The 41,202-nt window shown below is 74.6% G+C and carries 41 protein-coding genes; 16 read left to right on the top strand and 25 right to left on the bottom strand.

Annotated elements, in window-relative coordinates; all coding sequences use genetic code 11:
• Positions 1-181: 181 nt before the first annotated feature.
• The 11 genes from AB0L25_RS37980 to AB0L25_RS37930 form a co-directional block, all read right to left on the bottom strand.
• Positions 182-1,792 (bottom strand): monocarboxylic acid transporter, encoded by a 1,611-nt coding sequence (locus AB0L25_RS37980; protein WP_500178103.1) that lies wholly within the window; start codon positions 1,790-1,792, stop codon positions 182-184.
• Complete coding sequence (locus AB0L25_RS37975) at positions 1,789-2,163, bottom strand: DUF485 domain-containing protein (RefSeq protein WP_500178101.1); 375 nt, start codon at positions 2,161-2,163, stop codon at positions 1,789-1,791. Before AB0L25_RS37975 ends, AB0L25_RS37980 begins: the two co-directional genes overlap by 4 nt.
• Before the next feature lie 381 nt (positions 2,164-2,544).
• Positions 2,545-4,269, bottom strand: a complete 1,725-nt coding sequence (locus tag AB0L25_RS37970; protein WP_500178100.1) for a sodium/solute symporter — start codon at positions 4,267-4,269, stop codon at positions 2,545-2,547.
• Complete coding sequence (locus tag AB0L25_RS37965; RefSeq protein ID WP_500178098.1) at positions 4,266-4,856, bottom strand: DUF485 domain-containing protein; 591 nt, start codon at positions 4,854-4,856, stop codon at positions 4,266-4,268. Before AB0L25_RS37965 ends, AB0L25_RS37970 begins: the two co-directional genes overlap by 4 nt.
• Entirely contained in the window at positions 4,853-5,614 is a 762-nt protein-coding gene (locus AB0L25_RS37960) for a LytR/AlgR family response regulator transcription factor (RefSeq protein ID WP_500178097.1), read from the bottom strand. Before AB0L25_RS37960 ends, AB0L25_RS37965 begins: the two co-directional genes overlap by 4 nt.
• Before the next feature lie 110 nt (positions 5,615-5,724).
• Positions 5,725-6,918, bottom strand: a complete 1,194-nt coding sequence (locus AB0L25_RS37955; RefSeq protein WP_500178096.1) for a sensor histidine kinase — start codon at positions 6,916-6,918, stop codon at positions 5,725-5,727.
• Positions 6,919-6,992: 74 nt separating this feature from the next.
• A complete protein-coding gene (locus tag AB0L25_RS37950; protein WP_500178104.1) occupies positions 6,993-8,222 on the bottom strand; it encodes a glycosyltransferase family 4 protein in 1,230 nt (409 codons plus the stop codon).
• A 139-nt stretch (positions 8,223-8,361) separates the two neighbouring features.
• Complete coding sequence (locus AB0L25_RS37945; protein WP_500178095.1) at positions 8,362-8,736, bottom strand: hypothetical protein; 375 nt, start codon at positions 8,734-8,736, stop codon at positions 8,362-8,364.
• A 20-nt stretch (positions 8,737-8,756) separates the two neighbouring features.
• Positions 8,757-10,448 (bottom strand): aa3-type cytochrome oxidase subunit I, encoded by a 1,692-nt coding sequence (gene ctaD / locus AB0L25_RS37940; RefSeq protein WP_500178094.1) that lies wholly within the window; start codon positions 10,446-10,448, stop codon positions 8,757-8,759.
• 128 nt (positions 10,449-10,576) lie between these two features.
• A complete protein-coding gene (locus tag AB0L25_RS37935; RefSeq protein ID WP_500178093.1) occupies positions 10,577-11,659 on the bottom strand; it encodes a beta propeller repeat protein in 1,083 nt (360 codons plus the stop codon).
• Between the two features lie 18 nt (positions 11,660-11,677).
• A complete protein-coding gene (locus tag AB0L25_RS37930) occupies positions 11,678-12,775 on the bottom strand; it encodes a hypothetical protein (RefSeq protein WP_500178092.1) in 1,098 nt (365 codons plus the stop codon).
• A gap of 287 nt (positions 12,776-13,062) precedes the next feature.
• Between AB0L25_RS37930 and AB0L25_RS37925 the strand changes: the two genes are divergently transcribed.
• Complete coding sequence (locus AB0L25_RS37925; RefSeq protein ID WP_500178091.1) at positions 13,063-14,646, top strand: carboxylesterase/lipase family protein; 1,584 nt, start codon at positions 13,063-13,065, stop codon at positions 14,644-14,646.
• A gap of 85 nt (positions 14,647-14,731) precedes the next feature.
• The gene (locus AB0L25_RS37920; RefSeq protein WP_500178089.1) at positions 14,732-16,003 is read left to right on the top strand and encodes an acyltransferase family protein; all 1,272 of its coding nucleotides are present in this window, start codon (positions 14,732-14,734) and stop codon (positions 16,001-16,003) included.
• On the opposite strand, the gene AB0L25_RS37915 is transcribed toward AB0L25_RS37920, so the two are convergent.
• Entirely contained in the window at positions 15,933-16,286 is a 354-nt protein-coding gene (locus AB0L25_RS37915; protein ID WP_500178088.1) for a DUF488 domain-containing protein, read from the bottom strand. The two genes, AB0L25_RS37920 and AB0L25_RS37915, sit on opposite strands and share 71 nt — an antisense overlap.
• Before the next feature lie 50 nt (positions 16,287-16,336).
• Positions 16,337-16,522, bottom strand: a complete 186-nt coding sequence (locus tag AB0L25_RS37910) for a hypothetical protein (protein ID WP_500178087.1) — start codon at positions 16,520-16,522, stop codon at positions 16,337-16,339.
• A gap of 100 nt (positions 16,523-16,622) precedes the next feature.
• Here AB0L25_RS37910 and AB0L25_RS37905 point away from each other — a divergent pair, with 100 nt between their 5' ends.
• Positions 16,623-16,820: a hypothetical protein gene (locus tag AB0L25_RS37905; RefSeq protein ID WP_500178085.1), complete on the top strand. Its 198-nt coding sequence runs from the start codon at positions 16,623-16,625 to the stop codon at positions 16,818-16,820.
• A gap of 60 nt (positions 16,821-16,880) precedes the next feature.
• Here the strand turns inward: AB0L25_RS37905 and AB0L25_RS37900 are convergent, their stop codons facing one another.
• From AB0L25_RS37900 to AB0L25_RS37870, 7 genes are all read right to left on the bottom strand, one after another.
• Entirely contained in the window at positions 16,881-17,705 is an 825-nt protein-coding gene (locus AB0L25_RS37900) for a hypothetical protein (protein ID WP_500178083.1), read from the bottom strand.
• An 11-nt stretch (positions 17,706-17,716) separates the two neighbouring features.
• Positions 17,717-17,971 carry a hypothetical protein gene (locus AB0L25_RS37895; RefSeq protein ID WP_500178081.1) on the bottom strand — a complete coding sequence of 85 codons (255 nt, stop codon included), beginning with the start codon at positions 17,969-17,971 and terminating at the stop codon, positions 17,717-17,719.
• Positions 17,972-18,410: 439 nt separating this feature from the next.
• Positions 18,411-19,331 carry an alpha/beta hydrolase family protein gene (locus AB0L25_RS37890; RefSeq protein ID WP_500178079.1) on the bottom strand — a complete coding sequence of 307 codons (921 nt, stop codon included), beginning with the start codon at positions 19,329-19,331 and terminating at the stop codon, positions 18,411-18,413.
• Positions 19,332-19,512: 181 nt separating this feature from the next.
• The gene (locus AB0L25_RS37885) at positions 19,513-20,448 is read right to left on the bottom strand and encodes an alpha/beta hydrolase family protein (RefSeq protein ID WP_500178077.1); all 936 of its coding nucleotides are present in this window, start codon (positions 20,446-20,448) and stop codon (positions 19,513-19,515) included.
• A 396-nt stretch (positions 20,449-20,844) separates the two neighbouring features.
• Complete coding sequence (locus AB0L25_RS37880; RefSeq protein ID WP_500178076.1) at positions 20,845-22,485, bottom strand: CocE/NonD family hydrolase; 1,641 nt, start codon at positions 22,483-22,485, stop codon at positions 20,845-20,847.
• 52 nt (positions 22,486-22,537) lie between these two features.
• Positions 22,538-23,140 (bottom strand): DJ-1/PfpI family protein, encoded by a 603-nt coding sequence (locus AB0L25_RS37875; protein WP_500178075.1) that lies wholly within the window; start codon positions 23,138-23,140, stop codon positions 22,538-22,540.
• The gene (locus tag AB0L25_RS37870) at positions 23,137-24,087 is read right to left on the bottom strand and encodes a GlxA family transcriptional regulator (protein ID WP_500178073.1); all 951 of its coding nucleotides are present in this window, start codon (positions 24,085-24,087) and stop codon (positions 23,137-23,139) included. The genes AB0L25_RS37875 and AB0L25_RS37870 overlap by 4 nt, the downstream gene beginning before the upstream one ends.
• A 362-nt stretch (positions 24,088-24,449) precedes the next feature.
• On the opposite strand from AB0L25_RS37870, the gene AB0L25_RS37865 reads away from it, so the two are divergent.
• Together AB0L25_RS37865 and AB0L25_RS37860 are read left to right on the top strand one after the other, a co-directional pair.
• Positions 24,450-24,602: a hypothetical protein gene (locus AB0L25_RS37865; RefSeq protein WP_500178072.1), complete on the top strand. Its 153-nt coding sequence runs from the start codon at positions 24,450-24,452 to the stop codon at positions 24,600-24,602.
• A 110-nt stretch (positions 24,603-24,712) separates the two neighbouring features.
• Positions 24,713-26,119 (top strand): sensor histidine kinase, encoded by a 1,407-nt coding sequence (locus AB0L25_RS37860; RefSeq protein ID WP_500178070.1) that lies wholly within the window; start codon positions 24,713-24,715, stop codon positions 26,117-26,119.
• Between the two features lie 127 nt (positions 26,120-26,246).
• Here AB0L25_RS37860 and AB0L25_RS37855 read toward each other — a convergent pair whose 3' ends face one another.
• Entirely contained in the window at positions 26,247-27,122 is an 876-nt protein-coding gene (locus tag AB0L25_RS37855; RefSeq protein WP_500178068.1) for an NAD(P)-dependent oxidoreductase, read from the bottom strand.
• Positions 27,123-27,213: 91 nt separating this feature from the next.
• Between AB0L25_RS37855 and AB0L25_RS37850 the strand changes: the two genes are divergently transcribed.
• The 5 genes from AB0L25_RS37850 (at position 27,214) to AB0L25_RS37830 (ending at position 32,723) form a co-directional block, all read left to right on the top strand.
• Positions 27,214-30,336: an AfsR/SARP family transcriptional regulator gene (locus tag AB0L25_RS37850; RefSeq protein WP_500178066.1), complete on the top strand. Its 3,123-nt coding sequence runs from the start codon at positions 27,214-27,216 to the stop codon at positions 30,334-30,336.
• Positions 30,333-31,247 carry an arylamine N-acetyltransferase family protein gene (locus AB0L25_RS37845; RefSeq protein WP_500178064.1) on the top strand — a complete coding sequence of 305 codons (915 nt, stop codon included), beginning with the start codon at positions 30,333-30,335 and terminating at the stop codon, positions 31,245-31,247. Before AB0L25_RS37850 ends, AB0L25_RS37845 begins: the two co-directional genes overlap by 4 nt.
• A gap of 42 nt (positions 31,248-31,289) precedes the next feature.
• Positions 31,290-31,772 (top strand): RrF2 family transcriptional regulator, encoded by a 483-nt coding sequence (locus AB0L25_RS37840; protein ID WP_500178062.1) that lies wholly within the window; start codon positions 31,290-31,292, stop codon positions 31,770-31,772.
• A 74-nt stretch (positions 31,773-31,846) separates the two neighbouring features.
• A complete protein-coding gene (locus AB0L25_RS37835) occupies positions 31,847-32,305 on the top strand; it encodes a carboxymuconolactone decarboxylase family protein (RefSeq protein ID WP_500178061.1) in 459 nt (152 codons plus the stop codon).
• A gap of 79 nt (positions 32,306-32,384) precedes the next feature.
• Positions 32,385-32,723 carry a hypothetical protein gene (locus tag AB0L25_RS37830; RefSeq protein WP_500178059.1) on the top strand — a complete coding sequence of 113 codons (339 nt, stop codon included), beginning with the start codon at positions 32,385-32,387 and terminating at the stop codon, positions 32,721-32,723.
• Here the strand turns inward: AB0L25_RS37830 and AB0L25_RS37825 are convergent.
• Positions 32,720-35,389 carry a helix-turn-helix transcriptional regulator gene (locus AB0L25_RS37825; protein WP_500178057.1) on the bottom strand — a complete coding sequence of 890 codons (2,670 nt, stop codon included), beginning with the start codon at positions 35,387-35,389 and terminating at the stop codon, positions 32,720-32,722. The genes AB0L25_RS37830 and AB0L25_RS37825 overlap by 4 nt on opposite strands.
• Before the next feature lie 67 nt (positions 35,390-35,456).
• On the opposite strand from AB0L25_RS37825, the gene AB0L25_RS37820 reads away from it, so the two are divergent.
• The 3 genes from AB0L25_RS37820 to AB0L25_RS37810 all read left to right on the top strand — a co-directional run bounded on the left by AB0L25_RS37820 (position 35,457) and on the right by AB0L25_RS37810 (position 38,370).
• Positions 35,457-35,936 carry a hypothetical protein gene (locus AB0L25_RS37820; protein ID WP_500178055.1) on the top strand — a complete coding sequence of 160 codons (480 nt, stop codon included), beginning with the start codon at positions 35,457-35,459 and terminating at the stop codon, positions 35,934-35,936.
• Between the two features lie 165 nt (positions 35,937-36,101).
• Positions 36,102-37,427, top strand: a complete 1,326-nt coding sequence (locus tag AB0L25_RS37815) for an FAD-binding oxidoreductase (RefSeq protein ID WP_500178054.1) — start codon at positions 36,102-36,104, stop codon at positions 37,425-37,427.
• Positions 37,428-37,533: 106 nt separating this feature from the next.
• A complete protein-coding gene (locus AB0L25_RS37810) occupies positions 37,534-38,370 on the top strand; it encodes an alpha/beta fold hydrolase (protein WP_500178053.1) in 837 nt (278 codons plus the stop codon).
• A gap of 36 nt (positions 38,371-38,406) precedes the next feature.
• Here the strand turns inward: AB0L25_RS37810 and AB0L25_RS37805 are convergent, their stop codons facing one another.
• Both AB0L25_RS37805 and AB0L25_RS37800 read right to left on the bottom strand, forming a co-directional pair.
• Positions 38,407-38,598 carry a hypothetical protein gene (locus tag AB0L25_RS37805; protein ID WP_026403162.1) on the bottom strand — a complete coding sequence of 64 codons (192 nt, stop codon included), beginning with the start codon at positions 38,596-38,598 and terminating at the stop codon, positions 38,407-38,409.
• 9 nt (positions 38,599-38,607) lie between these two features.
• Positions 38,608-38,967: a DUF3140 domain-containing protein gene (locus AB0L25_RS37800; RefSeq protein ID WP_500178050.1), complete on the bottom strand. Its 360-nt coding sequence runs from the start codon at positions 38,965-38,967 to the stop codon at positions 38,608-38,610.
• 100 nt (positions 38,968-39,067) lie between these two features.
• Between AB0L25_RS37800 and AB0L25_RS37795 the strand changes: the two genes are divergently transcribed.
• The gene (locus tag AB0L25_RS37795) at positions 39,068-39,466 is read left to right on the top strand and encodes a VOC family protein (RefSeq protein ID WP_500178049.1); all 399 of its coding nucleotides are present in this window, start codon (positions 39,068-39,070) and stop codon (positions 39,464-39,466) included.
• A gap of 140 nt (positions 39,467-39,606) precedes the next feature.
• On the opposite strand, the gene AB0L25_RS37790 is transcribed toward AB0L25_RS37795, so the two are convergent.
• Positions 39,607-40,002 (bottom strand): ATP-binding protein, encoded by a 396-nt coding sequence (locus AB0L25_RS37790; RefSeq protein ID WP_500178048.1) that lies wholly within the window; start codon positions 40,000-40,002, stop codon positions 39,607-39,609.
• A 160-nt stretch (positions 40,003-40,162) separates the two neighbouring features.
• Here AB0L25_RS37790 and AB0L25_RS37785 point away from each other — a divergent pair, with 160 nt between their 5' ends.
• A complete protein-coding gene (locus AB0L25_RS37785; protein WP_500178047.1) occupies positions 40,163-40,978 on the top strand; it encodes a helix-turn-helix domain-containing protein in 816 nt (271 codons plus the stop codon).
• Positions 40,969-41,121 carry a DUF397 domain-containing protein gene (locus AB0L25_RS37780; RefSeq protein WP_500178045.1) on the top strand — a complete coding sequence of 51 codons (153 nt, stop codon included), beginning with the start codon at positions 40,969-40,971 and terminating at the stop codon, positions 41,119-41,121. Before AB0L25_RS37785 ends, AB0L25_RS37780 begins: the two co-directional genes overlap by 10 nt.
• Positions 41,122-41,202 lie beyond the last annotated feature (81 nt).

Genomic DNA, 41,202 nt, shown 5'->3' with positions numbered 1-41,202 from the left:
CCTTCTTCGTCAAGCTGCCCGGCAAGCGCAAGCTCGCCACCATGACCTGGCTCATCGTCGGCCCGCCGCGGCGAGTCCGGCACGCGGCCCGGGCGGCGGGCGCGCGACGGCCCCGTCCCTGCGGGGTGGGACGGGGCCGCGTGCCGCGCGAACCGGGCGACGGTCGCCGCGCGGGGTCCTCTTAGTGCTGCGACGCCTGCTCGGCGCCCGCGCCGGTCATGGAGCGGACCTCGATCTCGGCGTACTTCTCGGCGTTGTGCTCCTTGCTGAGGATCGTGCCGAGCCAGCCGCAGAAGAAGCCGATCGGGATGGAGACCAGGCCCGGGTTCTCCAGCGGGAACCAGTCGAAGTCGGCGCCGGTGAACAGGGCCTTCTCCGAACCCGACACGACCGGTGAGAAGAACACCAGGAACAGCGCCGCGCCGAGCCCGCCGTAGATCGCGGAGACGGCGCCGGCCGTGTTGAACCGCCTCCAGAACAGGCTGTACAGGATCGCGGGGAGGTTGCCGGACGCGGCGACCGCGAAGGCGAGGGCGACGAGGAACGCGACGTTGAGGCGCTGGGCGAAGATCCCGAGGACGATCGCGACGGCGCCGATGACGAACGCGGAGATGCGGGCGACGCGGACCTCGTCCCGCTCGGTGGCCTTGCCCCGCTTGAACACGTGGGCGTACAGGTCGTGGGCGTAGGACGAGGACGACGCCAGCGTGAGGCCCGCGACGACGGCGAGGATCGTCGCGAACGCGACGGCCGCGATCACCGCGAGCAGGACGGTGCCGCCGACGTCCCCGAAGACGAGTTCGCCGACGCGCTGGGCGAGCTGTGGTGCGGCGGTGTTGCCGGCCGCGTTGGCGGAGCGGATCTCCTCCGTTCCGACGAGTGCGGCGGCGCCGAAGCCGAGGACGAGGGTGATCAGGTAGAAGGCGCCGATGATGCCGATGCCCCACAGGACGGACTTGCGGGCGTCGCGGGACGTCGGCACGGTGTAGAAGCGGATCAGGATGTGCGGCAGCCCGGCGGTGCCGAGGACGAGCGCGAGGCCGAGGCTGACGAGGTCGAGCTTGCCGGAGAGGCCCTGCTCCTCGGTGCCGTAGCGGAGGCCGGGCTCCAGGAACGCCTCGCCCTTGCCGCTCTGGTCGGCGGCGTCCTGCATGAGGCTGAACACGTTGAACCCGAACTCGCCGAGGACGAGCAGCGTCACGAGGGTGGCGCCGGTCATCAGCAGGACGGCCTTGACGATCTGCACCCAGGTGGTGCCCTTCATCCCGCCGAACACGACGTAGACGATCATCAGGATGCCGACCAGCGCGATCGTCGCGCCCTTGGCGAAGTCGCTGGTGAAGCCGAACAGCAGCGCGACGAGCGCGCCCGCGCCGACCATCTGCGCGAGCAGGTAGAAGATCGACACGACGATGGTGGAGACGCCGGCGGCGGTGCGGACGGGCCGGGGGCTCATCCGGAACGCGAGGACGTCGGCCATCGTGAAGCGGCCCGAGTTGCGCAGCAGCTCGGCGACGAGCAGCAGCGCGACGAGCCAGGCGACGAGGAAACCGATCGAGTAGAGGAAGCCGTCGTAGCCGTAGAGGGCGATGAGGCCGGCGATGCCGAGGAAGGACGCGGCGGACATGTAGTCGCCGCCGATGGCGAGGCCGTTCTGAACGCCGGAGAAGGAGCGGCCGCCCGCGTAGTAGTCGGTGGCGTCCTTGGTGTTCCGGCTGGCCCAGACGGTGATCGCGAGGGTGGCGGCGACGAACGCCAGGAACAGCAGGATCGACAGGGTCTCGTGGCTCATCGGGCGTCCTCCGCCTTCCCGAGGTCGTCGCGGTGCGCGGCGGCGGCCTCGGCCTCGACGCCGCCGCGCACCTTGTCGGCGAGGGGGTCGAGCTTGCGTTCGGCGTGCCGCGCGTAGAGCCACGCGATCGCGAACGTCGAGACGAACTGCAGCAACCCGAAGATCAGGGCGATGTTGGCGGAGCTGAACAGCTTGACGCCCATGAAGTCGCGCGCCCAGCCGGACAGCACGACGTACAGCAGGTACCAGACGAGGAACGCGGCGGTCATGGGGAACGCGAAGCGGCGGAATCTGCGCTTCAGTTCCTGGAAATCGTCGCTGGCCTGGAACCGTTCATAGACGGTGCCGGTGGCGCGTTTTTCGTCGGACACGACCACCCCTCCTGTGTTGTGACGCCGGTCACGCGCAGCGTAGGGAGCGTCCCGGGCGGGTGCGAGGGGGTGCGGGGCGGGGTGCGGCGGGCTGCCGCCCGTCCGCGACGATCTACACGTGCCGTCGGTGAGCGGACGGTTTCGCGCGATGAACGGTCGTCCCGGACGGCGATCGGATGGCCGTAGACGGCCAGCGCCGACCTGCGCGGCGACATCGACTCGGACGGCACGGGTTCGCTCGAGTCCGCCGACGTCACCGGCTGCACCAGCAGCTTCGGCGGCGTGGCGACCGACCCGCGCGCCCTCCGGCTCGGCTGAGACCGGACGGGCGCGGCGCGCCTCGCCTCGCGTGTGACCGCGGCCGGGCTCGTCCGGCCGCGGTCACACGCGTTTCGGCCGCCACGTGCCGCGGTCGACGTTCAGCGACTCGGGCGTGTGCAGCCGCACCATCATCCGCGCGGTCCCGGGCGGCACCCGCCGCGGCGTGCACCACGACACGACGATCATGACGGCGAAGGCGATCGGGACGGTCCACGCGGCGGGCTCGGCGAGCAGCGCGCCCGCGAGGCCCGCCGGCGGGGCGGTGATGGTCCAGGCGACGGCGGCGCCGGCGAGCGTCCCGCCGGTGACGAGGCCCGCGAGGGCGCCGGGGACGGTGAGCCGCCGCCACCAGACGCCGAGGACGAGCAGCGGGCAGAACGTCGACGCGGCGACGGCGAACGCGAGCCCGACGACGTCGGCGACCGACAGCGACCGCGCCGCGAAGGCGAGCGCGAGCGGGACGACCAGCGCGAGCAGCGTCCCGGCGCGGAACGAGCGGACGCCGCCCCGCAGGATGTCCTGCGCGAGGACCCCGGCGACCGACACGGTGATGCCCGACGACGTCGACAGGAACGCGGCGACGGCGCCGCCGGTGACCAGGGCGCCGAGGAGGTCGCCGCCGAGCCCGCCGACGAGCCGTCCGGGGAGGGTGAGGACGACCGCGTCGGTGCGGCCGGTCATGAGCAGTTCGGGCGTGTAGAGGCGGCCGAGCGCCCCGTACAGGGCGGGGAACAGGTAGAACGCGCCGAGGAGCGACAGGACCATCACGGTCGTGCGGCGCGCGGCGCGCCCGTCCGGGTTCGTGTAGAAGCGGACGAGGACGTGCGGGAGCCCCATCGTCCCCAGGAACGTCGCCAAGATGAGCGAGTACGTGGCGTAAAGGGAATGGTCGCCGCCCAGGGGGATCGACCATTCGCGGTCGGTCTTCACCGGGTCGCCCTGGACGTGCGGGACGCTCGCGCCGCCGGGGAACGTCACGCTCGTCCCCTGGTCGATGTGGTGCGGGCCCGGCGCGAGGTCGAGGGGCGCGCCGTCGACCGTCCGGCCGTCGACGCGCCCGTCCGCGGTCACCCGGACGGGCTCGGTGACGTTCACGGTGACCGCCAGGCCGACGGACACGGTGGTGCGCTCGGGGAACCGCGGCGGGAGGTTCGAGGACAGGCCGGGCGCGCCGTCGTACCGCCACGCCAGCAGCAGGAAGACGATCGGCACGGCGAGCGCGGTCAGCTTCAGCCAGTACTGGAACGCCTGGACGAGCGTGATGCTGCGCATGCCGCCGACCAGCACGTTCACCGCGACGACGACGGCGATGAGGACGCCGCCCGTCCACACCGGCGCGCCCGCGACCGTGCGCAGCACGAGCCCGGCGCTCTGGAACTGCGGCAGCAGGTACAGCCAGCTGATCAGCACGACGAGGACGGACGCGGCGCGGCGCACCGCCATCGACTCCAGGCGCGCCTCGGCGAAGTCGGGCAGCGTGTAGGCGCCGGAGCGGCGCAGCGGCGCCGACACCAGGACGAGCAGGACGAGGTAGCCGCCCGTCCAGCCGACGGGGAGCCACAGCATGTCGGCGCCGTGCGCGAGGATCAGCCCGGCGATGCCGAGGAACGACGCGGCCGACAGGTACTCGCCGCCGATCGCGGACGCGTTCCGCAGCGGCGTCACCGTCCGGGAGGCGACGTAGAAGTCGGACGTGGTGCGGGAGATCCGCACCCCGAGCGTGCCGATCAGGACGGTGGCGAGCACGACCACGACGACCCCGGCGAGCCCGTACGCGGTGCTCATGCCGGGGGATCGGCCGGACCGGACGGGCGCGGCCGGGGCGCACCGGACGCATCGGGCGCGCGGGGCGCGCCGGGCGGGCCGGGCACGTGGGTCGCGAGCGCGCCGGTCGGGTCGGTGGCGAGCGGGTCGCGGGCGGCGGGGTCGCGGTCGACGAGTTCGGCGAAGTCGTCCTCGTTGCGTTCGGCGAGCCGGACGTACAGCCGGCCGAGGACGACGAAGCACGGGTAGATCGCCCCGGCGAGCACGACCCACGGCAGCGGGAGCCCGAGGACCTGCTGCTCGCGCGCCTGCGGGACCAGCGCGAACAGCCCGGGCAGGCCGAACACGACGATCCCGAGGACGGCGCACAGCCGGGCCGCGAGCCGGAACTGGGCGCGCACGAGCGAGCGCATGTACGCCTCGCCGAGCCCGGTCTGCTCGTCGATCTCGCGCGTCACGGGGTACCGGGGACGGCGCGCGGCGCGGGCCCGCGACCCGGTCACGAGCACCCGCCCGGGCGCCGTGGCCGCCCCGCCCGGCAGGCGGGCCGACGCGCCGTCCGGCGCGCCGCCCGCGGCGCCGTCCGGCGGGGGGCCGCCGGGGGTCACGGCGCCCGCCTCGCCCGCCGGACGAGCAGGTCGCGCAGCTCGCGGACGTGCCGGCGGCTCACCGGCAGTTCGGCGTCGCCGACCATGACCGTGCAGCGCCCGGAGTCGAGCCGCAGCTCCTTGATCGCCGACAGCGACACGAGGTGGCTGCGGTGCACGCGGACGAACCCGGCGCCGCGCCAGCGCTCCTTCAGCGCGGCGAGCGGGATCCGGACGAGGTGGCTGCCGCCCTGCGTGTGCAGGCGCGCGTAGTCGCCCTGGGCCTCGACGTACAGGACCTCGCCCGGGGTGACGAACCGGGTCACGCCGCCCAGTTCGACCGGCATCGGCTCGGGCTCGCCGGGGCCCGACTCGACGTCCTCGCCGCCGTCGGCGCCCTCGCTGCCCTCGATGACCCGCCGGATCGCCTCGCGCAGCCGCTCCGGCCGGACCGGCTTCAGGATGTAGTCGGTCGCCTTGATCTCGAACGCGTCCACGGCGTGGTCGTCGTAGGCGGTGACGTAGACGATGTGCGGCGCCCGCGCGAACTGCGCGAGGACGCGGCCGAGCACGGTGCCGTCCAGTCCGGGCATGCGGATGTCGAGGAACACGGCCGCGATGGGCCGGTTCTCGGCGAGCGACCGGTCGAGCCGCCGCAGCGCGGCGGCGCCGTCCCGCGCGGTGTGGATCTCACCGATCCGCGGGTCGGAGCTGAGCAGGTGCACGAGGTCGTCCAGTGCCGGACCCTCGTCGTCCACCGCCAGGACACGCAGGCCCACAACACCGTCCCTTCCTGTGCCGTGCGCCACATTCCAGTCAAAGGACGTCCGCAAGTCAAGCGCGCGGCGACGCCCGGCGTCCGGCGCGCCGTCCCCCACGACACGACATGTCAGGACGTGGACGCCGTCACGCCCGGCTTGTACTTGGGCACCCGGACGGTCACCTTCGTCCCGGCGCCCGGGCCGGTCTCGACGGCGAGGCCGTACTCGTCCCCGTACACCTGGCGGAGCCGGTCGTCGACGTTGGCGAGCCCGATCCCGGCGGCCTCGTCGGCGACGGGGCGGTCGCCGCCGGACAGCAGCCGCCGCACGTCCTCGGGGTCCATGCCGATGCCGTCGTCCTCGACGCTGATGACGCAGTCGGCGCCCGCGTCCTCGGCGACGATCGTGATGAGGCCGGGCTCCGAGCGGTCCTGGAGGCCGTGCCGGACGGCGTTCTCGACGAGCGGTTGCAGGCACAGGAACGGGACGGCGACGGGCAGCACCTCCGGCGCGATCCGCAGCCGCACGCGCAGGTGCTCCCCGAACCGGGCGCGCTGCAGCAGGAGGTACTGGTCGATGGAGTGGAGTTCCTCGGCGAGGGTCGTGAAGTCGCCGTGCCGCCGGAACGAGTACCGGGTGAAGTCGGCGAACTCCAGGAGCAGTTCCCGCGCGCGCTCCGGGTCGCTGCGGACGAACGACGCGATCGTCGTCAGCGAGTTGTAGATGAAGTGCGGGGAGATCTGGGCCCGCAGCGCCCGCATCTCCGCCTCCATCAGCCGGGTGCGCGAGCGGTCGAGTTCGGCGAGTTCGAGTTGGGCGTCCACCCACTGCGCGACCTCCTCGGCGGCCCGGATGAGCCCCGCCGGGACGTCCTCCCCGTACGCGGCGAGCGTCCCGATCACCCGGTCGTCGGTGGCGAGCGGCACGACGACGACGCGGCGGATCAGGCAGTCGAGCCGCTCGCAGGCGACGTCGTGCACCTGCGTGCGCCCGTTCCCGAGCGTCACCTCGGCGTGCCCGACGACCTCGCCCGCGTGGTGCTCGGGCTCGCCGTCCCACGCGAGCAGCCGCTCCCCGTCGGTGATCGCGAGCCCGGGGCAGCCGAGCAGCGCCCGCAGGTGCCGCGCGGCCTTCTGCGCGCCCTGCTCGGTGAGGCCCGCGCGGAACGCGGGCGCGGCCCGCGACGCGGTGTGCAGCGTCTCGAACGTCGCGCGCCGGGCGGGCCCGCCGAGGTCGCCGCCCGTCCCGCGGCGGCGCCGCCACAGCAGCGCCGGAACCCACGTCAGCAGCAAGGTCGCGACCACCGCGATGACCACGCTCATGGCGCCAACCTACGCCGCGGGCCCGCCGCGCGGGGCGCCGTCGCCGCGGAGACCGGCCGTCCGCTCCCGGGCGGTTAGCCGACGTCCGCCGCCGTGTCGGGCACCGCGGGCTCCGGTTCGGGCTCGCGCGCCGGTTCGCGCGCGGGCAGGACGCCTTCGTAGACGTCCATGACGCGGTGGACGAGCCGGTCCCAGGTGAGGTCGTCGACGCGGCGCCGCGCCGCCACGGTGACGGCCCGCGCCAGCGCCCGCGACTCGAGCAGCTCGCGCAGCGCGGCGGCCAGCTCGTGCGGGTTCTCCGGGGAGACCAGCAGGCCGCCGCGGCGGTGCTCGATGAGCTCGGGCACGCCGCCCGTCCGGGTCGCGACGACCGGGACGCGCGCGTGCATCGCCTCCGGCAGCACCGACCCGGCCTCCTCGTGGCGGGACGGCAGCGCCAGCACGTTCAGCTCGCGCAGCACGCGCGGGACGTAGTCGTGCGGGACGAACCCGAGGAAGTGGGTGCGGCCGTCGATGCGCAGCCGGGACGCGAGGCGCTGCAGCCGGGACCGCTCCGGGCCGTCGCCGACGATGACGAGGTGCGCGTCCGTCGCGTCCCGCAGCAGCGCGAACGCCCGCAGCAGGACGTCCACGCCCTTGCGGCGGGTCAGCCGCCCGACGTACCCGATGCGCGGCGCGGGGATCCGCTCCGGCATGACCGGTTCGCCCAGTTCGGGGGTGATCGGTTCGGTGAGGAACTCGGCGCCGATGCCGGACGGCACGACGTGCAGCCGCTCGTCCGGGACGCCGTCGCCCGCGAGCGCGTCCCGCGTGCTCTCGGTCAGCGCGATCACCGCGTCCGCGCGGCCGAGCCCGTGCCGTTCCAGCCGGGTCCCGAGCGCGCGGAGCGGCCCGCCGCGCGGCCGGCCGTGGACGGTCACGACCAGCGGCGCCCGCGCGTGCGCGGCGACGTGCCGGGCGACCGTCAGGACCGCCGGGTCCTCGCCGAGGTGCGCGTGCACGAGGTCGGCGCCGTCCGCAAGGCCCGGCGCGCGCAGCCACGCCGCCGCGGCGTACCCCTGCCGCAGCGCCGCGACGGGGAGCCCGAGCCGGACGACGCGTCCGTGCCGGCCCAGCCGGGCGAGCGCGGGCGCGTCCGGCGGCCGGGTGGCCACGACCGTCTGCCGCACGCCGAGGCCGTCCAGGGCCCGGCTCAATTGCGCCGCGTGGTTCTGCATGCCTCCGATGGGGTCGAACCGGACGCCGCGCCCCAGCAGGGCCGAGGGCGGGGGTTCGAACACCGAGCACAGCCGCAGGACGTGCATGGCCACCTTCCCCTTCCGGTCTTCGCAGGTCAGCCGCCCGTGACCTTCCACCGGCTCCGCCCCTGAAACCCCCGCCCGCGCATCCGGTGCCGTTCGCCCCGTCCGGCACGTGACCGGACGCGGGCGCGGGCGGGCGCGGTCAGCAGGTGGCGGGCGGCGCGGCGGCCGTCCCCGGCGGCGCCGCCTGCGCGGGCGCGGACGGCGCGGACGGCGGCACGGTGGCGGGGCGCGCGCACGGCGGGCGGACCGACAGCATCACCAGGGCCAGCAGCAGCACCGCGACGGCGAGCGCGACGGACAGGACGGCGACCGCCGCACGGGCGGGCCGCCACGCCGCCGCGGGCACCGCGCCGTCCCCGCCGTCCCGGGCCTGCCCGGCGCCCTCGACGCCCCCGGTGCCCACGGCGTCCTCGCAGGTGAACGTCGCGAGCCGGCGGGCCAGGGCCGGGTCGTCGCGGGCCAAGTCCGCGTCGATGCGCCGCAGCAGCAGTTCCTCCCGCCGGGACAGTTCCATGACCGCACACCCCCTCCCGTTCAGCGCTCGGACGGCGGCGGGGGCGGCGTCGCGAGCTCCACCTTCTGCGGCGATTCCTTCGGCGGATAGTGCAGATCGAAGGCGGGACGCATGGAGCGGATGCGGGGCATCGACGTGAAGTTGTGGCGGGGCGGCGGGCAGGACGTCGCCCACTCCAGCGAGTTGCCGTACCCCCACGGGTCGTCCACGCCGACCTCGGGCGCGCGCCGCCACGTCCGCCACACGTTCCACAGGAACGCGAACGTGGACGCGCCGAGGACGAACGAGCCGATGGACGACACCGTGTTCAGCGTCGTGAACTCGTCGGCGTACGTCGCGTACCGGCGCGGGAGGCCCTCGGCGCCGAGCCAGTGCTGGACGAGGAACGTCGTGTGGAAGCCGGCGAACAGCGTCCAGAAGTGGATCTTCCCCCAGGTCTCGTTCAGCTTCCGCCCGGTCATCTTCGGCCACCAGAAGTAGAAGCCGCCGAACATCGCGAAGACGACCGTGCCGAACAGCACGTAGTGCAGGTGGCCGACGACGAAGTAGCCGTCGGTGAGGTGGAAGTCCATCGGCGGGGACGCGAGGATCACCCCGGTGAGGCCGCCGAACAGGAACGTCACCAGGAACCCGACCGCCCACAGCATCGGCGCCTCGAACGTCAGCTGCCCCTTCCAGATCGTCCCGATCCAGTTGAAGAACTTGATCCCGGTCGGCACGGCGATCATGAAGGAGGTGATGGAGAAGAACGGCAGCAGGACGCCGCCGGTGGCGAACATGTGGTGCGCCCACACCGTCATGGACAGCCCGGTGATCGCGATCGTCGCCGCCACCATGCCCAGGTACGCGAAGATCGGCTTGCGCGCGAACACCGGGAGGATCTCGGTGATGATGCCGAAGAACGGCAGCGCCACGATGTAAACCTCGGGGTGCCCGAAGAACCAGAACAGGTGCTGCCACAGCAGCGCGCCGCCGTGCGACGGGTCGTAGACGTGCGTGCCGAGCTTGCGGTCGGCGAGCATCGCGAACAGCGCGGCCGCCAGCACCGGGAACGCGACCAGCACCATGACGCTGGTGAGCAGGACGTTCCAGGTGAAGATCGGCATCCGGAACATCACCATGCCGGGCGCCCGCATCGCGACGATCGTCGTGATCAGGTTGACCGACGTCAGGACCGTCCCGACGCCGGACAGGATGAGCCCGGCGACCCACAGGTCGCCGCCCATGCCGGGCGAGTAGGAGTTGTCGGCGAGCGGCTGGTAGGAGAACCACCCGAAGGGCGCGGGGCCGTTCGGCACGATGAAGCCGCCGAGGACGATCAGCGCGCCGAACAGGAACATGTAGTACGTGAGCGCGTTCAGCCTCGGGAACGCGACGTCCGGCGCGCCGATCTGCAGCGGCACGAGCACGTTCGCGAACCCGGCGAACAGCGGCGTCGCGAACAGCAGCATCATGATCGTGCCGTGCATGGTGAACAGCTGGTTGTAGCCCTGGCTGGTCACGACCTGCATGCCCGGCTGGAGGAGTTCGGCGCGCATCAGCATCGCGAGGAGGCCGGCGACGAGGAACATCGCGAACGACGTCCCGAGGTAGAGGTAGCCGACCATCTTGTGGTCGGTCGTCGCGAGGATGTGGCCGATCTTCGTGCCCATCCGGTGGGACGCCAGCGCCTCCTCGGTGCTCGCGTCCGCCCGGCCCTCCACGGCCGTCATCCGCTCTCCCCCCTCGCGGCGCCGACCCGACGCTCCCCGAGTGGGCACTAACCCGGGGATCATCCTTCAAACGCGAGGCGGCCGAAGGATGGAACGCCCATGATCGAAGCCGGGAGGAGGGGCGCTGATCAGCCGTTCGCGAAGACGAGCGGCACGTTCTCCGTCCTGCCGACCGCCCACAGGGACGCGGCGCCCGGGACCGCCGTCGCGCCGGTGACGTCGCCGCCGCCGGTGGTCGGGACGTCCACCCTCGTCCACGCGCCGCCGTCGAGCCGGTACATCGCTCCCCCGGACGGCTGCACGGCCCAGGTCGTCCCGTCCCCGGTGCGGATCAGTTCCACGTTGTACGTCGGCGCGGGGCCCTCGCTCCAGGTCTCGCCGTCCCAGCGGTAGAGGACGGGCGCGCGGCGGCCGTCCGCGCCGCGCGCGGTGCCGGTCGCCCACACCTCGTCGGCGGAGACGGCGAGGACGTCGCTCCAAAAGCCGTCTTCGGGCAGCCCGGCGGCCTCGCTCCAGGCCCGCCCGTCCCAGCGCACCACGCCCCAGGTGGTGGCGGCCCACGCCGGGCCGCCGGGCGGCGCGGAGATGTCGTGGACGGCGATGCAGCAGTTGTCGTGGGCGCCCGCGTCGTACTCGGTCCACGCGCCGTTCTCCCAGCGCAGGATGGTGGTACCGCAGGTGAGCCAGGCGCCGGTCGCGTCGGCCTCGGGGTTGCGGGGCGCGCACCCGTCCGGCGGCGGGACGTCGTGCCAGCGGGTCCCGTCCCAGCGGGCGACGAACGGGACCCGCTCGGGGTAGTCGCGGAGCGGGTGCAGGGTGCCGGTGACCCACACGTTCGACGGCGAGCCGGCGTCGATCTCCTCGGCGCTCGCGTCGCCCCCCGTGCCGGGAAGGTCGTGCGTCTGCCAGGACGTCCCGTCCCACCGGGTGACGACGGCCTTGGGCGGCAGCACGTCGATCCACCGGCCGCCGACCCCTTCCCACGCCCACCAGTACCGCTGCCGTCCCTGGTAGCCGGCCGCCCACACGTCGTCCGGGCCGGTCGCCGACACCGCCTCCAGCCCGCTCTGCGGCCACAGCAGCGGGGCCGGGGACGCGCGCAGCGGCGGCGGTCCGGCCGCCGCCGCGGGCGCGGGCGCGGGCGCGGCGAGCGGCCCGGCGGCGAGGACGGCGGCCACGGACGGGGCGAGAAGGGCGCGGATCGGTCGCATCGCCGGTTCCCTCCGGGGTCAGCGGTTGTTGAGGACGACGGGGACGTTCTTCGTCTTGCCGACCGCCCACAGGGTCGGGGCGCCGGGGACGGCCGTCGCGTCGGTGATCTGGCCGTCGTCCGGCGCGGGGACCTCGACCTCGGTCCAGGTGCCGCCGTCGAACCGGTAGAGGTCGCCCCAGTAGCCGTGGGCCCAGGTCGTCCCGTCGCCGGTGCGCACCAGCTCCTCGTTGCCGGGCGTCGCGGGCCCCTCGCTCCAGGTCTCGCCGTCCCAGCGGTAGAGGACGCGCTGACGGAAGCCGGACCCGCCGGGTGCGGTGCCGGTCGCCCACACCTCGTCCGCCGAGACGGCGAGGACCCGGTTCCAGAAGACGTCCTGGGGCAGTTCGGCGATCTCGCTCCAGCCCTGCCCGTCCCAGCGGACCAGGCCCCAGGTCGTCGCGGCCCACGCGGGGCCGCCCGGCACGGCGGAGATCTCGTTGACGGCGATGCAGCAGTTGTCGGGGGCGCCCGCGTCGTACTCCGTCCACCGGCCGCCCTCCCAGCGGAGGATGGTGGTGCCGCAGGCGAACCAGGCCCCGGAGGCGTCGGCCTCGGGGTGCTGCGGCGCGCACCCGTCCGGCGGCGCGACGTCGTGCCAGCGGGCGCCGTCCCAGCGGGCGACGAACGGCTTGTGCTTCGCCACGTCCTGGAAGGCGTGCAGCCGTCCCGCCGCCCACACGTTCGAGGGCGATCCGGCGTCGATCTTCTCCACGGCGGCGTCCCCGCCGGTCCCGGGCATGTCGTGCGTCTGCCAGTACGTCCCGTTCCAGCGGGTCACGACCGCCTTCGGCGGCAGGACGTCGATCGTGCCCGCGCCGAACCCGGGGATCGACCAGTCGATGCCCTGATAGCCCTGGTACCCGCCCGCCCACACGTCGTTCGGGCCGGTCGCCGACACCGTCTCCAGCCCGCTGCGCGGCCACAGCAGCGGGGTCGGGGACGCGCGCAGCGGCGGCGGTCCGGCCGCCGCGGCGGGCGCGGCGGCCAGCCCGGCGGAGGCCAGGACGGCGGCGAGCGCGGCCGTGAGGGTGCGTGCGGGACGGCTCCGAGAGAAACGAGTACGGGACGATCGCATCGGCCGGTTCCCTTCGCGTTCGGCGGGGACGTCGCCGCGATTCAATCAAGCCAGTGAACGCTGGCACAATAGCGCGTCCACTTCGGGCCTCAGGGACGGGCGCCGTCGACGGCCGCGCAGAGCAGGGCGCGGACGCCCGAAAAGTGCGCGCCGCGGGCGGCCGGGGGGCGGCGCACCGGCCCGCCCGGGCGGGGCGAGCCGGTTTCGGGTCTTGCGCCGTTTCTAGAACTGTTTTCTAATCCTTGCGGAGTCGTCGGGGGGCCGCAGCATCCTTCGGAAGGAGCCCGATGAGGGTCACAGGCACCGCACCGCCCGCATCCGCCCTGCTCGCGTCCGCGTTGGTCGGGGCCGGGCTGCTCGTCGCCGCGCCGGCCGCGAGCGCCGCCCCGGCCCGCCCGTCCGGCGCGGCGGACGTCGTCCGGACCGACAAGGGGCCGGTGCGCGGCGAGGTCCGCGACGGCCACCGGACGTTCGAGGGCATCCCGTTCGCGCAGCCGCCGACCGGCGACCTGCGCTGGCGGGAGCCGCGCCCCGCGAAACCGTGGACGGGCGTGTACGACGCGACGTTCCCGCGCAGCCAGTGCGCGCAGACCGCGCCCGCCTACGGCGGCGAGACCACCTACAACGAGGACTGCCTGTACCTGAACGTCACTGCCCCGACCGGGAAGCCGCACAAGAAGCTGCCCGTCATGGTGTGGGTGCACGGCGGCGGCAACACGACCGGGAACTCCGCGACGTACGACGCGTCGAAGCTGGCCGTGCAGGGCGACGTGGTCGTGGTGACCGTCAACTACCGGCTCGGCCCGCTGGGCTGGCTCGCGCACCCCGCCCTGGACGGACGGCGCCTCCAGTCGGGCAACTACGGGCTGCTCGACCAGCAGGCGGCGCTCCGCTGGGTGCAGCGCAACGTCCGCGCGTTCGGCGGCGACCCGGGCAACGTGACGCTGTTCGGCGAGTCGGCCGGCTCGGCCGACACCTGCGCGAACCTCGCGTCGCCGACGGCCGCCGGGCTGTTCGACAAGGTCATCGCGCAGAGCTTCAGCTGCGTGTCGACCGTCCACTCGGAGGAGAGCGCCGAGAACGAGGGACGGACGTTCGCGGCGGCGCTCGGCTGCGCCGACGAGGACGCGGCGGCCCGGTGCCTGCGGGACGTCCCGGCGCGGACGCTGCTGGAGGCGTTCGCCGAGCGGGAGTTCGACGTCGGTCCGGTCGCGGGCGGGGACCGGGTGCTGCCGCTGCCGCCGGCCGAGGCCGTCGAGCGGGGCCGCGTCCACCGGGTGCCGGTCATGCACGGCAACACGCTCGACGAGATCCGGCTGTACGTGGGCCTCTCCTACCCGACGCCGATCACGCGGGAGCGGTACGAGGCGATCGTCCGGTCGTCCTACGGGGCCGCGGCGGAGGCCGTCCTCGAGCGGTACCCGGCAGACGACGACCCGCGGCTGACGCTCGCGCGGATCCAGACCGACTTCGGGAGCCCGCTGTCGACGTGCCTGCACCAGGACGCGTTCGCGGGCCTGCGGGACGCGCGCGTCCCCGTGTACGCGTACCAGTTCGCCGACCGGACGGCCCCGCCGCTGATCGACCTCCCGGGGTTCGAGGAGGGCGCCGAGCACGCGACCGAGCTGCCGTACCTGTTCCCGGGCCTGTTCGGCGGCGAGCTGAACGCGGATCAGCGGGGGCTGTCGGACGCGATGGTCGGCTACTGGACGTCGTTCGCGCACCACGGGCGCCCGCGGGCACACGGGGCGCCGCACTGGCCGCGGTTCCGCGACGCCGGGGACGTCCTGTCGCTGGCGCCCGGCCCGGACGGGATCCGGCCGGTCGACACCGCGGAGGCGAGCAACTGCGCGTTCTGGAGGTCGCTCTGAACGCCCGCATTCCGAACTCCCAAATCCGGACGATCGGGGAGATCTCGCTGCGATCTTGACCTAGTCTGTCGAAATGCTCCCCTCTGTGGGTGAACCCCCCGTAACGAACAGACTGGGGTGGCTGGACGCGCTGCGCGGGATGGCGGCGCTCGCGGTCGCGCTGCACCACGCGGGCTACGTCTACTTCCCGGGCGTGCACGCGCGGATGGCCGGCTGGTTCGATCCCGGCACCTTCGGCGTCCTGGTGTTCTTCCTCGTCAGCGGGTACATCGTGCCCGCGTCGCTGGAACGCCGGGGCAGCGTGCGCGGGTTCTGGATCGGCCGGTTCTTCCGCATCTACCCGCTGCTGGCCGTCGCGGGGCTGCTGGCCGTCACCCCGTTCCTGCTCGGGGTGCGTGGCCTGCGCGCGGGGCTGGAGCAGTACGACCCCGTGACGGCCGTCGTGGCGCACGTGACGATGCTGCAGGACGTCCTGGGCGTCCCCAACGCGATCAACGTGCTGTGGACGCTGTCCTACGAGATGGTGTTCTACCTGCTGATCGTCGCGCTGTTCGTGACGGGCGGGCACCGCCGGTCGGCGCCCGTCGCGGCGGGGCTCGCCGCCGCCGCGCTGCTCGCGGGCGGGCTGCTGCCGACGGCGCTGCTGTCGCGGTCGGCCGGGACGGGCCCGGTCGCCGCGGCGGCCGCGCTCGCGCTGCTCGCGGCGCTCGCGGCGGCGATGTCGGGACGGCGCGCGCTGCGGATCGCGGGCGGCGTCCTCGGCGGGGCCGTCGCCGCGCTGCTGGTCGTGCTGAACGGGCGGGTCGGGCCGTGGGAGGGGCTCGCGATGCTCGCGGTCATGTTCACCGGGACGGTCGTGTACCGGGCGGAGCACGGGCAGATCCGGCGCGGGACGGCCGCGGTCGCCGCCGCCGCCGTGTGCCTCGGCACGATCGCCGCCGGGGTGCTGCACACCGGGCCGGACTCGGGCCGCGACCAGCTCCTGTGGTCGGGGTCGGTGGTGCTGGCGGCGCTGACGTTCGCGGCGGCGTGGCTGCTGCGGGACCGGACGTTCCCGCGCTGGGCGACCGGCCTCGGCACCGTCAGCTACTCGCTGTACCTGCTGCACCCGATCCTGCTGGCGGTGGCCGTCCAGTTCCTCGGGTTCGGCGGCCGCGGCGACGACCTGCCCGGCCTGCTGCTGTTCCTGGCCGTGCTGGTGGCCGTGAGCTGGGCGTCGCAGCGGTGGATCGAGGCGCCCGCGCAGCGGCTCGGCCGGCGGCTGACCCGCCGGGTCGCCCCCGGCCCTACCGGAGCAGCGCGGCCAGAACCGCGGCCTGACTGCGCTCCGCGTCCTTCGTCGCCGTCAGCAGCGTGACCGTGCCGCGCCCGGCGAGGTCGCGGAGCCGGTCGAGCGCCGCGGCGCGCTCCGGTTCGTCCAGTTCGGCCCGATAGCGCCGCTCGAACTCGGGGAACCGGTCCGCCTCGTGGCCGTACCACTTGCGCAGTTCCGTGGACGGCGCGACGTCCTTCGCCCACGCGTCGAGCCGCGCCTCGTCCTTCGACAGGCCCCGCGGCCACACCCGGTCCACCAGGACCCGCTTGCCGTCCTCCTCGGCGGCCGGTTCGTAGATCCGGCGCACCCGCACCTCGCGTCCCATGCCCCCTGCTTAACACGGACGGCCGCGGCGCCGCCCCGGCGGGCCCGGCGTCAGACGTTCGGGCGGTGCGGGCCGGGCCGGACGCGGTCCGCCGTCCGGTGGTATTCGGCGGCGGTCCGGCGGGCGAACTCGCCGGCGAGGGCACGGCCCAGGACGTCGTCGTCCGGACGATTCCTTTCCAGATATTCGAGCGCCTCCGCCAGTTCCCTCGTGGTGAGCTGGCGCAGCGGTTTCACGGCCCATCCCGGCCGGCTGGTCATGTCGGGAGCCCTTCATTTACGTTTCGCCCGCGCGGCGAGATGTACTCGGGTAAGCGCCGGTCAATATGGTGAGTGCGTGCATTGGTGGAGCCAGCAGGCGTGTGACGCGGCCGCGGAGGCGCAGGCGGCGGACCCCTCCCCGTCGAACCTCATGGCGGCCGCCCAGGTGCAGGCGCTCGTGTCGATGGCCGAGGCGCTGCACCGCATCGCGTCCGCCCTCGAAGACCGCGACGGCGCCGAGAGCGCCCCGCCGCCGGCCGTCCGCCCGAAATAGCCCCGGGGAGAGCGATGCCGGTGCACCCGACCGCGGGCGCACCGGCATTTCCATGACGGTTCAGACGTCGCTGAACGACTTGCGCTCCGTCCGTCCGCCCGCGCTCGACGCGAGCCGGGAGGTCTTGGCCGGGGCGGGCTTCGACGGCGGGCGGATCTGCCCGGCGCCCGCCGGCTCCATCGCGTAGTCGTGCTCGGGCGCGGGGGCGGCGGGGCGCTCCGGCTCGGCGGGGACCGGGCGCGGTTCCTCGCGGGGCCGGTCCCGCAGCCGCCGGGCGGCCTGGCGGAGGGCGCGCTCGCCGACCAGCCGGGTCAGTTCCAGGCCCCAGCAGTCGAGCTTGTCGGCGTCGGTGAGGTCGTCGCGGTGGCTCAGCTCGGCGGCGAGCCCGCCGAGCCGCTGCGCCTCGGCCAGGTCGAACTCGCGCATCAGGTGGCAGCACAGCTCGGCGAGGGCGGCGTGGTCGCGCTCGAACGACAGCCCCGACAGGTCGTTGTGCGACAGCCGGCTGAGCGCGCGCTTGCGCTCCAGCTCGCCGTCGGCGAGCCGCAGGATGCCGTTCAGGACGGCGATGGGGCCGGTGCCGCCGGCCCTGCTCTGGGCCGGGGAGATCGACATGCGCAGGATCGCCGCGGAGCCGATCCCCGCCACCATCACCCGCACGACGATGAGCGCGGACTCGGGCATCGTGGCGGGCAGCCCGAACGTCCACCCCGCCGCGGTGACCATGATGAGCGCGACGACCGACGCGCTGACGTTGACGAAGACGAACAGCAGTCCGCCGGGGGACAGGAGGGCCGCGACGGGCTTGTCGCGGTACCGCGCGACCAGTTCGGCGATTCCGATGGCGCCGCCGATCAGCGCGGCGAGGAGCATCTCGATGATCATTTCTTTCCGCTCTATGCGCTGCGTGCGGTGAGCCGGCCGAAGGCGGGCTCCTCGGCCTTGCCCCGGCGGGAGATCAGGGTCGCGGGCCGCTGCTGCTGCCGGCCGGCCAGTTCGGCGCTCTCCACCTCCAGGAAGACCATCAGCCATTCCGCCGGGCCCGCCGCCATGCCGGTGTGGGCGCGCAGTCCCCGCTCGCGCGCGTTGAGAAAGGTGAGCAGCCATCCGGTGGGGCCGGACGCCCTGCTGCCGCGAATTCGTGAATCCATGGGGGAGACCATTTCGCAGGCCGCCGGTGAAGTCGACTTCCGCCGGGTCAAGTTTTCCGGAGGCGGCGGCGTCCGGGCCGAACAGAAGGGTCATCACCGCTACTTGGGGCACACGGCGGAAAACACCCCAAGCGCGTTACAGATCTCCACGAGGTTGGTCGATTACCCGCACCGTTTGGGCGGGTGCGGCGATTCCTTTACGAAGAATTCCGGTTGCCGCGCGAAGTGGAGATCGATTTTCACCGGCGGACGGCCCGCGCCGCGTCGAGCGCCCGCGGCGACCGGACGTCCGGTCGGCGCGGCAGCCGGGCACGCGGGGACACACGCCGTGTCGCCGTATGTCGCGGGCGAAATCGCCCATCTCGCGCCGAGACCCGGCGCCGCCTGGAGGGGCGGCGCCGGGTCGCGGAGGCGAGGGGCGGAAGTCAGCTGCGGGGGGTCAGCTGCCGGGGCAGGTGTCGCGGTACTCGGAGATGTTCCGGTCGCCGGCCGGCGCCGGGCAGAGGAACCGCTCGTAGCGGGTGTCGTTGTCGACGTACCGCTTCATCCACGCGATCGTGTACTTGGCGATGGTGTCGTTCGGGGAGTTGGCGACCAGGTGTCCGGCGCCCTCGACCTCCAGGTACGCCTTCTCCCGCGCGGACCGCAGGCTGTTGTAGAACGGCTCCGAGTGCAGGCCCACGGCCGCGATGAGGTCGTTCTGCGCGCCGATGATCATCGTGGGGGTCTGGACGTCGCCCCAGTCGGTGAACAGGTTCCACGGCATGAGCGGGACGGCGGCCTTCAGCGACTTCCGCTCCTTGACCGCGTGCAGGGTGCCGCCGCCGCCCATCGAGTGGCCCATGACCGCGAGGCGGTTCGGGTCGACGCGGTCGCGGACCGGGCTGTCGCGGCCCGTCAGGTAGTCGAGCGCGGCGAGGAGCTGGTCGCCGCGCTGCGCGGGCTGGTCGAGCAGCGTCGTCGTCTCGATCGTCATGACGACGAAGCCGCGCGACGCCAGCCGCTCCCCGTACCAGGAGATGAGGAACTCGGGCGAGACGAACCCGGGCGACACGGCGATCGCGCCGAACGTCCCCTGGCTGCGGTCCCGCGGCGCGTAGATCGTGCCCTTGTTGAAGCCGGGGCCGCTCCACGAGCCGACGCTGATCCGCTCGACGTCGAACGAGCCGCGGTCGGCGACGATGCTCTGGTCGGTCGGATCCGGGCCGCGCTGGTAGGGGTTCTCGGCCGCCTGCGGGGCGTGCGGCGCGGCCGGCGCGGCCGCGGCGGTCGCGGCGGTCGCGGCCGGCGCCACGGCGGCGCCGGCCGCGAGCACCGCGGCGGGGAGCATGCTGAGCGCACGCGTCAGACGCTTGTTCATCGGGCGTACCCTTCACTGGACGAACCCGCGACGGGGGTCTCGCGGGGTGCCAGAATTGTGGGACGCCCGATCATCCGAGACTTCTTACTTCCCGACATCTTTCGCGCACGACGCTTTGCGCGGACGGACGAAATGGCCGGGACGCAACAGGGCGCGGGGCCCGGTTCGGGACGGGCGCGCGTCAGCTCCCGGGGCAGGTGTCCCGGTACTCGACGAGCGCGGGGTCGTCCGCCGGTGCCGGGCAGAGGAACCGCTCGTAGCGGGTGTCGTCGTCCACGTACCGCTTCAGCCACGCGATCGCGTACTTCGCGATGACGTCGTTCGGGGTGTTGAACGACATGTGCCCGGTGTTCTCGATCTCCGCGTACGCCTTCTCCGGCGCGGACGTCAGCCCCTCGTAGAACGGCTCGGAGTGCAGGCCGTTCGCGGCGATGAAGTCGTTCTGCGCGCTGATGATCATCGTGGGCGTCCGGACGCCGCTCCAGTCGGACGTCAGGTTCCACGGGGCGAGCGGCACGGCGGCCCGCAGGTCGGTGCGCTCGCGCGCGGCCTCGAGCGTCCCGCCGCCGCCCATCGAGTGGCCCATGACGGCGAGGCGGCTCGCGTCGACGCGGTCGCGGACCGGGCTGTCGCCGCTCGTCAGGTAGTCGAGCGCGGCGAGGAGCTGGTCGCCGCGGGCGGCCGGGAAGTCGAGCATCGTGGTCGTCTCGATCGTCATGACGACGAAGCCCTGCGAGGCGAGGCGCGGCCCGTACCAGGAGATCCAGCCCTCGGGGGAGACGAACCCGGGCGACACGGCGATCGCGCCGAACGTCCCCTGGCCCGTGTCGGTCGGGGCGTAGATCGTGCCCCGGTTGAAGCCCGGGCCGCTCCCGGCGGGGACGTCGATGGTCTCGTACTCGAACGGGCCCTCGTCGGCGGTGATGCTCTCGTCGGTGGGCGCGGGCCCGCGCTCGTAGGGGTTCGCGGCGGCCTGCGGCGCGGCCGGGACGAGCGGGACGACCGGGGCGGCGGGGGCGCTCGCGGCCGTGGCGCTCGCGGCGGGGGCCAGGGCGGCGCCCGCGGCGAGGATCGCGGCGGGCAGCGCGCCGAGCGCGCGCGTCAGACGCTGGTTCATCGGGGGCGACCCTTCAGTGGACGAACCCGCGACGGGGGTGCTCGCGGGTTCCAGAATTGTGGGTCGCTCCGGCGCCGCCGTTCTTCGTTCTCGGTGACGCGTTCCGGCGGGCGGCATCGGCGGCCGCTGACAAAAGCCGCCGGAAACGGGACGGAGGGGCCACTCCCCCCGAAGTGACCCCTCTCCCCCCGTTCCGCCGCGCCGGCCAGGTGCTCTCTGGGGCTCGCCGCTCCCCCCGAAGCGGCTCGCACCGGCGCGCGGCGGATGAGATGAAAGTAGCCATCCGGTCCAGGGAAGTTCGAGGGTTCGCGCCTCCATGTCGACGAGCGGACCACTCTGTGCGACGAACGGACTACATGCTGCGTTCGCCGCCCGCCGCAACCACGGGGCGAACCGCTACGAAGCGGGACGGTCCGGTCGGAGGTCCGGTCGGAGATCCGACGGGCCGGGGCCGCCTCGCCAGACGGGCAGCGTCAGCGCCGACGGGCGGGACGCGTCGCGGAACACCGCGAAGGACGTGCGGCGCATCGCCACCGCCCGTCCGATCGGCTCGCCGGTGCCCGGATTGCGGGCGAACCGGGGGAACGCCCCGCCCGCGAGGACGAGGCGGAGCCGGTGCCCGCGCCGGAACCGGTAGCCGGTCGGGTGCATCTCCACGTCGGCGCGGACGGTCCCCGGTTCGGCGATCCGCGCGATCCCGTCGGTGACGTTCCGGGACACGCCGTCCGGGTCGACGTCGCAGAGCCGCACGAACAGGTCGCCGTGGCCGGTGCTCGTCCGGACGTGGACGGTCGCCGACACCGGGCCGATCAGGTCGAGGTCCCGGTCGAGCGGCGCACCGGTCAGGACGGCGACGTCCCCGCGCCGCTCCATCGCCGCGTTGTCGCGCTGCCGTCCTTTACCCGGTGCCAGGAGCGGCCCGCCGATGTTCGGCGTGGGATCGAACGGGTCGTAAACGAACGTGGCCGGATCGGACGTGCCCGTCGGCTCGTCCCACGAGAGCCCCTGCGACAGGTAGAGCGGCGTGGGTTCCGTCTCCGGGGGCGGCCACCCGTCGAAGTCGAGCCAGCGCCCGGCCCCCTGCAGGTACAGCCGGACGGGCGCGCGCCGCAGCTCGGCGGCGTCCCCCTGGAGGTGCGCGCGCAGCCACGACACCTGGTCGGCGAGGACGGCCCGCAGCGCCCGCGCGTCGTGCCCCCACGGGCCGATCGTGATGCGCGGGCCGCGCCCGGCGGCGTCCAGCGCGGCGAAGTCGCGGAGCTGCCCGCGCAGGAACAGGTCCCACCAGCCCGTCACCATGCTCGCGGGCGCGGTCGTCGCGGCGACGGCCGCGCCGTGGTCGGTCGCGTCCCAGAAGGCGTCCCCGGGCTCGGTGTGCGCGGCGACGTCCCGCAGGAACGGCTCCGGGCGGCCGATCGCCGCGAGGTCGGCCTCCCCGACCGGCAGGTGCCGCATCGCCCGCCGGACGCGCCGCGCGTGCAGCGGCGCGCGCCGCTCGTCCCGCGTCCCCATCGACGCCGACCACACGAGCGTGTTGAACAGCGCCAGCGCGCCGCCCGGGTAGAACGAGCTGACGAACTCCGACGCCGTCACGCCGAGGCCGAGCGCCGCGAGCGGCGGGTCCGCGTACGGCGCGACCGCCCACTGCGTGAAGCCGAGGTAGCTGGCCCCGGCCATCGCGACCCGCCCGTCGCACCACGGCTGCGCCCGCACCCACTTCAGCGTCGCGAGCCCGTCGTCCCGCTCGTGGTGGAACGCGCGGAACTCGCCGTCCGAGCGGCCGACGCCCCGCACGTCCTGCACGACGACCTGGAACCCGCGCCGCGCCAGCACCCCCGCGAACAGCCGCACGAGCCGCTGCGCCTTCCCGTACGGGGTGCGGATCAGGACGGCCGGCAGCGGGCCCGCGCCGCGCGGCCGGTGCAGGTCGGCGCGCAGCACCGCCCCGTCCGGCATCGGGACGCGCAGGTCGCGGGCCGTCTCCACCGCCGGCGTCGTCTCCTCGGGAAGCCCGAGGAGACGATCCACGATTCTCATGACGTCGCCTCCGGCGCCGACCGTACATCACCCGGCGGGCGCGGACCGAACGCTACTCGGGGGCGTCCGCCATGTACGGCGGGGCGGGCTCGTACTGGATGTACGTGCGGACCGCGCGCGCGTGGTCGCGGCCGTGGAGGCGTCCCACGAGCCAGAGCGCCATGTCGATCCCGGCGGACACCCCCTGGCTCGTCACCAGGTTCCCGTCGACGACGTACCGCGCGTCCCGCACCACGGTGACGTCGCCGCGCCGCTCCAGCGTGTCCTCCCACGACCGGTGCGTGGCGACGCGGCGGCCCCGCGCCGGGCCCGCCGCGTGCAGCAGGAACGCCCCGGTGCAGACGCTCGCCACCCAGTCGGCCCGCTCGGCGGTCTTCGCGACCCAGCCGGTGACGGCCGGGTTCTCCGGTTGCGTCACCCGCGCCCCGCGGCCGCCCGGGACGAGCAGGACGTCCAGGTCCGGGTGGTCGCCGATCGTCCGGTCGGGCACGACCCGCATCCCCTTCGCGCACCGGACGGGTTCGGCGCGCTCGCCGATCAGCACCGTCGCGTCGCCCGCGTCCCGCAGCATCGCCGAGGCGGCGAACACCTCCCACGGTCCCGCGAAGTCCAGCTCCTCGGCCTCCTCGAACACCAGCAGCCCGTACGTCGTCATGCGTCCTCCCTCGTTCCTCTGAATCGGTTCCGGTAGTCGGCCGGGGCGACGCCCAGCCGCCGGTGGAACACCCGGCGGAGGGTCTCGCCCGTGCCGAAGCCGAGCCGGCGCGCGAGCGCCTCGACCGGTTCGTCGCCCTCGGCGAGCGCCCGCCGCGCCGCCTCCACCCGCACCCGCTCGACGTACGCGGCGGGCGGGACGCCCAGCTCGGCGGCGAACCGGCGCTGCAGGTGCCGGGGGCTGAGCCCGGCGCGGTCCGCCAGGTCGCCGATCGCGTGCCGCGCCCCCGGGTCGGCCTGGATCGCCGCGACCGCCGCCCGGATCGGGTCGCTCGCCGGCTGCCGCGACCACAGCGGGACGCTGAACTGCGACTGGCTCCCCGGGCGGCGCAGGAACATCACCAGCTCCCGCGCCGCCGCGTGCGCCGCGTCCCGGCCGCGGTCGTCCTCCACCAGGGCGAGCGCCAGGTCGATCCCGGCCGTCACCCCGGCGGACGTCCACAGGCGGCCGTCCCGCACGAAGATCGGGTCGCAGTCGACGGCCGCCTCCGGGTGCTCGCGCCGGAGCTGCTCCTCGCGCGCCCAGTGCGTCGTGACGCGGCGGCCGTCCAGGAGCCCGGCCGCGCCCAGCAGGAACACGCCGCTGCACACCGACGCCGCCCGCCGCGCGTGCCGCGCCGCGTCCGCGATCCACCCGACGAGCGCCGCGTCCCCGCGCGCCGCGTCCACGCCCCGGCCGCCCGCGACGACGAGCGTGTCGACGCCGTCCGGCGGCAGGTCCGCGACGCCGTGCGCGGCGTGCACCGGCAGCCCGCCGCTCGACCGGACGGGCCCCGCCGCGGGCGCGACCACCCGCAGGTCGTAGCCGCCCGCGTGACCGAACACCTCGTGGGGGCCGGTCAGGTCGAGCACCTGGAAGTCCTCGTAGATCACGAACGCGACGCGCATGCCTCCAGGCTCGGGGCCGCCGGGCGATGGCGTCAACGACACGTACCCCACGGATCGCGCCATCGGCTTCGCCCGGAAAGGGCCGCGCGCATTTCCCGGAATTCGCGGTTGACATCGCCTGCACCATGTGGCTTACTTCTAACCATGCTGCTTTGATGCTTCTCCGGTTGAGCCGCCCGCGACGCCACGTCGCCGGCCCCGCTCCCGAATCCCCCGGCGTCCCGGACGCACCCCGTACCCACTGCTCGCATGCGCGCGACCAGTGCCGTCGGCGTGCCGTCCCGGCCCGGCGCCGCCAGTTCACCCTTTTTCGCGGCCATTCTTTTCGGCCGAATTCGAGCCTGCCCGGAGGTGGTTCATTCATGCGTGCCATTAGCCAGGAGAACATCCCCTTCCCGAACGCCAAGAAGAAGAACAAGCGCAAGGGGCCCGACGTGAAGTCGGCGGCGTTCGCGAACCACAACCGGCGGAACGCCCGGCAGCTGCCGACCCGGCAGCTCAACCGGGGCCGCTGACCGCTCCCCCGGCCCCGGGCCCGTCCCGGGGCCGGGACTCCGCCCCCGAACCCCGATCGCCTACCCTGAGTAGTCGATGATCACTGTCGGCGACGCTCGGGGGCTCGGCTGTGACGAGACGAGAACGGTTCGACCACTGGTGGCGCCGTACGTTCCTCTCGGTGCGCGGCCGCGCGACCGTGGTCACCGTCGCGGTCGCCGCGCTCGTCCTCGCCCTTGTGTTCGTCCTCGTGCTGCTCCTCGCCCGTGACGCCCTGACGAACCAGACGGTGGACACCGCCCAGCGGACCGCCGAACGCGCCGCCTTCGACCTGCTCACCGGCGCGCATCCCGCCGAGGCCCTCGACACCCGGCCCGACGAGGCGCCGCTGCTCCAGGTCGTCGGCCCGGACGGCCGCGTCCTCGCCGCCAACCGCCGCGCCGCCGGGCGCCCGGCCCTCGGGAAGCGCGGCATCGAGCGCGGCGAACTGCTCGTCAGCGGCCGCAGCTGCCGCCCGGCGGGGGAGCACTGCGTCCGCTACTTCGGCATGCGGCTGCGCGAGACCCGGTGGGGCGACGACATCACGGTGGTCGCCGCCGACCCGATTCCCCTGCTCGGACGGCTCTGGCCGCTCCCCCTCGCCATGGTCGCGGCCCTCGTGGCGCTGCTCGCCCTGATCGGCTGGTGGACGTGGCGGACGATCGGGCAGGCGTTCGTCCCCGTCGACCGCATCCGCGCCGGGATGGCCGAGTTCACGATCCGCGGCCTCTCCCACCGGGTGCCCGTCCCCCGCACCGGCGGCGAGATCCAGGAGCTCGCCGAGACCGTCAACAGCACCCTGGAACGGCTCGACGAGGCGATGAGCCGCGAGCGCCGCTTCATCTCCGACGCGTCCCACGACCTGCGCAACCCCATCACCGGGCTCCGCACCCGCCTGGAGCTCGCCCTCGACGAGGACGACGCGCTGGAGTGCCGCGAGACGATCCGGGCCGCCCTGCGCGACACCGAACGGCTCAACGACATCGTCGTCGACCTGCTCGAACTGTCCCGGCTCGACTCCCGCGCACCCGTCCCCGTCGAACGCGTCGACCTGGCCGAACTCGCCCGCCGCGAGGTGGCGCGCCGCCCGCCCGGCACCCCGATCGCCACGCGCCTCGAACCCGGCGTCGCCGTCGAGGCGAACCCCGTCCGGCTCGCCCGCGTCGTCGGGAACCTCCTCGGCAACGCCGAACGGCACGCCGGCTCCCGCATCGAGGTGACCGTCGCCCGCGACGGCGGCGAGGCCGTCCTGCGGGTCGCCGACGACGGCGCCGGCGTCCCCGCCGACTCCCGCGAGCGCATCTTCGAACGGTTCGCCCGCCTCGCCGACTCCCGCCGCCGCGACCCCCAGGGCACCGGCCTCGGCCTGCCCATCGCCCGCGAGATCGCCGAGATCTACGGCGGCTCCCTCCGCCTCGTCGACGCCCCCGCCGGGGCCCCGTCCGGCGCCAACTTCGAGATGCGCCTCCCCCTCGCCCCACCGCCCGAGGCCCCGTGACCCCGCGCGGGCGGCCGTCAGGCGCCGGAGACGTCCGGGGCCGCCGGGGCCGGCGTGATCGGGCGGGCCGCCGCCGTCGAACTCGTGGGGCTGGTGCAGGCGCTCGTCCGGCAGGCGGGGCGGGGTGTCAGGCGCCCTTGCGGACCACCTCGATGACGCTGCCGAGGCCGTCGGAGCCGTGGCCGGCGTTGACGGTCCGCCAGAACAGGTCGCGGAGGACGCGGATGCTCATGGTGTCGATGCCGGCCTCCTCCGCGGCCTCGACGATGTGGTCGGTGCCGACGGCCATCATGAGCATGTTGTTCTCGCCGCCGGGGCTGTGGCCCGCGTCGGCCTCCTCGGCGATGATCCGCAGGAAGCCCATCGGGCCGTCCGTGCCGAGCGACGTCACGGTCTCGGTCGCGAACGGGCGGAACTGCTCGGCGGACACGCCCGCCGACTGCAGCATCGCGATCGAGTGCATGTAGGCCGCGGTCGTGGAGAAGAACAGGTTGAGCTGCGCCTGGTAGTACAGGTTGGACAGCCCGACGTCGGCACCGACGTAGGTGGTGTCGCCGAGCACGCGCAACGTCTCCCTGTGCCGGTCCAGGAGTTCCTCCGGGCCGCTGTACATGATGTACGCGCCGGGCTGCCCGATGCCCGGGGGCGGCGTCATGACGCCTCCGGTGAGCAGGGCGGCGCCCTTGCCCGCCGCCCATTCGCCCGCGCGGCGAAGCTCGTTCGGGCTGCCGGAGCTGAGGTTCACCAGAACGCGGCCCTTGATCTGGGCTCCTTCCAGTGAGTCGTACATCGCCTTGTAGTCGGTCTGGCTGATGACCACGAGCTCGGACGCGGCGAGCGCCTCGTCCGGGGTCGCGGCGAGGGTCGCGCCCTGCTCGACCAGGGGCGCGGCCTTGGACGCGGTGCGGTTCCACACGGTGGTGGGGTGGCCGTTCTTCAGGAACGTCTCCGCCATGGCCTTGCCCATCGGGCCGAGGCCGACGACCGTCACCGGAGCTTTCATGGTTCCTCCCTTGGGGTTGAGGGCTCCACGGTCGCCGGGGGCGCTTCGGACGTTCTACGGATCCGTCCGTAGCGGGAGATACGGTGACGAAATGCGCTTCGGGGTGTTGGGGCCGCTCGCCGTGTGGACGGGCGACGGGACGGCCCTGCGGGTCCCGGAGACGAAGGTCCGCGCGGTCCTCGCGGCGCTGCTGGTCGAGCCCGGCCGGACGGTGTCCGCCGATCGGCTCGTCGACGCGCTGTGGGGCGACCGGCCGCCGCGCAACCCGGCGGGGACGCTGCAGGCGCGGGTGTCGCAGCTCCGAAAGGTGCTGGACGACGCCGAACCGGGCGCGCGGGAGCTGATCGCGACGCGTCCGTCCGGGTACGTCCTGCTGGCCGAGCCGGACGCGGTCGACGCGGGGCGGTTCGCGGCGCTGCTCGTCCGGGCGCGGGACACGGCGGACGCGCTCGCCCGGGCGCGGCTGCTCGGGGACGCGCTCGCGCTGTGGCGGGGCCCCGCGTTCGCCGACTTCGCGGACGCCGGGTTCGTCCGGGAGGCGGCCGTCGGGCTGGAGGAGCGGCAGCTCGCGGCCCTGGAGGAGCACGCGGAGACCCGGCTCGAGCTGGGCGAGCACGCGGCGCTGGCGGCGGAGCTGGCCGGGGCGGTGGCGCGCGCGCCGCTGCGGGAGCGGCTGCGGGCGGCGCACCTGCGGGCCCTGCACCGGGCCGGGCGGCGCGGCGAGGCCCTCACCGGCTACCACGACCTGCGCGAACGGCTCGCCGAGGAGCTGGGCGTCGACCCGAGCCCCGAACTGTCCGAGCTGTACCAGGAGATCCTGGAGGACCGCCCGGCGGAGCCGGTGCGGCCCCGGCCGGTCGTGCGGCTGCCGGTGCCGCTGGACGAGCTGATCGGGCGGGACGCGGCGGTCGGGCGGGCCCGCGCGCTGCTGCGCGAGCACCGGCTCGTGACGCTGACCGGCCCCGGCGGGGTCGGGAAGACGCGGCTGGCGCTGGAGACGGCCGGGCGGTCGGCCGCCGACCATCCGGACGGTGTCTGGTTCGTCGAGCTGGCGCCGGAGCGGCCGCGCACGGCGGCGGACGTCGCCGAGCTGGTCGCGCGCGGGCTGGCGCTGCGGGACGAGCCGGCCGATCCGGGCGCGGGGATCGTGGCGCGGCTCGCCGACGCGCTGCGCGGGCGCCGCGCGCTGCTCGTCCTCGACAACTGCGAGCACGTCGCCGAACCGGCCGCCGAGCTGGCCGGGCGCCTGCTGGCGGGGGCGCCGGGGCTGCGGATCCTCGCGACGTCGCGGGAGCCGCTCGGCGTCCCGGGCGAGCGGCTCCAGATCGTCCCGCCGCTGGACCTGCCGGGCGGCCGCACCGATCCGGACGACCTGCGGCGCTGCGGGGCGGTCCGGCTGTTCGTCGCGCGGGCGTCGGCGGCGGCGCCCGGGTTCGCGCTGGACGCGGCGACGGCGCCGTGGGTCGCGTCGATCTGCCGGCGGCTCGACGGCGTCCCGCTGGCGCTCGAACTCGCGGCGACGCGCGTCCGGGCGCTGGGGGTGCGGGAGCTGGCGGCGGCGCTGGACGACCGGTTCCGGGTGCTGGGCGGCGCACGGCGGGGCCCGGAGCGGCAGCGGACGCTGCGGGCGACGATCGACTGGAGCTGGGGGCTGCTCGCCGAGGACGAGCGGGCGGCGCTGCGGCGGCTCGCGGTGCACGCGGGCGGCTGCACGGCGGACGCGGCGGCGGAGGTGTCCGGCGCGGACCTCGACGTGCTCGCCCGGCTGGTGGACCGTTCCCTCGTCGCGCGCGGCGCGGACGGCCGGTACCGGCTGCTGGAGTCGATCGCCGCGTACGGGCTGGAGCGGCTGCGGGAGGCGGGCGAGGAGGACGGGCTGCGGCTGCGGCACGCCCGGTACCTGGTGGACCTCGCGGAGCGGGCGGCGGGCGGGCTGCGCGGGCCGGGGCAGGCGCGGTGGCTCGGCGTGCTGGACGCGGAGGCCGCCGGGTTCCGGGCTGCGCTGGAGCACGCGCCGCCGGACCTCGCGCTGCGGCTGGTGAACGCGCTGGCCTGGCACTGGTACCTGCGCGGCCGTTTCGGCGAGGCCCGCAGCGCGTTCGCGGACGTCCTGAAATCGGCTCCCGAGGCTCCCGCGGCTCCCGAGGGCCCGGAGCGGCGGGAGGCGGCGACGTGGCTCGCGGCGATGACGATGGCGTCCGGGGAGAGCTCCGACTCCGACGAGCTCCGCCGCGCCGCCCTGGAGCGGTACGGGGACGCCGACGCGTTCGCCAGAGCGAAGGCGCAGTGGCTCCTGAGCCGCGTGCACTGGGCCTACGGCGACTTGCAGGCGGGCCATGACCGGGTGAACGAGGCCCTAGCCGTCTTCCGCGCGCGCGCCGACCGCTGGCATACGGCCGCCGCTCTCGCCACCCGCGCCATGCTCGCCGTGGGGCGCGGCGACGTGGCGTCCATGCGGGCCGACGCCGCCGAGAGCCTGGAGATCTTCGACGGCCTCGGCGATCCGTGGGGGCGCCTGGAGGCGACGGACGTCCTGTCCCAGCACGCCGAGATCACCGGCGACTACGCGGCGGCGGCGGAGCTGCTGCGCGCCGGGCTGCGGCTCGCCGAGGAGCTCGGGATGTGGCCGGAGGCGTCGTTCCGGCTGTCCGGGCTGGGCCGGATCGCGCTGCTCGGCGGCGCTCTCGACGAGGCCCACGACCTGCACGAACGCGCGCTGTGCACGGCGACGCGGCACGCGGCGAAGTCGGCCGAGGAGTTCGCCGAGCTGGGGCTCGGGCTGGTCGCGCGGGCGCGCGGCGACCTCGACGCCGCCGAGGCGCACCTGCGCGCCCCGCTGAATTGGCTGCGCGCCATCGGCGGGACGGCCGGGATCGCGTTCGCGCACGCGCAGCTCGGCTTCGTCGCCGAGGAGCGCGGCGACGCGGACGCGGCGCTCGCCCTGCACACGGCGAGCCTGGCGGGCGCCCGCGCGACCGGCGACCCGCGCGCGATCGCGCTGGCGCTGGAGGGGCTCGCCGGGGCCCGGTCCCTCGCGGGCCTGCACGGCGAGGCCGTCCGGCTGCTGCGCGAGGCGGCCGAGCTGCGGGAGTCGTCCGGGGCGCCGCTGCCGCCGGGCGAGCGGCGCGAAGTCGATCGGATCAGCGGGAGGATCATCGACGCTCTCGGCGTTTCCCCCTTTGACGGAAATATCCCCGAGAGGACGTCCCGATGACCACGACAGACCCCACGGAAGGCCGCACGGAAGAACACACGGAAGATGTCGGCCTCGGCTGGCGCGGCGACGCGGTCGACCTGCCCGCCTACCTCAAGCGCGTCGGGCTCGACGCCGGGCTCCCGCCGACGGAGGCGACGCTGCGCGCCCTGCACCGCGCGCACGTCACGTCCATCCCGTTCGAGAACCTGGAGATCATGCTGGGCCGGCCGATCGAGGTCGACCTGGAGTCCGTGCAGGCCAAGCTGGTCGACCGGCCGCGCGGCGGCTACTGCTTCGAGCACAGCGGCCTGTTCGCGGCAGTGCTGGAACGGCTCGGCTTCCAGGTGACCGGCCTGCTCGGGCGGGTGATGATGGGCGCGGTGAAGCTGCGCCCGCCCACGCACGGCATCCTGCACGTCCGCCTCCCCGACCAGCCGGCGGACGAACCGGGCTGGCTCTGCGACGTCGGGTTCGGCGGCGGGCCGCTCGAACCGCTGCGGTTCGACGACGGCGCGGAGGTCGAGCAGGACGGCTGGAACTACCGCCTGCGGCGGGACCCGTCGGGACCGGCGCGCCACGGCTCGGCCGACGGCTGGGAGCTGCACGAGCGCGTCCCCGACGGGTGGCTGCGGCGGCACGTCTTCACGATGAACGAGGCGTACCGGATCGACTTCGAGGCGCTCAACTTCTACGTGTACGCGCATCCGCGCTCGCCGTTCACGACGCGCCCGTTCGTCCAGCGGTTCCTGCCCGAGGCGCACCGCGTGCTGGACGGGACGACCGTCACCGTCACGCGCCCGGACGGGTCCGTCGAGACCCGCGAGCACGCGCCCGCCGCGCTCCCGGACGTCCTGGCCTCGGACTTTGCGATCACGCTGGAGGGCGACGACCCGGCCCGGCTCGTCGCGTGGCTCGAAGCGCGCGCGTGACCGGAGTGGCGCGGAGAAACCTGGACATGTAATATCCAGATCATGCGGATGAGCGAGGGAGTCGAGTGGGCGGCGCACTGCTGCCTCCTGCTCGACTGGCTCGGCGAGGACGGCCCGGTGCCGACCGCGCGGATCGCCGCGGGCTACGACCTGCCCCGCCCGTACCTGAACAAGCAGCTCCAGGCCCTCGTCCGGGCCGGCATCGTCACCTCGACGCCGGGCGCGCGCGGCGGCTTCCGCCTCGCGCGCCCGCTGGCGGAGATCACGATGATGGACGTCGTCACCGCGATCGAGGGCTCGGAACCGGCGTTCCAGTGCACCGAGATCCGGCGGCGCGGCGTCGGCGCCGAGGCGCCGGAGTCGCTCTTCCGCGCGCCCTGCGCCGTCAGCACCGCCATGCGCAAGGCCGAACTGGCCTGGCGCAAGGCGCTGGCGGAGCAGACGCTCGCCGACGTGAACACGGCGGCGACGCGCGGCAACCCGGCCCTCCCGGGCCAGGTCCGCGCCTGGTACGCCCGCAACTGACCCGAACCACCCGACCCGACCAGACTCGACTCCTGCTCAGAACCTGGATATTCCCCATCCTCGAAAGAGACATCATGGAACCGCGCATGCGCAACGTGCCCGCCATCGCCGCCGACGGCTTCAAGGCCATGCTGAACCTGGAGGGCTTCCTCGCGAAGAGCCCCGTCCCCGACAGCACCCTCGAACTCGTCCGGATCCGGGTGAGCCAGATCAACGGGTGCGGCTTCTGCGTCGACATGCACGCCCGCGACGCCAAGAAGGCCGGTGAGACGGACGAGCGCCTTTGGGCGGTCGCCGCCTGGCGCGAGGCGCCGTACTTCACCGACGAGGAGCGCGCGGCGCTCGCGCTCGCCGAGGCCGCCACCCGCATCGCCGACAACCCCGCGGGCGTCCCCGACGACGTGTGGGACGAGGCCGCCGACGCCTACGACGAGGAGAGCCTCGCCGCGCTCATCTTCGCCATCGCGGCGATCAACGCGTGGAACCGCCTCAACGTCACCACCCGGCAGGTCGCGGGCACGCCCATCGCGTGACCGGGGCCGGACCGGTCACCTGACGGATGCCCGGCCACGGCCGCCCTCCCTAGCGTCGTCGGTACCGAAAGGAGCCCCGATGGCCAGCGAGAACACCGTGGCCGGCTGGATCGCCGACACCGCGCGTCCCGTCCGCGCCGACACCGCGGACGGGCCGCTCACCGACCTCGAACCGCTCCGCGACGCGGCCCGCGGCGCCGCCGGACCGCCGCACTACCTCCTCGACCTGCGCGACGCCCGGGCCCGGACGGACGCGGTCGGCGCGTGGCTCGGGACGCCCGCGCCCGTCCGGGTGATCGGCCCCGGCTACCGGCCCGCCGACGACGCCGACCACAACGTCCAGGGCGGCGCGCCCGGCACGCTGTTCGACGTCGTCGTCCACAGCCGGGAGGTCACGCCCGCCCTGCCGCTGCCCTAACCCAGCGGCAGCCGGGCCAGCTCGCCGCGCGACGCCACCCCGAGCTTCGGATACGCCTTGTACAGGTGGTAGCCGACGGTGCGGGGGCTGAGGAAGAGCTGCGCGCCGATCTCCCGGTTGCTCATCCCCGTCGCCGCCATCCGGACGACCTGGAGTTCCTGCGGCGTGAGCCGCGCGGCCAGATCGTCCGGTGCGGCGCCGTCGCCGAGGCTCTCCCCGGCGGCCCGCAGCTCCGTGCGGGCCCGCTCGGCCCACGGCGCCGCGCCGAGCCGCTCGAACCGCTCCAGGGCCGCGTGCAGCACCGCCCGCGCGTCGTTCCGCCGCCGGGCCCGGCGCAGCCACTCCCCGTACAGCAGTTCGGTGCGCGCCCGCTCGAACGGCACCTTGCTTTCGCGATGCAGTTCCAGCGCGCGCGTGTACGTCTCCTCTGCCTCGTCGTCCGGCCCCAGGAGGGCGTGGCACCGCAGCGCTACCGCCTCGGCCCACGGCTGCCGCACCTGCGCGGCCCACTCCGCGTACCAGGCCGCCGCGTCCCGCCCGTCGTCCGGGCGCCCGGACCGCACCGCCGCCTCCACCAGGTCGGGCAGGCTCGCGATCGCCCCCTGCCGGTTGGGTCCCGCGACCACGTCCGCCAGCCGGCGCAGCGCCTCCTCGTGCCGCCCGAGCCCCAGGTCCAGCAGGCTGCGCGCCGCCGCCGCGTGGACGTCGCTCGGCGGGACGCCCCGCGCGAGGGCCTCCGCGGTCAGTTCGGCGCACCGCGCCTCGTCCCCCTCGATCGCCGCGATCAGCGCGAGGACCGTCTCCAGGTAGACGCGGATGCGGTGCTGCCCGGTGTCCTCGGCGATCCGCAGGCCCTCCGCCGCGCCCGTCAGCGCCTCCCGGTGCCGCCCCAGGAAGACCAGCGTGCGGGACCGCAGCATCAGCACCGACGGCAGCAGCCCGATCGCGCCCTCGTCCCGGAACCGCCGCTCCAGCTGCGCCGCGTGCTCCTCGGCGCCCGCCACGTCCCCGATCATCAGGTGCCACATCCCGGCGCGCACCCGGTCGCGGGCGCCGAAGCAGTGCGTCATCCCGTCGATCAGCTCGCGCAGCGCCGCCACGCCGTCCGCGCTGCCGGACTCGCCGAGCGGGTTCTGGCCGGGGAACACGCGGGCGAGCGCCGCCAGGTGGTGCGCGTTCGGCAGGCCCGCGCCCCGCTCGGCGATGCCCTCCACCGCCGCGAAGTCCCCCGCGTTCGCCGCGGCCGACGCCGCCTGGAAGAACAGGTACCCGGCCGTCATCGGGTCGGTGTCCGCCACGGACGCCGCGGTGTCGGCGAACAGCCGGTACGCCTCCTTCGTCCGGTCCTGCTCGTCGGCGAGCGTCGCCCGGATCAGCGTCAGCGACGCCCGCGCCACCGGATCCGCCAGGTCGGGCTCGGCCCGCGCCGCGATCTCCACCGCCCGCTCCGCCAGTCCCGCGTCCGCCGCGGCCCGCGCGGCCGCCGCCAGCCGCCGCCCCCGCTCCGCCCGGCCGGGGCTCAGCTCCGCCGCGGACTCGTACATCGCCGCCACCGACGCGAACCCGCCCGCGCTCCGCTCCGTCTCCGCCGCGTCCTCCAGGACCCGCGCGACCTGCTCGTCGGGGCCCGTCACCGAACGCGCCAGGTGGAACGCCCGATGGCACCCGTCGCCCCGCTCCCCGTACGCCGCGGCGAGCGCCCGGTGCGCCTCGAGCCTGCGCCGCAGCGGCTCGTCCCCGTACGCCGCCGACCGGATCAGCGGGTGCCGCACCTCGATCCGCCCCTCCACCGTCGTGCGGAGCAGACCGGCGCGCTCCGCCGGTTCGAGGTCCGCGACGGACGCGCCGAGCCGCGCCGCCGCGTCCGTCACGACCGCGACGTCCCCGAGGTCGTCCGCCGCGACCAGCAGCACGAACAGCCGCGACGGCTCCGGCAGCGCCGCGAGCTGCGCGGCGAACGACCGCCGGATCCGCTCGTACGCGGACGAACCGCCCGCCGTCCCTGGGAACTCCAGCAGCGCGAGCGGATTGCCCATCGCCTCCGTGAGGACCTCGTGGTGGACGTGCCTCGGCAGTTCGGGGGCCCGGGCCGCCAGCAGCCGCGTCGCCGCGTCCGCGTCGAGCCCGGCCAGCCGCAGCTCCGGCAGCCCCGCCGCCCGGAAGTCCCCCGGCTCGCGCACCGCCAGCAGCATCGCGATCCGCTCCGCCTCGAGCCGCCGCCCCGCGAACAGCAGCGCCTCCGCCGACGGGCCGTCCAGCCACTGCGCGTCGTCCACCAGCACCAGCAGCGGGCGCTCCTCCGCCAGGTCGGCCAGCAGCGTCAGCACCGCCAGGCCCACCAGGAACCGGTCGCCGCCCTCGCCGCCCATCCCGAGCGCCGCCCGCAGCGCGCGCGCCTGCGGGTCCGGCAGCGCCCCGACGCCGTCCAGGTGCCGGCCGAGCATCATGTGCAGGCCCGCGTACGGCATTCCGCTCTCGTACTCGACGCCCGTCGCCCGCAGCACCCGCGCGCCGTCGGCCTCGGCGCGCTCCGCCGCGTACTCCAGCAGCGCCGTCTTGCCGATGCCCGCCTCGCCCCGCAGGACGAGCACCCCGCTGCGTCCGTCCCGGGCCTCCCCGAGCAGCCGGTCGATCCCGGCCCGTTCGTCTTCCCGCCCGTAAAGCACGATCGTCAGGCTACGGCCTGCCGGCGGAGCCCCCGCCACCGTCGACTTCGCGCTCGACATCCCCTGCGTGGCGTTCGCGGTCTTCGAGGCCGCCGAGTACGGCGTGCCGACCACCGCCGCCGCGCTGCTGTTCTTCGCCCTGCCCGACCTGGCGCGGCTCGCCGGGGCCCGCCCGCCCGGCGTCCTCTACCAGGCCGTCAACCGCGTGTGGATCCCGCTCGCGGTGCTCGTCGGGTACACGTTCGGGCCCATCGTGTGGCCGCCGCTGTTCACCGCCGGGCTCGGCTGGCTCGCGCGCATCGCCGTCCAGCGCACGTTCGGCCGGGGCCTCGTCGGAGTCGAACGCCGCACACCGGGTAGCGGTCCCACCATGAACCAGGACAAGCGCGACGAGGACAAGCCGCTCGCCGACCGGCGCGACGACCCGGGCGAGCCCGAGCCGGACTTCGCCGACGAGCACACGCCCGGCCCCACCGACCCGCCCAACGCCGAGGCCGATACGCCCGGCGGGGAGGACGACGGCTACACGCCGCAGACCCGCACCTGACCCCTCGGCCCGCCGGGCAGCCCGTGCCGCTCGACGCCGCCAATTTAGTCACGAATCTTGACCATCAAGAACTGTGACTATATTCTGGACGGCACCGGCACAGCGGCGCGGCCCGTCACCGACGATCGGGCGCGACCGGCCGGACTCCCGGAAGGAGCCGCCACCATGACCCGATCGGCACCCACTCCCCTCGCCCGGCGGTCGCACGCGGCCTTCACCGGCGACGTGCACCTGCCCGGCGAGGCGGGCTACGACGCCCTCCGCGCCGCTCCGTTCGCGCCCATCGACCCGCGCCCCGCACTGATCGCCGAGGCGACCGGCGCGGACGACGTCCGGACGGCGGTCCTGGCGGCCCGCGACGCCGGACTGCGGTTCGCGGTGCAGGCCACCGGGCACGGCACCCGCGTGGCCTGCGACGACGGCCTGCTGCTGCGGACCTCGCGGATGGCCGGAGTGCTCGTCGACCCGCACCGGCGGCTCGCCCGCGTCGGACCCGGCGCCCGGTGGGAGCAGGTCCTGGCGGCCGCCGCGCCCTTCGGCCTGGCCGGGCTGTCGGGCTCGCACGGCGACGTCGGCGTCACCGGCTACACCCTGGGCGGCGGCCTCGGCTGGCTGTCGCGCGCCCACGGCTTCGCCGCCGACAGCCTGCTGCGCGCCCGGGTCGTGACGGCCGACGGGCGGCAGGTGGTCGCCTCCCCCGACAGCCACCCCGACCTGTTCTGGGCGCTGCGGGGCGGCGGCGGCAACTTCGGCGTGGTCACCGCGCTGGAGTTCCGGCTGTACCCGGTGGACCGGGTCTTCGCCGGCACGGCCTGCTTCCCGGTCGAACGCGCCGCCGAGATCGTCACCCGCTACCGCGACTGGATCGACGGGGCGCCCGACCGGCTCAGCACGGCGCTGCTGATCACCCCGATGCCCGACGGCCCGGAGGTCCCCCCGTCCGTGCGCGGCCGCCGCGTCCTGCAACTCAAGGTGCTGTACGCCGGGAGCGCCGACCGGGCCCGGCGCCTGCTCCGGCCGCTCACCCGGGCCGCGGGCCCGGCGCTCGCCCAGGACTTCCGCGTCCTGCCCTACGCCCGCGCCGAGATGGGCGGCACCGCCCCCGGCCAGGTCGAACTCCTCAGGGAACTCCCGGACTCGGCGATCGCCGCGATCGTGCGGGCCGCCGCGCCCGACCACGGACCGGCGGTGGAGATCCGGCACTGGGGCGGCGCGATGGCCCGCCCCGCCGCCGGCGCCGGACCGGTCGGCCACCGCACCACCCGCCTGTCGGTGACCGCCGACGCGCCGTCCCCGGCCCTGGCCGGCGCGCTGCGCCCGCACACGAGCGGCGGGGCGTTCCTGAACTTCCTGCACGACCCCGCCCGGACCGCCGAGGCGTACACCGCCGCCGACCTCGCCCGCCTCATCGGCGTCAAGCGCCGCTACGACCCCGACAACGTCTTCGGCCTCACCCACAATCTGCCGCCCGCCCCGCCCGCCGCCGCGTGACCCCGGCGGCGCGGGCGGCCGCACGCCGCGGACCCGCGCCCAGCCGTTACGCTGATCACGAGCGGCCGCCCCCCGTTCCGGCCGCCGGTCTCGGAGGTGGCGGCCCATGGCCAGCGAGCACGCCCGGACGCGCGACGGCCGCGAGCTCCATCTCGAACGGCACGGCGCGGGCACGCCCGTCGTGGTGTTCGAGTCCGGCGCGGGCGCCTCCCGCAACATGTGGGGCACGGTCGTCCCCGCGATCTCCGGCCGGACCACCGCCGTCGTGTACGACCGCAGCGGCCTCGGCCGCAGCCCCGTCGACCCCGAGCCCCGGACCCTCGCGCGCCTCGCCGCCGACCTGCGGGACGTCCTCGACCACCTCGGCGACGGCCCGTTCATCCTCGTCGGCCACGACTGGGGCGGCCCGATCGTCCGGACCGTCGCCGCCGAGGACCCGGGCCGCATCACCGGGCTCCTCCTCGTCGACCAGGACGACGAGGGCAGCGACCACTACTTCATGCCCGGCACCCGGCGGCGGATGCGGCTCAGCGCGCTCACCGACCCGGCCGCCGCCCGCCTCGGGCTGTTCCGGTTCAGCATCGGACGGCTCGCCGCCAAGCTCCCCGAGCCCGCCGCGACCGCCCTCCGCGAGGAGGACGGCACCCTCGAGGCCACCCGCGTGCAGATGGCCGAACTCGCCGGCATGGTCGACGACCTGCGGCGCCTCCGCGACGACCCGCCGAAGCTCCCGGACGTCCCGGTCACGCTGATCTCCGGCCGCCGCTCCGGCGGCCTCGGCGGCGGGGGCCGCGCCTCCCTCAACACCGCGCACCGCGCCCGCGCCGCGGCGCTCCCGCACGGCCGCCACATCGTCGCCGAGAAGTCCGGCTACCTCGTCCCGTTCACCGAGCCGGGCCTGCTCGTCCGCGAGATCCTCCGCATCATGGACGTCACGCGCTGAAACGCCGGGGACCCGCAGGCCCCCGGCGTCCGCGCGTCAGTCGGGATGCGGCGGCCGCTGGTCCGGCGGCGTCCCGCCGCCCTCGCCGCCGCCCTTGCTCCCCTTGTCCGTGCCGTGCGCGTGGCCCTTCCCCCGCGTCGTCTTCGGGTCCGTGGCCTCCGGCGCCGGCTCGTTCGTCACGGAGGTCCGCTCGGTGCGGCGCATCTCCGGTTGCTGCGGATTCGGCATGTCTTCCCCCTATGCGCTGGACGGCTCGGGACGCAGCGGGTCGTGCCCCACGCTCATCAGCTCGTGCCGCCACCGCTCGTCCCCGGCCTCTTCGGGCGGAGGGTTGTCCAGGTGCTCCTCCACGAAGTCGACGACCTCCTGCATCACCTCGGCGTCCCCGGCCGTCAGGTCCACCTTCCGCTTCCGCAGGATGTCCACGACCCGGGCGCCGAGCTCCGACACCCCGGGCCCCTCACCCGGCTCGGGGAAGGCGTCCTCCCCCGACGCGTCCGTGAGCAGCCACGTGCGCAGCTCGTCCGAGGTCATGTTGACGAGCCGGTGAAAGTCCTCCCAGGCGATCTCCGCCTCGGCCGATATCCGATCGCTCATCGGCACCTCCCGTGGACGGTCAATTCTCCGCCTTACCCGTCCCCGCCCGTCCCATTCACCTCGACCGTGCGGACTCCGCGCGGGCTACGCTCGGACGACCATGTCGGACTTGCTCGGAATCAACCACCTGACGCTCGCCACGACCGACCTCGACGGACTCGTCGCGTACTACACCGGCCTGCTCGGCGCGACGCTCGCCTTCGAGCGCGCCGCCACCGCCGACGCCCCGCGGATCGCCGTCCTCGACGTCGGCGGCGCCGACCACCTGATGATCGTCGAGACCGCCGCCGCCCCCGCCACCGGCCTCGACCCCCTGCACCGCGCGGGCTGGGGCCTGCGCGTGCCCACCCACGCCCGCCTGCGCGAACTCCGCGACCGCCTCCTCGCCGCCGGACGTCCGGTCGGCGAGATCGAGACGCTCCCCACGCAGTGGACGATGACGGCCCGCGACCCCGACGGCCGCCCCGTCGACGTCCGCGCCCACCGCCCCCGCCTCTGACGCATGGACGCGACGGGCCCGGTCTTCGCCACCCGCCGGAAACCGACATCGGACATGAGCCCGGGGAGCGCCCCCTCGGCGTTGAACCGCGTGTTCTCCCGGCCGTCCGCCGCCTGCACCACCCGGAACGCCAGCCCGCCTCACGGCGCGCACTTCGCCCAGACGAGCTTGCCGCCCTCCACCAGCGGGCGTATGCCCCACGTGTCGGTGAGCCGGGCGACCATGAGCACGCCCCGCCCGCACGTCGCCGCGTGGTCCTCCGGCTGCACGACCGGACGCCCGTCGCCCCCGTCCCACACCTCGATCACCGGGCGCCCGTCCCGCTCGTCCCGGAACACCCGCACGACGATCGGCCCGTCCCCGTGCTGCCACGCGTTCGTGACCAGCTCGGACACGATCAGCCGCGCCGTGTGGTCGTCCCCGATCCCCCACTCCCGGAACCGCTCGGCGACGAACCGCCGCGCCGCCCCCGGTGCCCGCTCCGACGGCTCCAGCACCACCGTCGGCACCTCGCCCGCCCGCATCGTCGCCGCCATCTCACGCCTCCCTTGACCGCCTTGTCGAATTCCGATGACAGTCAGGCACGCTGGAAGTACTCTGCGTAACAAATCGCAGACCTCGAGTGGCAAGTCGCGACGGCCGTCCCGGAATCACTTGGGTGTTGGTTGGGCGCGCTTTGCAAGGGAGGATGGGGACATGGCGCCACAGCGCAAGCGCGGGACGGTCTCGCCCACGCTGCTCGCCTTCGGACGCAGGTTCCGGCGGCTCCGGGAGGCGAAGGGCTGGACGCAGGAGTCCGTGGGACGCCGCGCGAACGGCGGCCAGGGAGTGAAACCCCAGTACATCGGAGCGGTCGAGAACGGCCGCACCCGCTGCACGCGCGAGTTCGCCGAGACGATGGACCGCGTCCTGGAGGCGGACGGCGAACTCCTCGACCTCTATGACGACCTCGTCAAGGACGCCACGTTCCCCACCTGGTTCGACTGGCACACCGTCGAGCCCGAGGCCGTCATGCTCCAGTCGTACCAACCGCTGCTCATCCACGGCCTGCTGCAAACCGCGGGTTACGCCTCCGCACTCCTCAAGGGCAACAAGGACGCCGTGGAGGCCCGTCTCAACCGCCAGAGCATCCTCACCAGGGAAGACCCGCCTCCGCCGAACTTTTCCGTTCTGCAGGATGAGGTCTCTCTGCACCGGCTCGTCGGCAGTCCGGAGGTCATGAAGGAGCAACTCGAGCAGGTCATCTACCAGGCCGAACAAGGTGTCGTCACAGTCCAAGTGGTCCCGAGCCGGGGAGAACACCTTGGAAACGTCGGCGCGTTCAGTCTCGCTACCCTGGCCGACAGGAGCGAAATCGCCTATGCGGATATGGCCGCACGCGGCCTGACACTCAGCGATCCGGACGACATCGCAACGATCAGCGGCACGCTGATCTCCATTCGAGCGTTGGCACTCCCCTCAGACCAATCGCTCGATGTAATTCGTAAGGTGGTGCAAGAAAGATGGACTTGACCAGGGCCGCTTGGCGTAAGAGCAGCTACACCGGCCCCAACGGCGGCGACTGCGTCGAACTGGCCTCGTTCCCGGAGACGGTCGCCGTCCGGGACAGCAAGGACCCGGACGGGCCGAAGCTCGTCGTGAACCGGGCGGTTTAGGGTACGGGCCGCCGGCACACTCACTAGAGGCTTTTCTCGGCAGCATGGGATCACTCACTTCACCTAACACGGCTCGGCATC

Source organism: Spirillospora sp. NPDC052242 (genome assembly GCF_040679555.1).
GTDB lineage: Bacteria > Actinomycetota > Actinomycetes > Streptosporangiales > Streptosporangiaceae > Spirillospora.
This window is presented reverse-complemented; position numbering and strand designations above follow the sequence as displayed.

What these genes read in the sequence shown, in the direction of transcription:
- AB0L25_RS37980 (WP_500178103.1), bottom strand. Translation starts at nt 1,792, where the DNA reads ATGAGCCACGAGACCCTGTCGATCCTGCTGTTCCTGGCGTTCGTCGCC.
- AB0L25_RS37970 (WP_500178100.1), bottom strand. Translation starts at nt 4,269, where the DNA reads ATGAGCACCGCGTACGGGCTCGCCGGGGTCGTCGTGGTCGTGCTCGCC.
- AB0L25_RS37955 (WP_500178096.1), bottom strand. Translation starts at nt 6,918, where the DNA reads ATGAGCGTGGTCATCGCGGTGGTCGCGACCTTGCTGCTGACGTGGGTT.
- AB0L25_RS37950 (WP_500178104.1), bottom strand. Translation starts at nt 8,222, where the DNA reads ATGCACGTCCTGCGGCTGTGCTCGGTGTTCGAACCCCCGCCCTCGGCC.
- AB0L25_RS37945 (WP_500178095.1), bottom strand. Translation starts at nt 8,736, where the DNA reads ATGGAACTGTCCCGGCGGGAGGAACTGCTGCTGCGGCGCATCGACGCG.
- ctaD (WP_500178094.1), bottom strand. Translation starts at nt 10,448, where the DNA reads ATGACGGCCGTGGAGGGCCGGGCGGACGCGAGCACCGAGGAGGCGCTG.
- AB0L25_RS37935 (WP_500178093.1), bottom strand. Translation starts at nt 11,659, where the DNA reads ATGCGACCGATCCGCGCCCTTCTCGCCCCGTCCGTGGCCGCCGTCCTC.
- AB0L25_RS37930 (WP_500178092.1), bottom strand. Translation starts at nt 12,775, where the DNA reads ATGCGATCGTCCCGTACTCGTTTCTCTCGGAGCCGTCCCGCACGCACC.
- AB0L25_RS37925 (WP_500178091.1), top strand. Translation starts at nt 13,063, where the DNA reads ATGAGGGTCACAGGCACCGCACCGCCCGCATCCGCCCTGCTCGCGTCC.
- AB0L25_RS37915 (WP_500178088.1), bottom strand. Translation starts at nt 16,286, where the DNA reads ATGGGACGCGAGGTGCGGGTGCGCCGGATCTACGAACCGGCCGCCGAG.
- AB0L25_RS37900 (WP_500178083.1), bottom strand. Translation starts at nt 17,705, where the DNA reads ATGATCATCGAGATGCTCCTCGCCGCGCTGATCGGCGGCGCCATCGGA.
- AB0L25_RS37895 (WP_500178081.1), bottom strand. Translation starts at nt 17,971, where the DNA reads ATGGATTCACGAATTCGCGGCAGCAGGGCGTCCGGCCCCACCGGATGG.
- AB0L25_RS37890 (WP_500178079.1), bottom strand. Translation starts at nt 19,331, where the DNA reads ATGAACAAGCGTCTGACGCGTGCGCTCAGCATGCTCCCCGCCGCGGTG.
- AB0L25_RS37885 (WP_500178077.1), bottom strand. Translation starts at nt 20,448, where the DNA reads ATGAACCAGCGTCTGACGCGCGCGCTCGGCGCGCTGCCCGCCGCGATC.
- AB0L25_RS37880 (WP_500178076.1), bottom strand. Translation starts at nt 22,485, where the DNA reads ATGAGAATCGTGGATCGTCTCCTCGGGCTTCCCGAGGAGACGACGCCG.
- AB0L25_RS37875 (WP_500178075.1), bottom strand. Translation starts at nt 23,140, where the DNA reads ATGACGACGTACGGGCTGCTGGTGTTCGAGGAGGCCGAGGAGCTGGAC.
- AB0L25_RS37870 (WP_500178073.1), bottom strand. Translation starts at nt 24,087, where the DNA reads ATGCGCGTCGCGTTCGTGATCTACGAGGACTTCCAGGTGCTCGACCTG.
- AB0L25_RS37865 (WP_500178072.1), top strand. Translation starts at nt 24,450, where the DNA reads ATGCGTGCCATTAGCCAGGAGAACATCCCCTTCCCGAACGCCAAGAAG.
- AB0L25_RS37855 (WP_500178068.1), bottom strand. Translation starts at nt 27,122, where the DNA reads ATGAAAGCTCCGGTGACGGTCGTCGGCCTCGGCCCGATGGGCAAGGCC.
- AB0L25_RS37850 (WP_500178066.1), top strand. Translation starts at nt 27,214, where the DNA reads ATGCGCTTCGGGGTGTTGGGGCCGCTCGCCGTGTGGACGGGCGACGGG.
- AB0L25_RS37845 (WP_500178064.1), top strand. Translation starts at nt 30,333, where the DNA reads ATGACCACGACAGACCCCACGGAAGGCCGCACGGAAGAACACACGGAA.
- AB0L25_RS37840 (WP_500178062.1), top strand. Translation starts at nt 31,290, where the DNA reads ATGCGGATGAGCGAGGGAGTCGAGTGGGCGGCGCACTGCTGCCTCCTG.
- AB0L25_RS37835 (WP_500178061.1), top strand. Translation starts at nt 31,847, where the DNA reads ATGGAACCGCGCATGCGCAACGTGCCCGCCATCGCCGCCGACGGCTTC.
- AB0L25_RS37830 (WP_500178059.1), top strand. Translation starts at nt 32,385, where the DNA reads ATGGCCAGCGAGAACACCGTGGCCGGCTGGATCGCCGACACCGCGCGT.
- AB0L25_RS37815 (WP_500178054.1), top strand. Translation starts at nt 36,102, where the DNA reads ATGACCCGATCGGCACCCACTCCCCTCGCCCGGCGGTCGCACGCGGCC.
- AB0L25_RS37810 (WP_500178053.1), top strand. Translation starts at nt 37,534, where the DNA reads ATGGCCAGCGAGCACGCCCGGACGCGCGACGGCCGCGAGCTCCATCTC.
- AB0L25_RS37805 (WP_026403162.1), bottom strand. Translation starts at nt 38,598, where the DNA reads ATGCCGAATCCGCAGCAACCGGAGATGCGCCGCACCGAGCGGACCTCC.
- AB0L25_RS37800 (WP_500178050.1), bottom strand. Translation starts at nt 38,967, where the DNA reads ATGAGCGATCGGATATCGGCCGAGGCGGAGATCGCCTGGGAGGACTTT.
- AB0L25_RS37795 (WP_500178049.1), top strand. Translation starts at nt 39,068, where the DNA reads ATGTCGGACTTGCTCGGAATCAACCACCTGACGCTCGCCACGACCGAC.
- AB0L25_RS37790 (WP_500178048.1), bottom strand. Translation starts at nt 40,002, where the DNA reads ATGGCGGCGACGATGCGGGCGGGCGAGGTGCCGACGGTGGTGCTGGAG.
- AB0L25_RS37785 (WP_500178047.1), top strand. Translation starts at nt 40,163, where the DNA reads ATGGCGCCACAGCGCAAGCGCGGGACGGTCTCGCCCACGCTGCTCGCC.
- AB0L25_RS37780 (WP_500178045.1), top strand. Translation starts at nt 40,969, where the DNA reads ATGGACTTGACCAGGGCCGCTTGGCGTAAGAGCAGCTACACCGGCCCC.